The organism is Nonomuraea sp. 3N208 (genome assembly GCF_052245935.1).
Taxonomy (GTDB): Bacteria; Actinomycetota; Actinomycetes; order Streptosporangiales; family Streptosporangiaceae; genus Nonomuraea.
Map to the genome: position 1 here is coordinate 111,785 of NZ_JBQQBR010000002.1, position 54,878 is coordinate 166,662.

The 54,878-nt window shown below is 70.5% G+C and carries 57 protein-coding genes and 1 riboswitch (2 of these 58 running past the window's edge); of the genes, 32 read left to right on the forward strand and 25 right to left on the reverse strand.

What is annotated here, in order from left to right; all coding sequences use genetic code 11:
- Positions 1-41 carry the end of an alkaline phosphatase PhoX gene (locus ACTWPT_RS02900; protein ID WP_443175639.1) on the forward strand. 982 nt of this gene lie to the left of the window's left edge, so 41 of the gene's 1,023 nt are visible here — the last part of the coding sequence; its start codon lies off the left edge, out of view; its stop codon occupies positions 39-41.
- 40 nt (positions 42-81) lie between these two features.
- Here the strand turns inward: ACTWPT_RS02900 and ACTWPT_RS02905 are convergent, their stop codons facing one another.
- The gene (locus tag ACTWPT_RS02905) at positions 82-675 is read right to left on the reverse strand and encodes a TetR/AcrR family transcriptional regulator (RefSeq protein WP_443175640.1); all 594 of its coding nucleotides are present in this window, start codon (positions 673-675) and stop codon (positions 82-84) included.
- A 112-nt stretch (positions 676-787) separates the two neighbouring features.
- Here ACTWPT_RS02905 and ACTWPT_RS02910 point away from each other — a divergent pair, with 112 nt between their 5' ends.
- On the forward strand, positions 788-2,935 hold the full coding sequence (locus ACTWPT_RS02910; protein ID WP_443175641.1) for an MMPL family transporter: 2,148 nt from the start codon (positions 788-790) through the stop codon (positions 2,933-2,935).
- Here ACTWPT_RS02910 and thiI read toward each other — a convergent pair.
- From thiI to macS, 3 genes are all read right to left on the reverse strand, one after another.
- Positions 2,932-4,128 carry a tRNA uracil 4-sulfurtransferase ThiI gene (thiI, locus tag ACTWPT_RS02915; RefSeq protein ID WP_443175642.1) on the reverse strand — a complete coding sequence of 399 codons (1,197 nt, stop codon included), beginning with the start codon at positions 4,126-4,128 and terminating at the stop codon, positions 2,932-2,934. The two genes, ACTWPT_RS02910 and thiI, sit on opposite strands and share 4 nt — an antisense overlap.
- Before the next feature lie 65 nt (positions 4,129-4,193).
- Positions 4,194-4,835 (reverse strand): response regulator, encoded by a 642-nt coding sequence (locus ACTWPT_RS02920; RefSeq protein WP_443175643.1) that lies wholly within the window; start codon positions 4,833-4,835, stop codon positions 4,194-4,196.
- A 131-nt stretch (positions 4,836-4,966) separates the two neighbouring features.
- A complete protein-coding gene (macS, locus tag ACTWPT_RS02925; RefSeq protein WP_443175644.1) occupies positions 4,967-6,085 on the reverse strand; it encodes a MacS family sensor histidine kinase in 1,119 nt (372 codons plus the stop codon).
- 113 nt (positions 6,086-6,198) lie between these two features.
- On the opposite strand from macS, the gene ACTWPT_RS02930 reads away from it, so the two are divergent.
- On the forward strand, positions 6,199-7,080 hold the full coding sequence (locus tag ACTWPT_RS02930) for an MHYT domain-containing protein (protein ID WP_443175645.1): 882 nt from the start codon (positions 6,199-6,201) through the stop codon (positions 7,078-7,080).
- 138 nt (positions 7,081-7,218) lie between these two features.
- The gene (locus ACTWPT_RS02935) at positions 7,219-7,959 is read left to right on the forward strand and encodes an MHYT domain-containing protein (protein ID WP_443175646.1); all 741 of its coding nucleotides are present in this window, start codon (positions 7,219-7,221) and stop codon (positions 7,957-7,959) included.
- Positions 7,960-8,096: 137 nt separating this feature from the next.
- On the opposite strand, the gene ACTWPT_RS02940 is transcribed toward ACTWPT_RS02935, so the two are convergent.
- A complete protein-coding gene (locus ACTWPT_RS02940; RefSeq protein ID WP_443175647.1) occupies positions 8,097-9,122 on the reverse strand; it encodes a 6-phosphofructokinase in 1,026 nt (341 codons plus the stop codon).
- A gap of 128 nt (positions 9,123-9,250) precedes the next feature.
- On the opposite strand from ACTWPT_RS02940, the gene ACTWPT_RS02945 reads away from it, so the two are divergent.
- A complete protein-coding gene (locus ACTWPT_RS02945; RefSeq protein ID WP_443175648.1) occupies positions 9,251-10,708 on the forward strand; it encodes an FGGY family carbohydrate kinase in 1,458 nt (485 codons plus the stop codon).
- Here the strand turns inward: ACTWPT_RS02945 and ACTWPT_RS02950 are convergent.
- Complete coding sequence (locus tag ACTWPT_RS02950; protein WP_443175649.1) at positions 10,701-11,615, reverse strand: lactonase family protein; 915 nt, start codon at positions 11,613-11,615, stop codon at positions 10,701-10,703. The genes ACTWPT_RS02945 and ACTWPT_RS02950 overlap by 8 nt on opposite strands.
- A gap of 94 nt (positions 11,616-11,709) precedes the next feature.
- Here ACTWPT_RS02950 and ACTWPT_RS02955 point away from each other — a divergent pair, with 94 nt between their 5' ends.
- A complete protein-coding gene (locus tag ACTWPT_RS02955; RefSeq protein WP_443175650.1) occupies positions 11,710-12,558 on the forward strand; it encodes a bifunctional helix-turn-helix transcriptional regulator/GNAT family N-acetyltransferase in 849 nt (282 codons plus the stop codon).
- Between the two features lie 48 nt (positions 12,559-12,606).
- Here the strand turns inward: ACTWPT_RS02955 and ACTWPT_RS02960 are convergent, their stop codons facing one another.
- Both ACTWPT_RS02960 and aroF read right to left on the reverse strand, forming a co-directional pair.
- Positions 12,607-12,894, reverse strand: a complete 288-nt coding sequence (locus ACTWPT_RS02960; RefSeq protein WP_443175651.1) for a YiaA/YiaB family inner membrane protein — start codon at positions 12,892-12,894, stop codon at positions 12,607-12,609.
- A gap of 106 nt (positions 12,895-13,000) precedes the next feature.
- A complete protein-coding gene (aroF, locus tag ACTWPT_RS02965; RefSeq protein WP_443175652.1) occupies positions 13,001-14,032 on the reverse strand; it encodes a 3-deoxy-7-phosphoheptulonate synthase in 1,032 nt (343 codons plus the stop codon).
- 210 nt (positions 14,033-14,242) lie between these two features.
- Here aroF and ACTWPT_RS02970 point away from each other — a divergent pair, with 210 nt between their 5' ends.
- The 3 genes from ACTWPT_RS02970 to ACTWPT_RS02980 all read left to right on the forward strand — a co-directional run bounded on the left by ACTWPT_RS02970 (position 14,243) and on the right by ACTWPT_RS02980 (position 16,882).
- On the forward strand, positions 14,243-14,875 hold the full coding sequence (locus tag ACTWPT_RS02970) for a sulfite oxidase-like oxidoreductase (protein ID WP_443175653.1): 633 nt from the start codon (positions 14,243-14,245) through the stop codon (positions 14,873-14,875).
- Positions 14,876-14,929: 54 nt separating this feature from the next.
- Complete coding sequence (locus tag ACTWPT_RS02975) at positions 14,930-16,075, forward strand: sensor histidine kinase (protein ID WP_443175654.1); 1,146 nt, start codon at positions 14,930-14,932, stop codon at positions 16,073-16,075.
- Between the two features lie 66 nt (positions 16,076-16,141).
- Positions 16,142-16,882, forward strand: a complete 741-nt coding sequence (locus tag ACTWPT_RS02980) for a LytR/AlgR family response regulator transcription factor (RefSeq protein WP_443175655.1) — start codon at positions 16,142-16,144, stop codon at positions 16,880-16,882.
- Positions 16,883-17,741: 859 nt separating this feature from the next.
- Here ACTWPT_RS02980 and ACTWPT_RS02985 read toward each other — a convergent pair.
- On the reverse strand, positions 17,742-18,581 hold the full coding sequence (locus ACTWPT_RS02985) for a deoxyribonuclease IV (RefSeq protein ID WP_443175656.1): 840 nt from the start codon (positions 18,579-18,581) through the stop codon (positions 17,742-17,744).
- Positions 18,582-18,864: 283 nt separating this feature from the next.
- Between ACTWPT_RS02985 and uraD the strand changes: the two genes are divergently transcribed.
- The 7 genes from uraD to ACTWPT_RS03020 are packed head-to-tail and all read left to right on the forward strand — an operon-like array spanning position 18,865 to position 23,528.
- Positions 18,865-19,374, forward strand: coding sequence for a 2-oxo-4-hydroxy-4-carboxy-5-ureidoimidazoline decarboxylase (uraD, locus tag ACTWPT_RS02990; protein ID WP_443175657.1), 510 nt, complete (start codon positions 18,865-18,867; stop codon positions 19,372-19,374).
- Complete coding sequence (gene uraH / locus ACTWPT_RS02995; protein ID WP_443175658.1) at positions 19,371-19,670, forward strand: hydroxyisourate hydrolase; 300 nt, start codon at positions 19,371-19,373, stop codon at positions 19,668-19,670. The genes uraD and uraH overlap by 4 nt, the downstream gene beginning before the upstream one ends.
- Positions 19,671-20,531 (forward strand): factor-independent urate hydroxylase, encoded by an 861-nt coding sequence (gene pucL / locus ACTWPT_RS03000; protein WP_443175659.1) that lies wholly within the window; start codon positions 19,671-19,673, stop codon positions 20,529-20,531.
- Between the two features lie 2 nt (positions 20,532-20,533).
- Complete coding sequence (locus ACTWPT_RS03005; RefSeq protein WP_443175660.1) at positions 20,534-21,397, forward strand: FAD binding domain-containing protein; 864 nt, start codon at positions 20,534-20,536, stop codon at positions 21,395-21,397.
- Positions 21,397-21,870 (forward strand): (2Fe-2S)-binding protein, encoded by a 474-nt coding sequence (locus ACTWPT_RS03010; RefSeq protein WP_443175661.1) that lies wholly within the window; start codon positions 21,397-21,399, stop codon positions 21,868-21,870. The genes ACTWPT_RS03005 and ACTWPT_RS03010 overlap by 1 nt, the downstream gene beginning before the upstream one ends.
- Positions 21,867-23,276: an 8-oxoguanine deaminase gene (locus ACTWPT_RS03015; RefSeq protein ID WP_443175662.1), complete on the forward strand. Its 1,410-nt coding sequence runs from the start codon at positions 21,867-21,869 to the stop codon at positions 23,274-23,276. The genes ACTWPT_RS03010 and ACTWPT_RS03015 overlap by 4 nt, the downstream gene beginning before the upstream one ends.
- A 6-nt stretch (positions 23,277-23,282) precedes the next feature.
- Complete coding sequence (locus tag ACTWPT_RS03020; RefSeq protein ID WP_443175663.1) at positions 23,283-23,528, forward strand: EF-hand domain-containing protein; 246 nt, start codon at positions 23,283-23,285, stop codon at positions 23,526-23,528.
- A 52-nt stretch (positions 23,529-23,580) separates the two neighbouring features.
- Here the strand turns inward: ACTWPT_RS03020 and ACTWPT_RS03025 are convergent, their stop codons facing one another.
- On the reverse strand, positions 23,581-24,732 hold the full coding sequence (locus tag ACTWPT_RS03025; protein ID WP_443175664.1) for a winged helix DNA-binding domain-containing protein: 1,152 nt from the start codon (positions 24,730-24,732) through the stop codon (positions 23,581-23,583).
- Between the two features lie 149 nt (positions 24,733-24,881).
- Between ACTWPT_RS03025 and ACTWPT_RS03030 the strand changes: the two genes are divergently transcribed.
- From ACTWPT_RS03030 to alc, 4 genes are all read left to right on the forward strand, one after another.
- The gene (locus tag ACTWPT_RS03030; RefSeq protein ID WP_443175665.1) at positions 24,882-26,192 is read left to right on the forward strand and encodes a nucleobase:cation symporter-2 family protein; all 1,311 of its coding nucleotides are present in this window, start codon (positions 24,882-24,884) and stop codon (positions 26,190-26,192) included.
- 88 nt (positions 26,193-26,280) lie between these two features.
- A complete protein-coding gene (locus ACTWPT_RS03035) occupies positions 26,281-27,435 on the forward strand; it encodes a glycerate kinase (protein ID WP_443175666.1) in 1,155 nt (384 codons plus the stop codon).
- A complete protein-coding gene (allB, locus tag ACTWPT_RS03040) occupies positions 27,436-28,806 on the forward strand; it encodes an allantoinase AllB (protein ID WP_443175667.1) in 1,371 nt (456 codons plus the stop codon). It begins immediately after the preceding gene.
- Positions 28,807-29,763: an allantoicase gene (alc, locus tag ACTWPT_RS03045; protein WP_443175668.1), complete on the forward strand. Its 957-nt coding sequence runs from the start codon at positions 28,807-28,809 to the stop codon at positions 29,761-29,763.
- Between the two features lie 271 nt (positions 29,764-30,034).
- On the opposite strand, the gene pknB is transcribed toward alc, so the two are convergent.
- The 4 genes from pknB to ACTWPT_RS03065 all read right to left on the reverse strand — a co-directional run bounded on the left by pknB (position 30,035) and on the right by ACTWPT_RS03065 (position 34,457).
- Entirely contained in the window at positions 30,035-31,969 is a 1,935-nt protein-coding gene (pknB, locus tag ACTWPT_RS03050; protein WP_443175669.1) for a Stk1 family PASTA domain-containing Ser/Thr kinase, read from the reverse strand.
- A gap of 295 nt (positions 31,970-32,264) precedes the next feature.
- Positions 32,265-33,020, reverse strand: a complete 756-nt coding sequence (locus tag ACTWPT_RS03055; RefSeq protein WP_443175670.1) for a thiazole synthase — start codon at positions 33,018-33,020, stop codon at positions 32,265-32,267.
- On the reverse strand, positions 33,013-33,213 hold the full coding sequence (gene thiS / locus ACTWPT_RS03060) for a sulfur carrier protein ThiS (RefSeq protein WP_443175671.1): 201 nt from the start codon (positions 33,211-33,213) through the stop codon (positions 33,013-33,015). Before thiS ends, ACTWPT_RS03055 begins: the two co-directional genes overlap by 8 nt.
- Positions 33,210-34,457: an FAD-dependent oxidoreductase gene (locus tag ACTWPT_RS03065; RefSeq protein WP_443175672.1), complete on the reverse strand. Its 1,248-nt coding sequence runs from the start codon at positions 34,455-34,457 to the stop codon at positions 33,210-33,212. The genes thiS and ACTWPT_RS03065 overlap by 4 nt, the downstream gene beginning before the upstream one ends.
- Positions 34,426-34,542, reverse strand: a riboswitch (TPP riboswitch). It overlaps the preceding gene by 32 nt.
- 58 nt (positions 34,543-34,600) lie before the next feature.
- On the opposite strand from ACTWPT_RS03065, the gene ACTWPT_RS03070 reads away from it, so the two are divergent.
- Genes ACTWPT_RS03070 through thiE form a run of 3 tightly spaced genes read left to right on the forward strand, consistent with a single transcriptional unit; the run spans position 34,601 to position 36,794 of the window.
- Positions 34,601-35,764, forward strand: a complete 1,164-nt coding sequence (locus ACTWPT_RS03070; RefSeq protein WP_443175673.1) for an NAD(P)/FAD-dependent oxidoreductase — start codon at positions 34,601-34,603, stop codon at positions 35,762-35,764.
- Positions 35,765-35,794: 30 nt separating this feature from the next.
- Positions 35,795-36,169 carry an Rv2175c family DNA-binding protein gene (locus tag ACTWPT_RS03075; protein WP_443175674.1) on the forward strand — a complete coding sequence of 125 codons (375 nt, stop codon included), beginning with the start codon at positions 35,795-35,797 and terminating at the stop codon, positions 36,167-36,169.
- A complete protein-coding gene (gene thiE, locus ACTWPT_RS03080; protein ID WP_443175675.1) occupies positions 36,147-36,794 on the forward strand; it encodes a thiamine phosphate synthase in 648 nt (215 codons plus the stop codon). The genes ACTWPT_RS03075 and thiE overlap by 23 nt, the downstream gene beginning before the upstream one ends.
- A gap of 133 nt (positions 36,795-36,927) precedes the next feature.
- Here thiE and ACTWPT_RS03085 read toward each other — a convergent pair whose 3' ends face one another.
- On the reverse strand, positions 36,928-37,995 hold the full coding sequence (locus ACTWPT_RS03085) for a polyprenyl synthetase family protein (protein ID WP_443175676.1): 1,068 nt from the start codon (positions 37,993-37,995) through the stop codon (positions 36,928-36,930).
- 152 nt (positions 37,996-38,147) lie between these two features.
- Between ACTWPT_RS03085 and metF the strand changes: the two genes are divergently transcribed.
- Positions 38,148-39,011, forward strand: coding sequence for a methylenetetrahydrofolate reductase [NAD(P)H] (metF, locus tag ACTWPT_RS03090; RefSeq protein ID WP_443175677.1), 864 nt, complete (start codon positions 38,148-38,150; stop codon positions 39,009-39,011).
- A 325-nt stretch (positions 39,012-39,336) separates the two neighbouring features.
- Here metF and ACTWPT_RS03095 read toward each other — a convergent pair whose 3' ends face one another.
- Both ACTWPT_RS03095 and ACTWPT_RS03100 read right to left on the reverse strand, forming a co-directional pair.
- Complete coding sequence (locus tag ACTWPT_RS03095) at positions 39,337-39,909, reverse strand: GNAT family N-acetyltransferase (protein ID WP_443175678.1); 573 nt, start codon at positions 39,907-39,909, stop codon at positions 39,337-39,339.
- A gap of 10 nt (positions 39,910-39,919) precedes the next feature.
- On the reverse strand, positions 39,920-40,396 hold the full coding sequence (locus ACTWPT_RS03100; RefSeq protein ID WP_443175679.1) for a YbaK/EbsC family protein: 477 nt from the start codon (positions 40,394-40,396) through the stop codon (positions 39,920-39,922).
- A 122-nt stretch (positions 40,397-40,518) separates the two neighbouring features.
- Between ACTWPT_RS03100 and ACTWPT_RS03105 the strand changes: the two genes are divergently transcribed.
- A complete protein-coding gene (locus ACTWPT_RS03105) occupies positions 40,519-41,322 on the forward strand; it encodes a L,D-transpeptidase family protein (RefSeq protein WP_443175680.1) in 804 nt (267 codons plus the stop codon).
- Positions 41,323-41,386: 64 nt separating this feature from the next.
- Here the strand turns inward: ACTWPT_RS03105 and ACTWPT_RS03110 are convergent, their stop codons facing one another.
- Positions 41,387-41,788: a winged helix-turn-helix transcriptional regulator gene (locus tag ACTWPT_RS03110; protein ID WP_443175681.1), complete on the reverse strand. Its 402-nt coding sequence runs from the start codon at positions 41,786-41,788 to the stop codon at positions 41,387-41,389.
- A 72-nt stretch (positions 41,789-41,860) separates the two neighbouring features.
- On the opposite strand from ACTWPT_RS03110, the gene ACTWPT_RS03115 reads away from it, so the two are divergent.
- Entirely contained in the window at positions 41,861-42,739 is an 879-nt protein-coding gene (locus ACTWPT_RS03115; protein ID WP_443175682.1) for an NmrA family NAD(P)-binding protein, read from the forward strand.
- 70 nt (positions 42,740-42,809) lie between these two features.
- On the opposite strand, the gene ACTWPT_RS03120 is transcribed toward ACTWPT_RS03115, so the two are convergent.
- Together ACTWPT_RS03120 and ACTWPT_RS03125 are read right to left on the reverse strand one after the other, a co-directional pair.
- Positions 42,810-43,364: a hypothetical protein gene (locus tag ACTWPT_RS03120; RefSeq protein WP_443175683.1), complete on the reverse strand. Its 555-nt coding sequence runs from the start codon at positions 43,362-43,364 to the stop codon at positions 42,810-42,812.
- 25 nt (positions 43,365-43,389) lie between these two features.
- Positions 43,390-44,043 (reverse strand): TetR/AcrR family transcriptional regulator, encoded by a 654-nt coding sequence (locus tag ACTWPT_RS03125; protein WP_443175684.1) that lies wholly within the window; start codon positions 44,041-44,043, stop codon positions 43,390-43,392.
- A gap of 97 nt (positions 44,044-44,140) precedes the next feature.
- On the opposite strand from ACTWPT_RS03125, the gene ACTWPT_RS03130 reads away from it, so the two are divergent.
- From ACTWPT_RS03130 to ACTWPT_RS03140, 3 genes are all read left to right on the forward strand, one after another.
- A complete protein-coding gene (locus ACTWPT_RS03130) occupies positions 44,141-45,331 on the forward strand; it encodes a cytochrome P450 (protein ID WP_443175685.1) in 1,191 nt (396 codons plus the stop codon).
- Positions 45,332-45,337: 6 nt separating this feature from the next.
- Positions 45,338-45,529 carry a ferredoxin gene (locus tag ACTWPT_RS03135; protein WP_443175686.1) on the forward strand — a complete coding sequence of 64 codons (192 nt, stop codon included), beginning with the start codon at positions 45,338-45,340 and terminating at the stop codon, positions 45,527-45,529.
- Between the two features lie 485 nt (positions 45,530-46,014).
- Positions 46,015-46,461, forward strand: a complete 447-nt coding sequence (locus tag ACTWPT_RS03140) for an SAV_6107 family HEPN domain-containing protein (protein ID WP_443175687.1) — start codon at positions 46,015-46,017, stop codon at positions 46,459-46,461.
- A 475-nt stretch (positions 46,462-46,936) separates the two neighbouring features.
- Here the strand turns inward: ACTWPT_RS03140 and bldD are convergent, their stop codons facing one another.
- The 5 genes from bldD to ACTWPT_RS03165 form a co-directional block, all read right to left on the reverse strand.
- Entirely contained in the window at positions 46,937-47,431 is a 495-nt protein-coding gene (bldD, locus tag ACTWPT_RS03145) for a transcriptional regulator BldD (RefSeq protein ID WP_195896239.1), read from the reverse strand.
- Between the two features lie 300 nt (positions 47,432-47,731).
- A complete protein-coding gene (locus ACTWPT_RS03150; protein ID WP_443175688.1) occupies positions 47,732-48,598 on the reverse strand; it encodes a universal stress protein in 867 nt (288 codons plus the stop codon).
- Positions 48,595-50,019 carry an amino acid permease gene (locus ACTWPT_RS03155; protein WP_443175689.1) on the reverse strand — a complete coding sequence of 475 codons (1,425 nt, stop codon included), beginning with the start codon at positions 50,017-50,019 and terminating at the stop codon, positions 48,595-48,597. Before ACTWPT_RS03155 ends, ACTWPT_RS03150 begins: the two co-directional genes overlap by 4 nt.
- 10 nt (positions 50,020-50,029) lie before the next feature.
- Positions 50,030-50,965, reverse strand: coding sequence for a carbamate kinase (gene arcC, locus ACTWPT_RS03160; RefSeq protein ID WP_443175690.1), 936 nt, complete (start codon positions 50,963-50,965; stop codon positions 50,030-50,032).
- Between the two features lies 1 nt (position 50,966).
- Positions 50,967-52,211: an arginine deiminase gene (locus ACTWPT_RS03165; RefSeq protein WP_443175691.1), complete on the reverse strand. Its 1,245-nt coding sequence runs from the start codon at positions 52,209-52,211 to the stop codon at positions 50,967-50,969.
- Between the two features lie 160 nt (positions 52,212-52,371).
- Here ACTWPT_RS03165 and pyrR point away from each other — a divergent pair, with 160 nt between their 5' ends.
- The 3 genes in view from pyrR to ACTWPT_RS03180 are tightly spaced (each overlapping or abutting the next) and all read left to right on the forward strand, a layout consistent with a single transcriptional unit that may run on beyond the window.
- Positions 52,372-52,917, forward strand: a complete 546-nt coding sequence (gene pyrR, locus ACTWPT_RS03170) for a bifunctional pyr operon transcriptional regulator/uracil phosphoribosyltransferase PyrR (RefSeq protein ID WP_443175931.1) — start codon at positions 52,372-52,374, stop codon at positions 52,915-52,917.
- Positions 52,914-53,831, forward strand: coding sequence for an aspartate carbamoyltransferase catalytic subunit (locus ACTWPT_RS03175; protein ID WP_443175692.1), 918 nt, complete (start codon positions 52,914-52,916; stop codon positions 53,829-53,831). Before pyrR ends, ACTWPT_RS03175 begins: the two co-directional genes overlap by 4 nt.
- Positions 53,828-54,878: the 5' portion of a dihydroorotase gene (locus tag ACTWPT_RS03180; RefSeq protein ID WP_443175693.1), read on the forward strand. 251 nt of this gene lie beyond the right edge of the window; only the first 1,051 of its 1,302 coding nucleotides appear in the window; its start codon is at positions 53,828-53,830; the stop codon falls past the right edge of the window. The genes ACTWPT_RS03175 and ACTWPT_RS03180 overlap by 4 nt, the downstream gene beginning before the upstream one ends.

Below are 54,878 nucleotides of genomic sequence, written 5' to 3' on the forward strand. Positions count from 1 at the left end.
AGGGGCACACGTTCGAAGTGACGGGCCCTTTCCGCGCCTAGCTCGGGGGCCGCACGTTCGAGGTGACGGGCCCTCTGGCGGTTAGCTCAAATAGCGGACGAGCACGAGCTTGAGCTCGTCCACCAGCTCGGCGCTCCACTCGGGCGTCGCCGTGGTGATCATCGGCATCACCGCCTTCACCAGGGACAACATCATCGTGCCCATGAGCCGCGCCCGCTCCTCGGCGAGCTCGGGCCTGAGGCGGCGCAGCATGGCCGCCAGCTGCCGGGAGATGTCCTCGTGCAGGCGCTGCGAGGCCGTGGCGAACCGGTCGCCGGTGGCGGAGCCGTACAGCAGCGACCAGTACGCCGGTGAGCGGCTCTTGAACCGCACGCTCTCGTCCACGAGCTGCCCGACCAGAACCTCCAGCGGGACCTCGGGCGTGACCTCGGCCAGCCTGGCGGCCCAGAACTCCTGGCGGTCGTCGGTGTAGCGGGACACCAGCCCGTCCAGGATCTCCTCCTTGTTGCGGAAGAACTGATACAGCGACCCCGGCGACATCCCCGCCCGCGCGGCGACCTGGTTCGTCGTCAGGTCCGGGTAACCGACCTCGGCGATCACCAGTTCGGCGGCGTCGAGGATCTCCTCCATGCGCTTCAGGCCGCGCTCCTGCCGGCGGACCGTGCGTTCAGTCATGCGGCACCTCGTTGACAAATGCGAGCATTTACTTGTATTTCTGGGTCGGGAACCAAACACGAGTAGTTTACCGAGTTTTGATCGGAGATCTCATGCGAACCGTGCTCGCGCCATGACGGTGAACACGCGCATCCGGCCCGCCGGCGCGGCGACCACGGGGCCGCCGCTGCGCAGGCTCGGCTTCCTCCTGGTACGCCGCCGCAGGCTCGTCCTCACGCTGGCCCTTCTCGGCCTGATCGTGGCCGGGGTCCTCGCCGCGGGCGCGGTGCCCCGGCTGTCCCTGGCCAGGTTCGAGGCCCCGGGCTCGGAGTCCGACCGGGCACAGGCCGAGCTGGTCGAGCGGTTCGGCACGGGAAGCCCCGACATGATCTTCCTGGTGACCGCGAAGAGCGGCACGGTGGACGATCCGGCCGTCGAGACCGCGGGCAGGGAGCTGACCGCCCGGGTCGGCCGCGAGGCCGACGTCGCCGAGGCGGCCTCGTACTGGACCCGAGGCAAGCCGGCCACGATGCGCAGCGAGGACGGCAGGCACGCGCTGATCGTGGTGCGCATCCCGGGGGACGCGAACCACGTCCGGGCACAGGTGCTGCCGAGGCTGGTCCCCGAGATCATCCGGGGCACGGATCTGTTGCAGGTGCGGGCCGGGGGAGGGGAGGAGGTCTTCCGCGAGACCGTGCCGCTGGCCAGGCAGGACTTCGTCCGGGCCGAGCTGATCATCTTCCCGCTGGCGTTCGTGCTGCTCTGGCTCTACCAGCGGCGCGCGATGGCGGCCCTGGTGCCGATCCTGGCCGGGTTGTTCGCGATGGTGAGCGGGCTGGCCCTCCTGAGCGCCGTCCTGACATTCACCGAGATTTCGACGTTCGCCCTGAACCTGACGCTGGCCATGGGGCTCGGCCTCGGTATCGACTACTGCCTGTTCGTGATCCAGCGCTTCCGTGAGGAGACGAGAGGCGGCAAGGACCGGGCGGCGGCCGTCGCGGGGGCGGTCGAGCACGCGGGCAGGACCGTGCTGTTCAGCGGCCTGACCGTGGCCGCGTCGCTGGCGGTGTTGTTCGTGTTGCCGTTCGACTTCCTGCGCTCCTTCGCGTACTCGGGCATCGCCGTCGTCATCGGCGGTCTGGTCGCGGCGGTGCTGGTGTTGCCCGCCGTGCTCGCCTCCATCGGCGGCACGATGCTGCCCAAGCGGGAGCGGCCGGAGCGGGCGGCGGGGTTCTGGCACGGGCTGGCCACCCGCGTGATGCGCAGGCCGCTGGTGTTCGGCGGGGTTGCGACCGCCCTGCTGCTGGTGCTCGCCTCGCCGTTCCTGGGCCTGCGCTTCGGCGTGGCCGACGACCGCATCCTGCCGCCGGAGGCGTCCTCCCGGCAGACCCAGGAGATCATCCGCCAGGAATTCCCCGCCGAGGAGACCGACGCCATCCAGCTGGTCTCGCGCGAGGCCGCGGCGGGGGATGTCACGCCGTACGCGACGAGCCTGTCCAGGCTGCCCGGCGTGGCCCAGGTCGACTCCGCCGCCGGGTCGTTCGCGAACGGACAGCGGGTGGGCGACGGGGACCCGGCCAGGTTCCAGGGGGAGGGCGCGTGGTTGTCGGTGGTCCCGTCCGCCGCGGCCCTGGCCGACGACCCCGTACGGCTCGTCGAGGCCGTCCGCGCGGTCGAACCGCCCTTCGAGGTGCTGGTCGGCGGCTATCCCGCCGAGTTGTCCGACTATCGGGCCTCGGTCGTGGACCGGCTGCCGCTGGTGCTGGCGCTCATGCTGGGCGTGACGTTCGTCATCCTGTTCCTCATGACGCGCAGCTTGATCCTCCCGATCAAGGCGACCCTCCTGAACGTCCTCAGTCTCGGCGTCATGTTCGGCGCCATCGTCTGGATCTTCCAGGACGGCAACCTGTCAGGCCTGCTCGGCTTCACCCCGACGGGCACGCTCGATCCGAGCATCCCCATCCTCATGCTCTGCGTGGCCTATGGCCTGTCGATGGACTATGAGGTGTTCCTGCTGTCACGGATCAAGGAGGAGTACGACAGGACGGGCGACACCGAGGAGGCCGTGGCCACCGGCCTGCAGCGGGGCGCGCCGCTGATCACGGCGGCGGGCGGCATCCTGGCGCTCACCTTCGCCGCGTACGCCACCGCGCAGGTGACGTTCGTGCAGATGCTGGGCGTCGGCATGGCGGTGGCCGTGCTGGTGGACGCGACCGTGATCAGGGCGGTGCTCGTGCCGAGCCTCATGCGCCTGGCGGGGCCGCTCAACTGGTGGCCTTAGAGGGTGTATTCCTGGATCGAGTCGGCGAGCTGCACGCACAGCTCCTCCGCGTCGAGCCGCTTCTCGATCTGCTTCAGGTCCTCGATCTTGGCCCGCGTCTCGGCACGCTTGGGAGCCAGCAGCGAGCAGCAGTCCTCGTCGGGCAGCTCGGAGATCTCCAGCGTGCCGATGCGCCGCGCCTCGGCCATGATCTCGGTCTTGTCCCAGCCCACCAGCGGCCGCAGGATCGGCAGCTCCACCGCGTTGTCCTGGGCGGTGATGTTGGTCAGGGTCTGCGAGGACACCTGGCCGAGCGCGTCGCCGGTGATCAGCGCGGAGGCCTTGATGCGGTGGGCGACCTCCTCGGCCGTCTTGAGCATGAGCCGCCGCTGCGCGATCACGGCCAGCCGGTCCTGGCCGGAGGTGCGGATCGACTGCTGCGCCTTGCCGAACGGCACCACCCACAACCGCGACTTGCCCTGGAACCTGTCGAGCTTCCTGACCAGCGCGTACGCCTTGTAGATCGACTCGGACGTGGTGAACGGGATGCCGGAGAAGTGCAGGAAGTCAACGTGCAGGCCGCGCCGCATCATCCGGTATGCCGCCACCGGCGAGTCGATGCCGCCCGACATGAGCACCAGGGCCCTGCCACTGGTGCCGACCGGCAGGCCGCCCTGGCCGGGGATGCCACTGGTGAAGACGAACACCTCGTCCCTGTCGACCTCGATCGAGATGGTCAGCTCGGGGTTCTTCAGATCGACCGGCAGGCCGTACTCGTCGTTGATCGCGCCGCCGACGAGCCGGTCGAGCTCGTTGGAGCGCAGCGGGAAGCGCTTGTCGCGGCGGCGGGAGCGGACCGCGAAGCGGGCGCCTCGCCTCGCCTCCTCGCTCTCGCCGACCAGCTCCAGGCCGGCCTTGAGCACGGCGTCTGGGTCCTTGTCGACCCGCCAGGCGCGGTGGATCCAGACCAGCCCCGGCACGTCGGCGACCCGCTGGGCCACGGCTTCGGCCTGCTCGGCGGTGGCGCCCTGGGGCAGGAAGATCGCGATGACGCCGTGCCGCTTGCGTACGTCGACCTTGATGTCGAGGCTCTGCAGCGCGTCGCGGATGTTGGCGATCAGGCGGCGTTCGAACACATCGCGGTTCTTGCCCTTGAGGACGATCTCGCCCAGCTTGAGCAGAACGCACGGCTCGCCCAGGGCGGACATCGTCATGGTGGAACCTCCGGGAAGACGGGGAACGGGGCACGCCTTGATGGCAACGCCGAGCCCTCTTGAGTTTAGTCCGCGTCCAGTCCTTGCTCGATCGCATATCGCACCAGCTCGACGCGGTTGTGGAGTTGGAGCTTGCGGAGGGTGTTCTGCACGTGGTTCTGCACGGTGCGGTGGGAGAGCACGAGGCGGTCGGCGATCTGCCTGTACGACAGCCCCTTGGCGACCAGCCTGAGGACCTCGGTCTCCCGGTCGGTCAGGCGCGGCCCGTCGTCCGGCACGTCCTGTGCGGCCAGCCGCCGGTATTCGCCGAGCACGAGTCCGGCGAGCCCGGGGGTGAAGACGGCGTCGCCCTCGGCGGTACGGCGTACCGCGTCGAGGAACTCCTCCCTGCTGGCCGACTTCACCAGATATCCGGACGCACCCGCCTTGATCGCCTCCAGCACGTCCTCCTGCTCGGCGCTTGCCGACAACACCAGCACGCGGGGCGGCGGCTCCACCTCGGCCAGCCCGGCGGCCACCGACGCGCCCGGCATGTCGGGCAGCCTCAGGTCGAGCACGACGACGTCAGGCCGCACCGCCACGGCCGCCCGCACCGCCTGCCGGCCCTCACCGACGGCGGCCACGACCTCGTAGCCGGCCTCGGCGAGGTCCCGGGCGACTCCGTCGCGCCACATGGGATGGTCGTCCACCACCATGACCCGCACCATGCCGCAACTCTAAACCGCCCCCGGCCTCCGGACGATCGGCACCTCTCCCTTCCGGGGGAGCCGGCCCCAGCGGCGCCGGCACGACGCGTGCGTGCAGGCGTGGCAGGCCGACGCCGCCACGCCGGCGAATGTCAGGAGGGGAGCGTGATTTCGACCTCGGTGCCCTGACCGGGAACGCTGACGATCGAGACCTGGCCCCCCAGCTCCGCCACCCGGCCCTGGATGGATTCCGCCACCCCCAGGCGGCCGTCGGCACGGGCCTGGTCCAGGCGGCCGTCCGGGATGCCGGGCCCCTCGTCCCGGATGCTGACCGTCACCGTTCCCTCCCCAGACTCGGCCAGCACCCAGGCGCGCGCCTGCGGCCCGCAGTGCGTCCGGACGTTGTCAAGGGCGGCCTTGACAGCCGCCGCCGCTCCTTTGGCCGTCTCGGCAGGCAGGATCAACGGGGTCGCCGGAGTGGAGACCGTCACCTCGGGCGAGCCGTACCGCAGCAGCAGCGAGCGCAGGTCGGTCGCGCCCTTCGGGGTGGCGGGCCGGGAGGCGATGAGCTCGCGCAGCGCCGCCTCCTGCTCGCCGGCCAGGCGCCCCAGCTCGGCGGCCTCCCCGCCGATCTGCCGCCCGCGCCGCTGGACCAACGCCAGGACCTGCAGGACCGAGTCGTGGATGTCGCGCGCCAGGCGGTCGCGTTCGCGCTGGGCGGCCTCCATCTCGATGGCCCGCTGCATGCGTTCCTCGGCCTGCTTCGCCAGCCGGGCCACATGGCCGACCACGACGCCCGCGAGGAACAGCAGGACCGCCCCGTTGATCACCACAGACTCGTCGGGCGTGCGCACGAACCACAGGTCGGCCGCCGCGACCACGGCGGCCGCCACCGCGCCCGCGCGTCGTCCGCCGTAGACGGCCCAGGCGAGCACCGGCGCGGCAACCCATGTCGCGGGGACCGGCATCATCCCCGCCACCCAGGCCGTGGGGACCGGCGTCGGCCCGGCGGCTCCCTGTACGTATGGCGAGGACAGCAAGCACGCCAACGTCACCAGCAGGTCCATGACCAGCAGCGGCCGGCGCCGCAGCACCGGGACCGAATAGGCGTACGTCGCGCCCGCCGTCCACAGCGCCATCACGCCGATGACCAGCCAGCCCGCGACCGGCTGTCCGTAACCACGCTGCTGTGCCATGAGCACGGCCGCGTACACCAGGGACGCCACGCGGTAGACCGCGATCGCCCGCCAGAAGGGGACCTCGATAGCCATGAGTCCTTCTCATGTTTCCGACAGGACGCTTGACAGATAGTTCTGATATCCATGCGAAAGGGACATGCCCGATGGCACAATCCGGGGACCCCTAACTCAAGGAATCTCCCTCTATGACCTCCGCTGTAAATCATTTCACCCATGGCCTGCTCACGCCGGTGCTCGCCTACGTGATGTCCTGCATGGGGTCGATGCTCGGCCTGCGGCTCACCGCCCAGGCCCACGCCTCCCGGGGTGGCACCCGGGCGCGGTGGCTGCTCGGCGCGGCCGTGTCCATCGGCGGCACCGGCATTTGGGTCATGCACTTCATCGCCATGATGGGCTTCGACGTGGAGGGCACCCAGATCAAGTACGACGTGCCGCTCACCGTCGCCTCGGCCCTGGTGGCGATCGTGGTCGTGGGCACCGGCCTTTTCCTCGTCTCGTACGGACGCGGCCGGGTCCTGGCGCTCCTCGGCGGCGGCCTGCTCACCGGCCTCGGGGTGGCCTCCATGCACTACCTGGGCATGTACGCGATGAACATGTCCGCCCACGTCTCCTACGACCGCGTCGTCGTGGCGCTCTCCGTGGGCATCGCGGTGGTCGCCGCGACGGTGGCGCTCTGGTTCACGCTCCGCGTCAAGAGGCCCGTCTGGATCACCGCCGCCGCGCTCGTCATGGGCGTGGCCGTCGCCGGCATGCACTACACCGGGATGTACGCGATGCGCGTCACTGTCGACTCCGAGGCCGGCGTGGTCGCCGGGGCCGACGCGCTGGACTTCCTTGTTCCGCTCATGACCGTGATCAGCCTGATCACGTTGACGATGCTGCTTATGGTGATCCTGTCCCCGTCGGAGGAGGAACTGCACGAGGACGCCGAACTCGTCGCCAAACTCGAATTGCGCAGGCGCACCGCCCAGCAGCAACATCTGACATATCCTTCGCCGCCCGTGCCCCGTCAGCAGCCAATACAGCAAATGCCGCAAATATCGCCGATGCGCGCTCGTAGAAGGTAGTTGCGCGCGCGGCGACACCCTGTTCATACTCCCTTATCGGTGCGTATGGGGATGGGTGGGGGTATGTCGCCGGTTGACCATTTCTCTTTTGGGCTGTTAACGCCCGTGCTCGCGTACATCATGTCCAGCGTAGGCTCCATGCTGGGCCTGCTGCTCACCTCGCGGGCCCGCCTCATGGGCGGGCGCGAGGGCAAGTTCTGGCTGGTGGGCGCGGCCTTCGCGATCGGCGGCACGGGCATCTGGACCATGCACTTCATCGCGATGCTCGGCTTCTCGGTGACCGGCTCGGTCATCCGCTATGACGCCCCGCTCACCGCCGCCTCCGCGCTCATCGCGGTCGTGGTCGTCGGCATGGGGCTGTTCCTCGCCGCGTACGGCGGCGAGCGCCTGCTGTTCCTGCTCGGCGGGGGCATCCTGACCGGGTGCGGCGTAGCCAGCATGCACTATCTCGGCATGGCCGCCATGAACATGTCCGGCCACATCACCTACGACCCCGTCATCGTGTCGCTGTCGGTCCTGATCGCGATAGCGGCGGCGACGGTGGCGCTGTGGTTCACGCTGCGGGTCAACGGCGCTCTCAAGATCGGCGCGGCGGCGCTGGTCATGGGCGTGGCGGTCTGCGGCATGCACTACACGGGCATGTACTCCATGTCGGTGCAGGCGCACGGCGAGGCCGGGCCGGTGCCGGGCGCGAAAGCCATCGACTTCCTGCTGCCGCTGATCGTCGGCATCAGCGTGATCACCGTGGGGCTGCTGCTCGCCATCATCCTGTCGCCCTCGGAAAAGGAATTGCGCAGCGAGGCGGAGTTCAGGGACCGGTTGCGTGACCGCGACGAGGGCGCGCCGGAGGTGGATCTCTTCGGCACGCCCCGGCGGTGAGAAATATGCGAGAAGGTACGGCTTGCGACGCGTAGTGGGCCGCCGATTCGCCGCGGCGCAAGCCGTACCTTTGAGCGGGATGTAGCGGAAACCCCGCTGACTCAAAGGTACGGACGCCGCTTGCAAGCCGCTTTCAACTAACCGAAGAACACCTCGGCCTCGGAATACCGCTCCACCGGCACGGTCTTCAGCTCGGCCGTGGCCTCGTCGAGGCCGACCCGGACGATGTCGGTGCCGCGCAGGGCGACCATCTTGCCGAAGTCGCCCGCGTGGGCCGCGTCGATGGCCTGCAGCCCGAACCTGGTGGCCAGCACCCGGTCATAGGCCGAAGGGGTGCCGCCGCGCTGGATGTGGCCGAGCACCGTGGTGCGGGCCTCCTTGCCGGTGCGCTTCTCGATCTCCTTGGCCAGCATCTCGCCGATGCCGCCCAGCCGGACGTGCCCGAACGCGTCCAGCTCGCCCGCCTGCAGCTCCATCTGGCCCTCGATCGGGTGCGCGCCCTCGGCGACCACGATGATCGGCGAGTAGCGGGTGCGGAAGCGGGACTCGACGTATTCGCAGACCCGGTCGATGTCGAACGGCTTCTCCGGGATGAGGATGACGTTGGCACCGCCCGCCATGCCCGCGTGCAGCGCGATCCAGCCGGCGTGCCGGCCCATGACCTCGCAGATGAGCGCCCGGTGGTGGGACTCCGCGGTGGTGTGGAGGCGGTCGATGGCCTCCGTCGCGATGTTGACCGCGGTGTCGAAGCCGAAGGTGTAGTCGGTGCCCGACAGGTCGTTGTCGATGGTCTTGGGCACGCCCACGACGTGGACGCCGCGGTCGTAGAGCTGCTTGGCGACGCCGAGGGTGTCCTCACCGCCGATGGCGATCAGCGCGTCCACGCCGGTGGCGGCAAGGTTCTCCTTGATCCGGTCGACCCCACCCTCGATCTTGATGGGGTTCGTCCGGGAGGAGCCCAGGATGGTCCCGCCGCGGGGCAGGATGCCGCGCACGGCCTGGATGTCCAGGGGCATCGTCTCGCCTTCCAGTGGGCCACGCCAGCCGTCGCGGAATCCGACGAACTCGTGGCCATAGACGCTCACCCCCTTACGCACCACTGCCCTGATCACGGCGTTGAGCCCGGGGCAGTCGCCGCCCCCTGTGAGCACTCCAATACGCATGGCGGGTCCTCCCGATGGGTTCACGAACCGAACCTCAGTATTCAGACTCGCATTGTGCCCGCCCACGCGGGCAGTGGTCTAGACCAAACGCCAGGTCCGTAACGCAAACATCGCACGGAGGAAATTTCGTGAGTGTGTTGGCCATCGACGCCGGGACAACAGGGGTCACTGCGCTCGTTGTCACCGAAAACGGGCAAATATCATCGAAGGGCTACGAGGAATTCACGCAACATTTCCCGCAGCCCGGCTGGGTGGAGCACAATCCCGAGGACATCTGGCAGGCCACGCTGTCGGCGTGCGTGGCCGCGCTGCGCGGGGGCGGCGACCCGCCGTCCTGCGTCGGGATCACCAACCAGCGCGAGACCGCGGTGTTGTGGGACCGCCGCACGCTGGCCGCGCCGCGCCGGGCGATCGTCTGGCAGGACCGCCGCACCGCCGGGGTGTGCGAGCGGCTGCGCTCGGCCGGCCACGAGCCGCGCGTGGCGGAGCTGACCGGGCTGCGCCTCGACCCCTACTTCACGGCCACGAAGCTGACCTGGCTGGCCGAGCACGATCCAGGGGTGTGGGCGGGGGTTCAGTCCGGAAATGTGGCGGTGGGGACGGTGGATTCGTACCTGATCGCCAGGCTGACGGCGGGCGCGCGGCACGTGACCGACCCGTCCAACGCCTCCAGGACCCTGCTGTACGGCCTGCACTCCGGCGGCTGGGAGCCGGAGCTGTGCGAGTTGTTCGGGGTGCCCGCGCAGGCGCTGCCGGAGATCGTGCCCAACCACGGCCCGCTCGGTCGTACAGACCCCGCGGCGTTCCTCGGGCTGGAGCTGCCGATCAGCGGTGTGGCTGGCGACCAGCAGGCGGCGTTGTTCGGGCAGACGTGCTTCGACGTGGGAGACGTGAAATGCACGTACGGCACGGGCTCGTTCGTGCTGACCAACACCGGCGGCGAGATCGTGCGCTCGCAGGCGGGGCTGCTGACCACGGTGGCCTGGCAGGCGCCGTCAGGGGAGCGCACGTTCGCGCTGGAGGGGTCGATCTTCGTGACCGGCGCGGCCGTGCAGTGGCTGCGCGACGGGCTCGGGCTGATCGGGACGGCGCCGGAGTCCGAGGCCGTGGCGCGGACGGTGCCCGACAGCGGCGGCGTGGTGTTCGTGCCCGCGCTGACCGGGCTGGGGGCGCCGTACTGGGACCCGGGGGCACGCGGGCTGATCAGCGGCATCACGCGTGGCACGACGCGGGCGCACCTGGTCAGGGCCACGCTGGAGGCGATCGCCTTCGAGGTGCGCGACGTGGCCGAGGTGATGACCGGCGGCACGGTGCCGGTGCTCAAGGCCGACGGCGGCGCCAGCGCGAACGACCTGCTCATGCAGTTCCAGGCAGACCAGCTGGGCGCGCCCGTGGAGCGGCCGGTGATCCAGGAGACGACCGCCCTAGGGGCGGCCTTCCTGGCGGGGCTGGGGGCCGGCGTGTGGGGGTCGCGGGGCGAGCTGCGCAAGACCTGGCGACTGGAACGCCGCTTCGAGCCGGGCGAGCGCGATGACGCGGCCTACGAGCGGTGGCGGGCGGCCGTGCGGCTCGCGTCCACTACGTGAGCAGCACGCAGGCCGGGCTCTCGGCCTCGTACGCCTCGCCGGTCGGCTCGGGGACGCCGTCGCGCAGCGCGAAGACCGTCACGGTGTTCGAGCGCTGATTGGCCACGTACATGCGATCGCCGTCGATGGCGAAGTGCCGGGGCCAGTCGCCGCCCGAGGGCACCTCGGCCACCAGGGACAGGTCGGCGGCGCGCAGCACCGAGATCGTGTTGGGCCCCCGGTTGCCCACGTAGACCAGGTCGCCCTCCAGCTGCAGGTGGGACGGGTAGTTCTCGCCCTCGTGGCGGGAGGCGGGAGCGACCGTGCGCCACTCGCCGTCGATGAGGGTGACGTTGCCGTCGAGCTCGCCCGCCACGTACAGGCGGGAGCCCGCGAAGGCGAAGTGACGCGGGCCCGTGCCCGGGTACAGGACGATCGGCTCCACCGCCGTGCCGTCGTAGCGGTAGCGGCGGATCTCGTCCGTGCCGAGGTCGGAGACGTGCAGCAGACCGTCGTGGAAGACGGCCTGGTGGGCGTGCGGCCCTGCCTGGCGCTCGGCGTCAGGGCCCGAGCCTTTGTGGCGCAGGACGATCGGGTCGCCGTCGAACGCGCCCCGCTCGTCCAGCCGGTAGAGGATCGCCGTGCCGTCGCCGTAGTTGGCCGCCGCGAGCAGGATCCCCGTGGGATCGACGGCCACATGGCAGGGCAACGAGCCCTCACTCGGGCGTTCGTCCAGCGGCGTCAGCCCGTCGCGGGCGTCGAAGGCGGTGAGCGCGCCGCTGTCGAGCTCGCTCACCGCGTACAGCACCGGCAGCGAGGGGTGGGCGGCCAGGAACGACGGCGCCGCGACCCTCGTGAGCCCCTGACGGATACTGACGCCGATGGTGACGATGCCTGGGCCGTATCCGCCTATGCGCAGGTGCTTCACAGCGGCGATCCTTCCATGGTTGACTATGACAGTGAGTTCGTTGACAGAGGCAAGGGTTTCTGAGGTCCGAGCCTTCAATCGGTTCTATACGAAAGTGATCGGCGTTCTGCAGTCGGGGCTGCTCGACTCGCCGTACTCGTTGACCGAGGTGCGGGTGCTGTTCGAGCTCGCGCACGCCGAGCGGATGGAGACCGGCGAGCTGCGCACTCTGCTCGACCTGGACGCGGGCTATCTCAGCCGGATTCTGACCCGTTTCGAAGGCGACGGGCTGGTCGAGCGCGAGCGGTCCGCCGCAGACGCGCGCAAGCAGCTCGTACGCCTCACGCCCACGGGCGCGGCCACCTTCGCCGGGCTGGACAAGCGCTCGGCCGAGGAGATCGAGCGGCTGCTGTCCGGGCTGCCGGACGAGGCCCAGGAGCGGCTCGTGGCGAGCATGGCGACGATCAGGGGGCTGCTGGCCCCGGAGCGCGAGCGGGAGCCGTACGTGATCAGGCCGCCGCGCACCGGCGATCTGGGCTGGGTCGTCTACCGGCACGGCGAGCTCTACAGCCGTGAGTACGGCTGGGGCACCGCGTTCGAGCAGACCGTCGCGAAGATCGTGGGCGATCTCGACTTCTCCAAGGACGCCGGATGGATCGCCGAGGCCGGCGGGGAGCGCGCCGGGTGCGTGTTCTACGTGCGCCAGGACGACACGACGGCCAAGCTGCGGATGTTGCTGGTCGAGCCGTCCGCGCGCGGGATGGGCCTCGGCCGGCGGCTGGTCGACGAATGCCTGCGGCACGCCAAGGCGGACGGCTGCAAGCGCATCACGCTGTGGACGCGCGGCTGCCTGGTGAGCGCGCGGCGCATCTACCAGGCAGCCGGGTTCCAGATGGAGAAGGAGGAGCAGGGAATGGAGAACGGGATCGAGCTCACCGAGCAGTGGTGGACACGCGACCTCTGAGAGCCGTCCCTGATCTGGATCCGCCCTTCAGCGGTCTCCTGCGTCATGTCAGGCGTCGACCTTGAACGGGTCGTGCTCGGTCAGCAGCTTGTCGAGCCTGGCCTGGTCGACGCGCTTGCTCACCTCGCCCAGCTCCTGCCGGTCGCGTACGACCTTGCAGAGCGTGACCGTGGAGGTGACCACGTACAGGAGGCCGAGCCCCAGGAACGCCCTGATCCACCCCTCGACGGGAAGGTAGATCAGGGCGATCACCACGGAGGTCAGCGAGACGGCGAAGGACAGGATCGCCTGAACGTAGAACGCGGTGGTCTGCGTGGGCTGGATGGGCTTCGTCATGCGGCCATCGTCCGTCCCGGGTCCGGGTCGGCGCATGCGGGCAAGTACTCAAGTTACCTATGAGTACGCCCGATCGGCTGGTGGCGCCCCCGGCCGTACCCGCAGGTCAGACGGTGACCACGGTCGCGGCCGACTTGCCGAGCAGCGCCGGGAAGTCGGTCATGACCTGGGCCAGCTCGCCCAGGTCGGAGTCGACCAGGGCCTGCGGGCCGTCGCAGAGCGCCTGCTCGGGCTGCGGGTGCACGTCGATGATCACACCGTCCGCGCCGACCGCGATGGCCGCCCGGGTCAGCGGGAGCACCAGGTCGCGCCGCCCGCCCGAGTGCGACGGATCGATGATGACCGGCAGGTGGGACAGGCGCTGCGCGACCGGCACGGCCGACACGTCGAGCGTGTTGCGGGTCGCCTTCTCGAACGTCCTGATGCCCCGCTCGCACAGCACGATGTCGAGGTTGCCGCGCTGGGCGACGTACTCGGCGGCCATGAGCCACTCCTCGATCGTGGAGCTCATGCCGCGCTTGAGCATCACCGGCTTCCCGGCCGCGCCGACGGCCTGCAACAGTGCGAAGTTCTGCATGTTGCGGGTGCCGACCTGCAGCATGTCCGCGTACGAGGCCACCAGTTCCACGTCGTGGGCGTCCACCACCTCGGTCACGATCGGCAGCCCGGTCTCCTCGCGCACGTCCGCCAGGATGCGCAGGCCCTTCTCGCCCAGTCCCTGGAAGGCGTACGGGGAGGTGCGCGGCTTGAACGCGCCGCCGCGCAGCAGCGTCGCTCCCGCCGCCTGGGCCATCCTGGCCGCGTCGAGCGTCTGCTGATGCGTCTCCACGGCGCACGGCCCCGCGATCAACGTTACAGTGTCGGGACCGATCGGCACGCCGCCCACGTGGATCGTGGAGCGTTCGGGATGATTCTCCCGGCTGACCAGCTTGTACGGCGTCGACACGCGCATGACGTCGCGCACGCCCCGCATGCCGCGCAGGCTCGCCTCATCCAGTTGTGTCACGTCGCCGACCAGGCCGACGATCGTGCGCCGCACACCCTTGCTGACGAACGCCTCCACCCCGGCCGCCTGGACGACCTCGACGATCGACGCCAGATCCGCGGACGTGGCCTCGGGCCCCATCACGATCACCATCTGAAATCTCCTCCTGTGGAACTCTTGAGAAACACAAAAGGCCCCGGGTCCTTTCGGACCCGGGGCCTTCGTTCGCCTGTCTGCTAGCGCAGCGTCAGATGGCGAACGGACTCGGGTCCGTCGCCATACCAAAACAGGAACGCGTTGCGCATAGCTCGTAATGGTAGCGCACGACACCCGCGCGCGAGCCACGAACGGTCCGGTGGCAGGATGGCCCAAGATGCGAGACAGGTGAGGGGAGTGATCGTGGAGGAGTCGCGCCTGCCTCCAGGCCAGTACGTCCCGCGCGGCCGACCCGTGATCCACTACGGCAGGGTGCCGCAGTTCAGGCCGGAGAGCTGGGATTTCCGCGTCTTCGGCGCCACCGCCTCCGGAGCGGAGCACCGCTTCACCTGGAGCGAGTTCGAGGCGCTGCCCCGCACCACCCGCCTCGCCGACTTCCACTGCGTCACCAAGTTCTCGCTCATGGCCAATGAGTGGCGCGGCGTCGCCCCTGCCACGATCATGGCGGCCGCCCCGCCCGATCCCGGCGTGCGGCACGTGATGATCTGGGCCGAATACGGCTACAGCGCCAACCTGCGCATGTCCGATTTCGTGGCGCCCGACACGCTGTTCGCCATGGAGCTGGACGAAAAGCCGCTCAGCCCCGACCGCGGCTTTCCGCTGCGGATCGTGGTCCCGCACCTGTACGCGTGGAAGAGCGTCAAATGGGTACGCGGCATCGAATACCTCCTCGAAGATCGCCGCGGCTTCTGGGAGGAACGCGGCTACCACAACGTCGCCGACCCCTGGCGCGAGCAGCGCTACTCCTACCAGGAGGAACCCGGCGAGGGACCGCCCTGAATTCACTCTCCGTTTCCGCCCGGACACGGTCTGTTCTTGGCTACGGTTACCCGCATGCTGACCACCGCGTGCGTGGCGCTGTCAAGCCTGGCCTTCGTCGCCGGCCACGTCCTCGCCCGGGCGCGGTCGCGCCGCGACGCGCTGCCGGAGGGCCGGTGTAAGGACGAGGCGACGTTCGCCACGCTGCACATCGCCGCGATGGCCGCCCCGGCCCTGCGCACGGGGCTCAACCGTGACTCCGCCCGCAAGGCCGTGCGCCATCTGCGCGCGCTGCTCGGCACCCACGCCGTCGCGATCACCTCGACCGAGGCCGCGCTGGCTTGGGACGGGCCGTGCACCGACGACGTGGTCACCTACGCCCGCGCCGCGCTGGCGACCGGACGGCCGGAGGTGTTCGCGGGGGAGCCGCACGGGGCCGTCGTGGTGCCGCTGACCGTGGACGGCACGGTCGTGGGGGCGCTGGCGGCCTTCGATGACGAGATCAGCGCCGCGCTGGTACGCACCGTGTCCGAGGTCGGCCGCTGGGTCTCCGGCCAGCTGGAGCTGGCCGAGCTCGACGCCTCGCGGCGGCGCGCGCTCGAGGCCGAGATGCGCGCGTTGCGCGCCCAGATCTCGCCGCACTTCATCTACAACGCGCTGACGACGATCGCCTCGTTCGTCCGCACGGACCCCAAGCGCGCCCGCGAGCTGCTGCTCGACTTCGCCGACTTCGCCCGGTACGCGCTGCGGAGAGCGCACGACTTCACCACCCTGGCCGACGAGCTGACCTGCGTGGACCGCTATCTGCTCCTGGAGCGGGCCCGCTTCGGCGACAAGCTGCGCTTCAGCATGCAGGTGGCGCCGGAGGTGCTGCCCGTGCCCGTGCCGTTCCTGTGCCTGCAGCCGCTGGTCGAGAACGCCATCAAGCATGGGATGCGCGGCCGTCGCGGCGCCGGTGAGGTCAGGGTCGTGGTGCGCGACGCCGGCCCCGAGGCGCACATCACGGTCGAGGACGACGGCGCAGGGATGGACCCGGAGTGCGCCAGGCGCATGCTGGACGAGGACCCCGCCCGGGAGGGCAGCGGCATCGGGCTGGCGAACGTGGACCTGCGGATGCGCCAGATCTACGGCGACGGCTACGGGCTCGTCGTCGAGACGGCGCTGGGCGCGGGCACCAAGGTGCGGCTGCGGGTGCCCAAGGCGCAACTTAGCTCATTGTAGTCATTTCCTTACGCTATGCTGGCGTTTCGCTTGTGGGCTTTGCTTTCGTGCGGCAGCGTGGAGTCCATGCTGAGAGTTCTGGCTGTGGACGACGAGGTGCCCGCCCTGGAGGAGCTCGCTTATCTGCTGCGCCAGGACGACCGGATCGAGCACGTGACGACCGCGGCGGACGGCGTCACGGCGCTGCAGGACATGGTCCAGATGATCGGCGGCGGTGAGCGGCTCGACGGGGTGTTCCTCGACATCCGGATGCCCGGCCTCGACGGGCTGGACCTGGCCAGGCTGGTCGGCGGCTTCCCGAGCCCGCCCCGGCTGGTGTTCGTGACGGCGCACGAGGAGTGCGCGGTGCAGGCGTTCGAGCTGGAGGCCGTGGACTATCTGCTCAAGCCGGTGCGGGCCGAACGGCTGGCCGAGGCCGTGCGCCGGCTGGAGGCCGCCAGCGCGCCCGCGCCCGAACCGGGCCAGGATGACGTGATCCCGGTCGAGCTGGGCGGGCGGACCAGGTTCGTGCCGCAGCAGGCCGTCTGGTTCGCCGAGGCCAAGGGCGACTACGTGCGCCTGCACACGGTGGACGGCAGCTACCTGGTGCGCATGTCGCTGGCCGCGCTGGAGCGGCGCTGGTCGGAGGCCGGGTTCCTGCGCATCCACCGCAGCACGCTGGTGTCGGCCAGGCACGTCAGCGAGCTCAGGTTCGAAGGCGGGCGGGTGACGCTCACCGTCGGCACGGAGACGCTCCAGGTCAGCAGGCGACACAGCCGCCAAGTACGCGAGCAGCTCGTACGCCAGCACAGGGGCGTGATGTCGTGACGACCGCGTCTTGGGAGCGTGCCCACTCCTCGATGGTGCTCCAGAAGACGCTGTAGCGGGGGTGCGCCAGAGGGCGCTGTAGCGGCGCTGCCCGCTCAGCCCGCTTCCGCAGGCGCCGTCGCCCGCTGGGAGGCTTCCTGGAGCCGCGTGGATCCGGTGGCGGGAGGTCTGATGCGCCTGGGGCGTTCGCGGCCCGTCATGGCCGCCTCTGGAGGCGTCCTGGTGGCCGTCGCGGGCGCTTTGCCGTCATGCCTGATGCGGGTGTCGCGGTCGGTGGGGGTTGGGCGGTCTACGGGGCCAGGTGGGCGTGAAAAGGGCGTGCGCAGTTCGCGCCCCCCGCCCTGTCGCCGTGCCGCTCGGGTTTGCGCCGAAGGTCATGATTCCCCTGGTCAAACTGGTCAGATGCGGCATTGGGTGAGTGGATGAGGGCCGGGATGCATCCGTCCGAGCTCGTTGCGAGCCCCCGAACCTACCGTTCGCCGACCGAGGGCGACCGCTCATCGCAACAGTACTCTCCGTATAGCGATGGTTACGCACCGTTCAACGAGCTGCCTATAAACGGGGTTTCGTCCACAAGATCGCGACCGTAGTGTTTCGGCATCGGAAAGCCACCTCGGCGCATCGGGGGGACGGGCCAAGAGGCTCACTGCAGGTCTGATGCGCCGGACTCACCGGTGACCGCGCTGGTCGCCGCGGCTGTCGGGCCCTTGACCGGGGGGTAGGGCCCGCCAAGCCGGTTCGTGAAGGGGCGTCCGCCTAGGCCGCAGCACGCGGCCCGCGATCCGGCCTTCGGGGGCGGCCGGATCGCGAGAGCGGGCGTCCCTATCACGATTTCCGGATCACGAGCCTCAGGGACGGCTCAGCCGTCACGCAGCTTCTTCAGCAGGGCGATGTCCTCGGCGTGCTTGGGAGCCTTGCCTGGCGTCTCGATGCAGATCGGGACGCCGGCCACCGCCGGATGCCGCATCATGTCGGCGAACGGCTGGGCACCGATGTGCCCGGCCCCGATGTTCTCGTGCCGGTCCCTCTTGGACCCGCACGGGTCCTTCGAGTCGTTGGCGTGGATCAGCTTGACCCGCCCGGGAGCGATCCGGTGCAGCGCGTCGAACGTCTCCGCCACCCCGCCGTCGGCGGCGAGGTCGTGGCCGGCGGTGAAAGCGTGACAGGTGTCGAGGCAGACGCCCGCCCGCGGATGCCAGTCCAGCGTCGCCAGGTAGGGCTCCAGATCCTGGACGGTGGCGCACAACATGGCGCCCTGCCCCGCCATCGGCTCCAGCAGCAGGTCGGGCCCGCCGTCGGGGATCTCGTCCAGCAGGGGAAGCAGGTTGTCGCGCAGCTGGCGCAGCGCGTCGTCGCGCGACTGCGTCACCGCCGAGCCGGTGTGCACCACGACCCCCTTGGCGGCGGTGTCCACGCCGCGCCGCAACGTGTGGCGGACGATCGCGATCGAGTTGGCCAGCGTCTCCGGGCTCGGCGAGCCGAAGTTGACGAGATAGGGCACGTGGATGAACGTCTCGACCCCCGACTCGGCCAGCTTCGCGTCCTCCGCGGCCTTGCCCTCGGTGAGCGCCCAGCCGCGCGGGTTGGTGACGAACACCTGGATCATCTCGGCGCCGATCTCAGCCATGTATTTCAGGCCGCCCGTCGCCAGGCCGCCAGCCACGGACACGTGTCCGCCGATCAAGGATGTTGGGCTCATGATGGCCCTCAGTCTAGGCCCGCCGCCCGACACTTCCGGAGGGCCAGCCCCCGCGGGCTTGCCGTCGCAAGAGATCATCCCACCCCAGGTGAGCTGCTCGGACGCCGCACACCCGGCTCCAGGGAGCAGTCCGTCGATGATGTCGCGACGCTGTGCAGGTTCGTCCATGGCACCTGGGTGAGCCGGAGTTGGAGCATGACACGAAAAGCGGCGGTGGACGGACCCGCCGGTTCGGAGTTCTCGCGGATGGACCGGGCACCAAGCACATGTGTGTACTTCTGACATGCCCGAAACGCTGACCGCGCTCGATGCCTTCAACGCCCGTCCCCCGGACGAGGCCAAGGACGAGTTGATCACTTGCTGTGCCTCCCGTGTCTTCGCGGCGAGGGTGGCGGAGCGGCGGCCCTACCGTGATCTCGATGAGCTTCTCGCGGTAGCTGAGGAGGCCGTCAAAGGGCTGGAGTGGCCGGATGTGCTGGAGGCGCTCGCCGCGCACCCGAGGATCGGGGAGCGGGCGGGCGGGGGCGGACGGGAGGCGGCGTGGTCGCGGCAGGAGCAGGCAGGGGTCGAGGACGAGTTGCGTGAGTCGCTCGCCGCGGGGAACCGGGACTACGAGGCCCGGTTCGGGCACGTCTACCTGGTCTGCGCCAGCGGGCTGAGCGGGGCGCGCATGCTCGCCAGGCTGCGCGAACGGCTGGGCAACGACGAGGAGAGCGAGCGGGCGGTCGTGCGGGAGGAACTGGCGAAGATCACCCGGCTGCGGCTGGTCAAGCTCATGGAGGGGGAGCGATGAGTTTCTCCACGCACGTGCTCGACGCGGTCACCGGCCGCCCGGCCGCCGGGATCCACGTGAGGCTGGAGCACGAGGGCGAGATCGTCGCCGAAGGGATCACTGACGACGACGGCCGGATCAAGGGGTGGGACCCGGGAGAAGGCGTCCACCGCGTCGTCTTCGACACCGGGGCGTACCTGCCGGAGACCTTCTATCCCGAGGTCGTCATCACCTTCACCGTGACCGACCCCGCGCAGCACTACCACGTGCCGCTGCTGCTCAGCCCGTACGCCTACTCCACCTACCGAGGGAGCTAGATGTCCGTCAAGCTCGGGCCCAACCGCTACGGCAAGGCGGAGACCAGGCTCGTCCGCGTCGTCAGGGACGGCCCCGTCCACCACATCAAGGACCTCAACGTCAGCACCTCGCTCTCCGGCGACATGGAGGCCGTGCACCTGACCGGCGACAACGCCGCCGTCCTGCCGACCGACTCGCAGAAGAACACCGTGTACGCCTTCGCCGCGAAACACGGCGTCGGCCAGATCGAGGAGTTCGCGCTCGTGCTGGCCAGGCACTTCGTCGAAACGCAGCCCACGATCCACCACGCCAGGGTGGAGATCGACGAATACGCGTGGAACCGGGGCGGCCCGCACTCGTTCGTGCGTGACGGCGGCGAGGTGCGCACGTGCGTCGTCCACCACGACAGGGACGGCCGCACCACCGTCGTGTCCGGGCTGAAGGACCTGGTGCTGCTCAACACCACCGGGTCGGAGTTCCACGGCTACATCGTCGACCCGTACACGACGCTGCGGCCCACCACCGACCGGGTCCTGGCCACCGCCGTCGAGGCCCGGTGGCGGCACACCGGGAACACCGACGCGTACGACAAGTCGTACGAGCAGGTACGGAGCCACCTGCTGGAGGCGTTCGCGGACACGCACAGCCTGTCGCTGCAGCAGACCTTGTACGCCATGGGCGAGCGCGCCCTGACCGCCTGCGGCGAGATCTGCGAGATCAGGCTCGCGATGCCGAACAAACACCACTTCCTCGTGGACCTGTCGCCGTTCGGCCTGGACAACGACAACGAGGTCTACTACGCGGCCGACCGCCCGTACGGCCTGATCGAGGGCGGCGTGCTGCGCGAGGACGCGCCCGACGCCGGATTCGCCTGGGAGTAGCGATGGACTTCTTGCGGCCCACGACGTGGGATGAGGCGCTGGCCGCCAAGGCGGACCAGCCGGAGGCCGTGCCCATCCAGGGCGGCACCGACGTGATGGTCGAGATCAACTTCGACGTGCGCAGGCCGGTGGCGCTGCTCGATCTCACCCGGGTGGCCGAGCTGCGGGAATGGGACGTGGTGGACGGCGTGTGCCGGGTCGGCGCCGGGGTGCCATACACGGCCGTCATCGAGGACCTCGGCGGCACGCTGCCCGGGCTGGCGCAGGCCTCGCGCACGGTCGGCTCGCCGCAGATCCGCAACCGCGGCACCGTCGGTGGGAACCTCGGCGCGGCCTCGCCCGCCGGCGACAGCCATCCGCCGCTGCTGGCCGCGGACGCGGTGATCGAGGTGGAGTCACGTGCGCGGGGCGTCAGGATGATCCCAGCGGCCGAGTTCTACCTCGGGGTCAAGCGCAACGCGCTTGAGCCGGACGAGCTGATCAAGGCCGTGCACGTCAAGCCCGCTACCGGACCCCAATACTTCTCCAAGGTCGGCACCCGCAACGCCATGGTGATCGCGGTGTGCTCGTTCGCCGTCGCGCTGCACCCGGAGGAGCGGCGGGCCGGCACCGGGATCGGCTCCGCGGCGCCCACCCCGCGACGAGCGCTGGAGGCCGAGGACCTGCTGGCCAGAGAGCTCGACTGGGACGCGGCCGCACTCGACCCGGCGCTGCTCAGGCGGTTCGGGAGGCTCTGCGCGGCCGCCGCCGCACCCATCGACGACGTGCGCGGCACCGCCGAGTACCGCGTGCACGCCATCGACGTGATGGCCCGCCGCACGCTCACCTGGGCCTGGAACGACTACCTCGGAAGGAGGGCAGCCTGATGCGCGTCACCTTCACCGTCAACGGCCGCGAGGAGAGCGCCGACGGCGTGTGGGAGGGCGAGAGCCTCCTGTACGTGCTGCGCGAGCGCCTCGGCCTGCCCGGCTCCAAGAACGCCTGCGAGCAGGGCGAATGCGGCTCCTGCACCGTTTACCTCGACGGCGTCCCCGTCTGCTCCTGTCTGGTCGCCGCCGGCCAGGCCGAGGGGCGTCAGGTGCGCACCGTCGAGGGCCTGGCCGAGGGGGACAGGCTCGATCCGGTGCAGGAGGCGTTCGTGGAGTGCGGGGCCGTGCAGTGCGGCTTCTGCACTCCCGGACTCATCGTGCAGACCCACGACCTGCTGGAACGCCTCGAACGCCCCACCGACGCCGAGATCAGGGAGGCCCTGGCGGGCAACCTGTGCCGGTGCACGGGGTACGAGAAGATCCTCGACGCGGTACGGCTGGCGGCGGCGCGGAAGGCGGGGGCCGCGTGAGGCCGCGCCTGCTGATCGAGAACGTCGCCATCGCGCCGGTCGCCGGGCCGGAGATCGAGTCCGGATATATCTGGATCGAGGGGGATCGGATCGTCGCCCTGGGCCCCGGCCCGGCCCCTGACGCGGCCGGCGAGTCGGGGGAGCCGGAGGCCGTCCGCGTCGACGGCACGGGATGCCTGGCCACACCCGGGCTGGTCAACACCCATCACCACCTGTACCAGTGGGCCTCGCAGGGGCTCGCGCAGGACGCCACACTCTTCGAGTGGCTGGTGGCGCTCTACCAGGTGTGGGCCGCCATGGACGCCGACGTGGTCAAGGGCGCCGCCTCGGCAGGGCTCGGCTGGCTGGCGCTGTCGGGCTGCACCACCTCCAGCGATCATCACTACATCTTCCCCAAGGGCAGGGGAGACCTGTTCGCGGCCGGGATCGAGGCGGCACGCGAGATCGGCATCCGCTTCCACCCGGCGCGCGGATCCATGGACAGGGGCGAATCGCACGGCGGGCTGCCGCCGGACGCCGTGGTGGAGGAGCTCGACGACATCCTCGCCGCCACGGCAGAGGCCGTCGACGCTTACCACGACCCGTCGTTCTCCTCGATGCTGCGGGTCGTGGTCGCGCCGTGCTCGCCGTTCTCGGCCAGCGCCGAGCTGATGACCGAGTCCGCCGCCCTGGCCAGGGCCAAGGGCGTACGCCTGCACACGCACCTGGCCGAGACCCTCGACGAGGACGAGCACTGCGTGGCGCAGTTCGGGCTGCGGCCCGTCGACTACATGGAGAAACTGGACTGGCTGGGGCCGGACGTGTGGTTCGCGCACGCCGTGCACCTGAGCGACGCCGACATCGGCAAGCTCGCCGCCACCGGCACCGGCTCCGCGCACTGCCCCTCCTCGAACGGGCGGCTCGGCGCGGGCATCGCCCGCGTGTCCGAGATGCTGCGCCGGGGCGCGAACGTCGGGCTCGGAGTCGACGGCAGCGCATCCTCCGAGCTGACGCCGCTGGCCGGGGAGATGCGGCAGACCCTGCTGTTCCAGCGCGCCAGATACGGCCCCGACGCGCTCACCGCCAGGCAGGCACTGGAACTCGCCACCCTCGGCGGGGCGCGCAACCTCGGCAGGGAGAACGAGATCGGCTCGCTGGAGCCGGGCAAGCTCGCCGACATCGCCCTGTGGCGGATCGACGGGCCGTTCACGTCCGCGGTCGCCGACCCCGTCTGCGCGCTGGTCTTCGGGCCGCCGCCGCCACTGGCCCGGGTGCTGGTCGGCGGGCGGACCGTGGTCGAGGACGGCGAGCTGAAGACCTTCTCCCAGGACGCCGCCGGACGCGCGGGTGCCGAGGCTCGGCGGAGGCTGCTGCGGCTGGCGGAGGAGCGGGGCTTCCGCGCCGTCAAGGAGGTCCATCACGGCTAAGGTGAGATGTCCGGAAACGAGCATCCGAAAGGCGGTCCCGTGGCGGCGGAAATCTCCGACGAGCGGCTGGCGCAGCTCAAGAGCACCTTCGCGTCGATCGACACCGACGGCGACGGCTACATCAGCGAGGCCGAGCTGAAGCAGCACTTCCCCGACCTCCCGGCCGAGGCGCTGGGGGCGATGAGCGAGTCCGCCGACTCCGACCAGGACGGCCGCTACTCGCTCGAGGAGTTCATCCGCACGGTCTCCTAGTGCCTTCCTGAGGCTCCTGGGAGGCCAGCGGTGGCCAGGCTCCTAGCGGCTCCTAGCGCGCCGAAAGCTCGCGCTCCAGCGGGGTGCGGAAGCGCGGGGTCACCGTGATACCGCCGAGCCAGGCGGCCAGCCCGGCCGCCTCGGCCTCGACGGCGGCCGCGGCCTCGGCGCCCACGTCGGCCAGCAGGCGCCACACCACCTCGCCGTCCGCCCGCTGCGCCCAGCCGCCCACCACCTGGCCGTTCCACCACACGGTCGGGCCGACGTTTCCGCTGCGGTCGAACAACTCGGCCCGATGCGTGGGCGGCAGATACCAGTCGCGGGCCTGCCAGCCCATCGGCGTCGGGTCGAGCGCCGGGAGCAGCGCCGCCCACGGCTCCGGCTCGGCAACCTCCTCCAGGTCGCCCGGCAGCACATAGCCGACGCCCTCGTCCAGCTCGACCTCGGGCGCGCCGATGGCGGCCAGGGCCCGGCGCACCTCCGTCAGCGTCCAGCCGGTCCACCACTTCAGATCCGCCTCGGTACCCGGCCCGAACGCCGCCAGCCATCGGCGTACCAGCTCCGCCTGCGCCTCGGCCGCCGCCAACTCGGGCATCTCCGGTGCCAGGCCCCAGCGGTGGATGGCGCTGATCCACGTCCCCGACGGGCGCCCGCACCGTACCAGCAGGCCCTCCATCGCCATCAGGCCCAGCAGCCGCGAACCGACGCTCACGACCCCCTCGTACGGCTTGCCCACGGCCACCCTGACCTGCTCGCGCAGCCGCGGCTCCAGCACGCTCAGCTCCTGCGCCGTCGCCTCGCCCACCTCCGCCAGGATCCGCAACACGGACGCTTCGACGTCCTTGAACCCGGCCTCGTCCCAGCCGCCCGAGGCGAACGCCTTCAGCGTCGATGCGCGCTCCCTGCGGGCGATGACCAGGTTCGAGGAATGGTGGACGACCGGCACGAGCTCGGCAGGCACCACGAACACCGTCCGCCGCATCCCGTGCATCCGCACGAGCGTGCGGTCCGCGTGCAGGGCCCGCTCGACCGGCTCCGGGCCGGGGGCGGCCAGCCGCGCGCCCGCCGACAGGAACACCGTGGCCGGGTCGGTGCCGTGCAGCGCCACCACGGACACCGCCGCCTCCTCCGGAGTGGCCGCCTTGATCGCGAGCCGGTGCCTCGTGGCGAGCCTCGCCTGCCTCTGCCGCGCTGAAATCCGCACAATCGCCCCTTTCTTCGGAGTGAGCGTAGTTGGAGGATCACACACCTGGCGACGGGCGAAGCGGGCGTCGGTTGATGTCCATGTGCATAGGTTCGCGGGCGTCCGCATTGTTTCACTGGAGGCCACCCCCCGAACCCCTGGAGTGGCCCATGGCGAACGAGGTACATCCGGTCGACGCGCGGCTGCCGGCGGCGCAACTGGGCACGCTGGGACTGCAGCACGTGCTGGCGATGTACGCGGGAGCGGTGGCGGTGCCGCTCATCGTGGGCGGCGCGCTGAAGCTGCCTCCCGATCAACTCGCGTACCTGATCAACGCCGACCTCCTCATCAGCGGCATCGCCACGCTCATCCAGTGCGTGGGCGTGTGGCGGTTCGGCGTGCGGCTGCCGATCATGCAGGGCTGCACGTTCGCGGCCGTCACGCCGATGGTGCTGATCGGCACCACGCAGGGCGGGTTGCCCGCCATCTACGGCGCGGTCATCGTCTCGGGGCTGCTCGTCGTGGCGGTCGCGCCCTACTTCGCGAGGATCGTGAGGTTCTTCCCACCGCTCGTCACCGGCACCATCATCACGATCATCGGGATGTCGCTGCTGCCCGTCGCCGCGAACTGGGCCGCAGGAGGAGTCGGCAGCCCGACGTACGGGGAACCGCGCAACATCGCCATGGCCGCGGCCGTGCTGCTGCTCATCCTGGCCGTCTACCGGCTGTCGAAGGGCTTCCTCGGCCGGGTGGCGGTGCTGGTGGGCATCGTCGCCGGCACGGTGGCCGCGATCCCGCTCGGGTTCACCGACTTCTCGCACGTCGGCTCGGCCGGGCTGTTCGGCATCAGCACGCCGTTCGCGTTCGGGCTGCCGGCCTTCCACGTCACCGCGATCATCTCGATGTGCGTGGTCATGCTCGTGTCCATGACCGAGACCACCGGCGACTTCGTGGCCGTGGCGGAGATGACGGGGTCGGACCTCACGCCGCGGCGGCTGGCCGACGGGCTGCGTGCCGACGGGTTCTCCACGGCGCTGGGCGGCGTGTTCAACACCTTCCCCTACACCGCCTTCGCTCAGAACGTCGGCCTCGTCGGGCTGACCGGCGTACGCAGCCGCTGGGTCGTGGCGGCGGCCGGTGGCATCCTCGTGGTGCTCGGCCTGATCCCCGTGCTCGGCGCGGTGGTCGCGGCCATCCCGCAGCCGGTGCTCGGCGGGGCCGGGATCGCCATGTTCGGCACCGTGGCCGCCTCCGGCATCCGCACGCTGACCAAGGTGAGCTTCGACGGCAACCACAATCTTGTCATCGTGGCCGTGTCCATCGGCGTGGCCGCCATCCCGGTCGGCGCGCCAGAGTTCTACGCCGAGTTCCCCGACTGGGCCCAGACCGTGCTGAACAGCGGCATCAGCACCGGCAGCCTCCTGGTGATCGTGCTGAACCTCGTCTTCAACCACCTGCGCGCCGGCCAGCGCACGGGCTGAGGGATGATGAGCGTCACGCCTTCCTGCCCGCTCGCACCGGGCAGGAAGGCGTGCCCGGCCATTGTTCATCATCGTGTGGGAGTTCGTAGTGGTTCAGCAGGTTCTGATCGCCCCGGACAAGTTCAAGGGGTCGCTGACGGCGGCCGAGGTGGCCCGGCGGGTGTCGGCGGGGCTCGGCGTCCCCACGGTGGAGCTGCCGGTGGCCGACGGCGGCGACGGGACCGTTGACGCCGCCGTGGCCTGCGGCTTCGACCGGATCACGATCGGGGTGACCGGGCCGACGGGCGAGCGGATCCCCGCCTCGTACGCCTGGCACGCCGCGGACGACACGGCCGTGGTCGAGCTGGCCGAGGCGTCCGGGTTGCGCCGCCTGCCGGGGGAGCGCGAGCCGCTGACCGCCACCAGCTACGGCACGGGCGAGCTGGTCGCGGACGCCGTGCGGCGCGGGGCCAAGCGGGTGGTGCTGGGGCTGGGCGGCAGCGCCTGCACGGATGGGGGAGCGGGGATGGCGCAGGCGCTCGGGGCCCGGCTGCTCGACGGCGACGGCAACGAGCTGCCGCGGGGCGGGGCGGCGCTGGCGGGGCTGGACCGCATCGACATGTCCGAATTTATGGATATTTCTGGCGTTGAATTCGTGGTGGCGAGCGACGTGGACAATCCGCTGCTCGGCCCGCATGGGGCAGCCGCCGTGTACGGGCCCCAGAAGGGCGCGACCCCTGAGGACGTCAAGACGCTGGAGGCGGCGCTGTCCCGCCTGGCGGCGGTGGCCACGCAGACGCACGGCCTGCTCGGCGCGGTCGAACACGACGACACGCCCCGGCCCATGGGCGTCGCCGGGGCGCCCGGGGCGGGGGCGGCCGGCGGGGTCGGGTTCGCGGCGCTGGCGTTCCTGCACGCCGACATCCGGCCCGGCATCGACTACCTTCTCGGCCTGCTCGGATTCGGCACACATGTCGAGGGCGCGCGGCTGGTCGTCACCGGCGAGGGGTCGCTGGACGAGCAGTCGCTACGCGGCAAGGCGCCGATCGGCGTGGCGCAGGCGGCGGCCAAGGCAGGCGTGCCGGTGGTGGCCGTCTGCGGGAGGCGTACGCTCAGCGACGAGGAGCTGAAGGCCGCGGGCATCGAGGCCGCGTACGCGCTCACGGACCTGGAGCCCGACCTCGACCGGTGCATCGCGGAGGCGGGGCCGCTGCTGGAGCGCCTCGCCGCCAGGATCGCCGCCGATCACCTCGAAGGGAAGTAGATGACGCAGCTGGACCTCGTGGTCCGGTCCCGCCGGACCGTCACGCCGGAAGGGGAGCGGGCGGCCGCGGTGGCCGTACAGGGAGAGAAGATCATCGCCTTGTACGACTACGCCGCGCCGCTCGACGCCACCGAGGACATCGACCTGCGCGACTTGGCGCTGCTTCCCGGGCTGGTCGACACGCACGTCCACGTCAACGAGCCGGGGCGTACGCACTGGGAGGGGTTCGACTCGGCGACCAGGGCGGCGGCCGCGGGTGGCGTCACGACGATCGTCGACATGCCGCTCAACTCCCTGCCGCCCACGGTCAGCCCGGCGGCGCTGGAGGTCAAGCTGGCGGCCGCGCGCGGGCAGTGCCACGTGGACGTCGGGTTTTGGGGCGGGGCCGTGCCGGGCAATGTCAAGGAGCTCGCGCCCCTGCACGAGCGCGGCGTGTACGGCTTCAAGTGCTTCATGTCGCCGTCGGGGGTGGAGGAGTTCCCGCCTCTGGAGCACGCCGACCTCCGGCGGGCGCTGGAGGAGATCGCCGGATTCGCGGGCTCCGGCGGGCTGATGGTGGTGCACGCGGAGGACCCGTCGTTGCTGCAGGAGCCCACTGGCCCGACATATACGGAATTTCTGGAGTCGCGGCCGGGGGCGTCGGAGCGGAGCGCCGTTCAGCGGGTGGTCGACCTGGCAGGGGAGACCGGCGCGCGGGTGCACATCCTGCACGTCTCCAGCGCCGACTGCCTGGACGTGCTGGAGGCGGCCCAGGCCGGCGGCGTGGCGGTCACGGCCGAGACCTGTCCCCACTACCTGACGCTGGCGGCCGAGCAGGTGCCCGAGGGCGCCACGGCGTACAAGTGCTGCCCGCCGATCCGCTCCGAGGTCAACCGCGACCTGCTGTGGGACGGGCTGGCGAGGGGCGTGCTGAGCTGCGTCGTGTCCGACCACTCGCCGTCGCCGGCCGACCTGAAGGTGCCCGACTTCGCCGCCGCCTGGGGCGGGATCGCCTCGCTCCAGCTCGGGCTGGCCGCCGTGTGGACGGAGGCGTCCCGGCGGGGGTACGGGCTGGCGGACGTGGTGCGCTGGATGTCCGCCAATCCAGCAGCAATCGCGGAAATTTCCGGAAAAGGCGGCATAAAGCCGGGCAATGACGCCGACCTGGTCGCTTTCGACCCCGCTGCCGACAACCCCGTGGACGCCGCGCGCCTCCACCACAAGAACCCGGTCACCCCATACCACGGCCGCCTGCTCAAGGGCGCCGTCCTGACCACCTGGCTGCGCGGCAGGCCGGTGGACGGTGCGCCGCACGGTCGATTTCTGCCGGCCGGGCAGCACATGGTGGCAGGAGAGCCGGCCGAGCAGCGCCTGATCTTGGGAGAAAAGTAGATGCCCCGCTTCACTACCCTGCCGGACCTCGCCCTGCGCACACTGGGCGGCTCCGTCGTGGCCGCGAACGACGAGTCGTTCGCGGAGAAGGAGAGCCTGGTCAGGCCTGGCCGGCCCGGCTTCCAGGCGGAGACGTTCGGCAACAAGGGCCAGGTGTACGACGGCTGGGAGACCCGGCGCCGCCGCGAACCGGGTCACGACTGGGCGCTGGTACGGCTCGGGATCCCCGGCGTGATCCGCGGCGTGGTGATCGACACGGCCTGGTTCAAGGGCAACTACCCGCCGCATGCCTCCGTTGAGGCCGCTGCGGTCGACGGCTATCCGTCACCGGCCGAGCTGCTGGCCGCCGAATGGGTGGAGATCGTCCCGAGGTCCGAGCTCAAGGGGGACGCCGAGCATCATCTCGCCGTCACCGACGAGCGCCGCTACACCCACGTGCGGCTGAACATCTTCCCCGACGGGGGCGTCGCCCGCCTCCGCGTACACGGCGAGCCCCGCCCCGACCTGTCCGTCTACGAGGGCCTCAGCCTCGACCTGGCCGCCCTCCAGAACGGCGCCCTGGTGACCGCCTGCTCCAACGAGTTCTACTCGGCGCCCAACAACGCCATCTTCCCCGGGCTGGCCCGCCACCAAGCGGAGGGCTGGGAGACCGCGCGGCGGAGGGGCGAGGGCAACGACTGGCTCCTGATCCGGCTGGCCGGCCGCGGCCTGATCCGGCTCGCCGAGATCGACACCACGAACCTGCTCTTCAACGCCCCGGGCTGGGTCTCCCTGACGGGACTCGACGGAGAAGGCCCGGCCGCGCGCCAAGTGGACCTCCTGCCCCGGACCCGCCTCCAACCTGACAGCACCCACCGCTTCAGACTCGACCACACGGACCCGGTCACCCATGTACGCGTCGACATCTACCCCGATGGCGGCCTGGCCCGAGTCCGCCTCCACGGCCACCTGACCTGACCCCGCCACGCTCCGCCCGACCCATTGCCGCCCCACGGGCACCCCTCAAGCGTGCCTGCGGCATTGGGCGGCGCACGTAGTCGTGCCTGCGCATTGGGCAGCGTCCTGTGCCCACCGCGCCGGGTGCCACCTACCGGGCCTGGTCCCGACCGTCGTCGCGTCCGCCGCGCGTCGTGCTGGTCCGACCGGTTCGGCGGGGCCGATCGCCACCAGCCAGGCGGTCAGACGCCCCTTACCCGCGCCCCCGGCGAGGGCGGCGGGTGACGGGGCGTCAGTGCCAGAGGAAGACCGTGGCGCCGGGCGGGCGCTCGCTGTTGGGGAGCGGGCGCTGGTACTGCACCACGCCCCGGTTCCCAAGCCGCTGCACCCGCACCTTGAACCCGAGCGTCTCCAATTCCGACTTCGCGTCCTTGACGTTCTTGCCGATCACTGCGGGCACCAGGGTGAACTGCTGATCGTCACGAGCCTCGTCATCATCGTCCCCGCGCCCGAACCACTCGAGGAAGTCCTGGCACCGCGCCACCGTGACCATGACCTGCGCGCCAGGATCGACCTCAGACTTGGCCTTGGGCGTCTGGGCGATCACCGTGCACGGCTCGGCGTCGTCTTCCACCTCCTGGACCTGCACCTGGAAGCCTTGCTGACCGAGATAGGCGGCGGCCTCGTCCTTCGGCATGCCGGAGACGTCCGGCATGACCAACCCGGCGCTCACGAAGATGGCGATCTTCGCGCCTTCCTTCACCTTCTCGCCGACCTGGGGAGAGGTGCGGATGACCTTGTCGCGCTCGACCTCCGTGTTGGCCACGCGCGTGACCGATCCCACGGTCAGCCCGGCATCGGCGATCTTGGCGCGGGCGTCGTTGCCGGTCATGCCCGCGACATTGGGCACGACCACCCGCTTGGGCCCGAGCGAGGGCACCAAGGTGATCGTGGCACCCTGTTCCACCTCGGTCTTGGCCACCGGGTCGGTGTTAAGGACGAGCCCTTCGGCCACGTTCTCGTCGTGCTTGCCCTCCGCCATCTTGATCTTGAACCCGTCCCTGGCGGCGCTCTTCTCGGCCACGGCCAGGCTCTTGCCCACCAGATCGGGTACGGAGACGTACTCAGGCTGGGCGAAGAACCACCCGGTCAGCCCGACGGCGACGACCATCACGCCCGCCAGTATCACCAGGAACCAGTTGGGCCGGAACCCGCGCCGCTGCGGCATCTCGGCCCGGGGCTGGATCAGCGTGTGCGCGGGCGTCGCCTGCGGCACCGACGGGGCGGCGTGCACGCCCGTCCTGGCATGCGGCTGGGACGGCGCGGGCTGCTGGAACGACCCATGGGGCTGGGAATGCGACAGCGGCGGAGTGGTCGTCCGCGGCAACATCCGATGCGTGTCCACGGCTGCGACGAGCATGGCCGTCGCATCCGCGGGGCGGTCCCGCGGCTCGCGCGCCGTCGCGTTCGCCACGAGCGTGTCGATCAGCGGCGGCACCTCGGGGACCAGCGATGACGGCGCCGGCACGCTGTCGTGGACGTGCCGGTAGGCCACCGACATCGGCGTCTCGCCGTCGTACGGCTGCTGCCCCGTCACCAGCTCGAACAGCATGATGCCCGCGGCGTAGACGTCGCTGCGCACGTCGGCGGCGCCGGTGGTGACCTGCTCGGGCGCCATGTAGCCGATCGTGCCGATCATCACGCCGGTACGGGTCTGGTTCGTCGCCTCGATGGCCCTGGCCAGGCCGAAGTCGACGACCTTTACCCGGCCGTCGTCGGTCATCAGGACGTTTTCCGGCTTCACGTCTCGGTGCACCATCCCGGCCTGGTGGGCCGCGCCGAGGGCGGCGAGCACCGGGATCATGATCTCGAGGGCCTCGCGGGCGGGCAGCCGGCCGCGATCGCGCAGGATGTCGCGCAGCGTCCGGCCGGGCACGTATTCCATCGACAGGTAGACGACGTCGTTGTCGGTGCCCTGGTCGAAAACGTGCACCACGTTGGGATGGGAAAGACTGGCCACCGTCTTCGCCTCGCCGATGAACCTCCTGACGAACGCCGGGTCCTCGGCGAGCGAGCGGTGCATGACCTTCAGCGCCACCGTCCGGTCGAGCCGGACGTCCAGCGCGAGGTAGACGGTCGCCATACCGCCCCGGGCGATCCGGCTCTCGATGCGATAACGCCCATCGAGGAGCCGCCCGACCAGGGGGTCCGCAGTCGTCGTGTCCACCCGGCTGATTTTACGGGCGTTTTGCCACTGGCAGGGCCCTGCCGCCCGAAACCGATGCGGACCCGTGCCCGATGGAACGTGCCCACGCCCCGGGAAGTAGGCCCGGCCCCACGGGCATCACGGGGTTGGCGGCTCCGCACCGGTGCCAGACCGTCCGGCCAGGGAGACATAATGACGCCGCCGACTCTCGGGCGTGTCACGCCGCCGAGCTTCGGGCGTGTCACGCCGACCCCGGGCTTCGGGCCTGTCATGACGATCGCCGGGCATCGGTGATTTCAGGGGATCATCGGGAAGGTCAGGGGGTCATCGGGGAGGACGCCTCGGCGTAGCGGCGGCGCGGGATGCGGCCCGCCTGCCGCGCCAGCCGCCCCGCCACGACCGCCGACTTCATGGCCGCCGCCATGAGATCGGGCCGCTGCGCCCGGGTGACCGCCGTGGCGAGCAGTACGGCGTCGCAGCCCAGCTCCATCGCCAGCGCGGCGTCGCTGGCCGTGCCGATGCCCGCGTCGAGGACCACCGGCACCGAGGCGGCCTCCACGATCAGCTCGATGTTGTGCGGGTTGCGGATGCCCAGTCCCGAGCCGATCGGCGCTCCCAGGGGCATCACGGCCGCGCAGCCGGACTGCTCCAGCCGCCGCGCCAGCGCAGGATCGTCGCCGATGTACGGCAGCACCACGAACCCGTCCGCCACCAGCCGCTCGGCCGCGTCGAACGTCTCGATCGGGTCGGGCAGCAGCGTCCGCTCGTCGGCGATGACCTCGAGCTTGACCCAGTTCGTGCCGAGCGCCTCCCTGGCCAGCCGCGCCGTCAGCACCGCCTCGCCCGCCGTGAAGCAGCCGGCCGTGTTCGGGAGCACCTTGATGTCCCGCTTGTGCAGCACGTCCAGTACGGAGCCGCGGGCGGCCGGGTCGAGGCGCCGCATGGCGACCGTGGTCAGCTCGGTGCCGGACGCGGCCAGCGCCTGATCGAGCACTTCGAGGGAGGGCGCGCCGCCGGTTCCCATGATGAGCCGGGAGGAGAACTTCTCCCCGGCGATGATCAGATCATCCACCTTGCACCGCCGTCAGAACCTCCATGCGGTCGCTGTCGCTGAGCGCCGTCGTCTCCCATGCGCTCCGCATGACCACCTCGTCGTTCACGGCCACGGCCACCCCGGTGGTGGCCGCGGTCAACGTTCGTACGGCCTGCGCCACCGTGGTGCCGTCGGCGACCTCATGCGCGGCCCCGTTGATCGTCACAATCATGAGATTTCCCGAAACCTCCCCGGCGAGCACAACGCCGCCAGCTCACCCTCTTCGCCGCCCGAGTCGCCCGAGTCGCCCGAGTTGCCCAGCACGAGCGCGGCCGTGAGCGGCGCGAGCAGCACACCGCCCCGGTAATGCCCGGTGGCCAGGGTGAGCCCCGGCGTCCCGCTCGGGCCGATGATCGGCAGGTTGTCCGGCGTGCCCGGCCGGAGCCCGGCCACCACGTCGGCGACCTCCAGCTCGGTCACGCCCGGCACCAGCTCCCTGGCGTCGCGCAGCAGCTCGTAGAGCCCGCCCGCGGTCACTCTGGTGTCGAACCCCAGCTCCTCCTGGGTGGCCCCGACCACCAGCTCGCCGTCGCCGCGGGGGACCAGGTAGACGTACGAGCCGTGCACGGTGCCGCGTACGCACCGGCTCAGCAGCGGCTGCGGGGAACGCAACCGCATGATCTGCCCCTTGACCGGCCGCACCGGCACCTCGGCCAGCTCGGCGCTCCAGGCCCCGGCCGCCAGGACGACCCGCTCCGCCCGCAGCTCGGACGGTGGCTGAGGCCCTTCTCGTGGCGGCTCGAGGCGTACCCCGACGACCTTGCCGTCCGCGTCCCGCAGGAGGCCCGCGGCGCGCGCCCGCACCAGCGGCACGTGCAGCCGGTCCAGAGCCGCGAGCAGGGCAGTCGTCACCCGCCGCGGGTCCACCCAGGCGTCCTCGGGAGCGAGCAGCCCGCCGCGCACCGACGGGGCCAGCATGGGCTCCAGGCGCCGGCATTCGCGCCCGGTCAACCGCTCGACCGGCAGCCCGAGCTTGTCCATGTACGCCGCCAGCTCGTCCAGCGCCGCCAGATCGTCGGCTCCGAACGCCACGTCGAGCGTCCCGTCCGCCCGCAGGTCCAGCCCGCGCCGCGGCCCGTCGCCGATCTCCAGCCCGCCGAACGGCCCGACCCGGGGCCCGCCCGCGGCGCCTGCGCCGGCATCGGCCGCCACCCAGCCCGCGTCCTCGGCCAGTTCGGTGGCGAAGGCGGGCCAGCGGCGCAGTGACGCCATCCCCAGTCGCAGCAGCGGCGTCTCCGTGTAGGTCACCTCGCTGACCGGGGCCAGCATCCCCGCCGCCGCGTACGAAGCTCCAGAGGCCGGGGCCGGATCCACCACCGTGACCGGCCGCCCGGAGCGGGCCAGCCGCCACGCGATGGACAGCCCGACGATCCCGCCGCCTACGATCACATCCACATGCGCTCCCTTCGCCGGCATGATCCGGATCAGGTGTCTTGCGGTCGAAGGCCCGGTGCAGCCTTCCTCTCAGCCCGGTAACGGCCGGACTCCCGCGCGTCTTACGTCCCCAGCCTACGGCCTCGGTGCGACGCCGAAGCACGCTCCCCGTTAGGGTCTTGAACGTGGACCATGTCGTGGTGGTGGGAGCGGGCCTGGCAGGCGTCCGCACGGTGGAGGCGCTGCGCGGGCGCGGGTTCGGCGGCGGGATCACCCTGATCGGGCAGGAGCGGCATCGCCCCTATGACCGCCCGCCCCTGTCCAAGAGCGTGCTGCTCGGCGACGCCGAGACCAGCTTCTTCGACACCGACCTGGCCGCACTCGACGTCGCCTTCCGCCCGGGCGTGAGCGCCAAGGCGCTGCGCGCGGGCGTCGTGGAGACGACCGAGGGCGAGATCGGCTACGACGGCCTGGTCATCGCGACCGGATCCGAGCCGATCAGGCTGCCCGGCGACGGTCCCCAGCACGTGCTGCGCACGCTCGACGACGCCCACGAGCTCAGGGCCATGCTCGTGCCCGGCGCCCGGGTCGCGATCATCGGCGCCGGCTGGATCGGCGCCGAGGTGGCCACCGCCGCCCGCCGCGCCGGCTGCGCGGTCACGGTGATCGAGGCGGCCGCCACCCCGCTCGCGACCGCCGTCGGCCCGGAGATCGGGGCCCGCACTCAGCGCTGGTATGAGGGCATCGACCTGCGTCTCCGCACCATGGTCCGGTCCGTGGACGAGGGCGGCGTGCGGCTGGTGGACGGCGAGTTCGTCGAGGCCCACGTGGTCGTGACCGGCATCGGCGTGCGACCCGCCGTCGAATGGCTGGCCGACGCCGACATCGACCTGCACAACGGCGTCGTCGTGGACGAGCGCCTGCGGGCCTCCCTGCCCGACACGGTCGCCGTCGGAGACTGCGCCGCGTGGTGGTCGCGCCGCTTCGGTACCAGGCTCAGGATCGAGCACTGGGACACCGCGCTCAACGCCCCCGAGGTCGCCGCGGCGACTCTGCTGGGCGAGGACGCGGTGTACGACCCGGTGCCGTACTTCTGGTCGGAGCAGTTCGGGCACATGGTCCAGTACGCCGGGCACCACCAGGCGGGAGAGCGCCTCATCTACCGCGGCGACCCGGAAGGCAAATGGTCGGCCGTCTGGCTCGACGCCGACGGCGCCCTCGCCGCGGTGCTCGCCGTGGACCGGCCGCGAGACCTCGTACAGGGCCGTAGAATCATCGCCGCGGGACACCGGCTCGATGCGGAACGCCTGGTAGATCCAGAAGTGTCCCTACGAGATTGTGTTGTTTGAGCAAGCACGGCATGTGGTAGTTGTGGTTTCGTGACGCTTTCTGTTGCACAGATCGACCGGGAGACCGACCAACTCGTAGACGAGTGGCTGACGCTCCCCCAAGTGGCCCAGCGCCTTGAGCTTCCCATCGGGCGGGCCAAGCAACTCCTCAAGGACCACAAGCTCCTAGGCGTGCGCCGGGGGAGCGGCGGGCCACAGGTGCCCGCAGTGTTCCTCGACGGAAAAGACGTGATGAAGGGCCTACCCGGCACACTGACCGTGTTGCAGGACGCCGGCTACGACGATGTCGCGGCGCTGCGCTGGCTCTTCACCCCAGACGAGTCGCTGCCGGGGTCGCCCATCGAGGCGATCAAGGCCGGCCGTCACACGGAGGTCAAGCGGCGTGCCCAGGCCCTCGCTTTCTGAGGCCCGCCTCTATCTCTGCACCGACGGCCGCCGCGACCGCGGCGACCTCGCGGAGTTCCTCGATTCGGTGCTGGCCGGGGGCGTGGACATCATCCAACTGCGGGAGAAGGGCCTGGAGGCACGCGAAGAACTCGCCCTCCTGGAAGTCTTCCGCGACGCCTGCGACCGGCACGGCAAGCTGCTGGCCGTCAACGACCGGGCGGACATCGCCTACGCCGCCCGGCCCGACGTGCTCCACCTGGGGCAGGACGATCTTCCTGTGACGGTCGCGCGAGAGATACTCGGCGACGACATCGTCATCGGACGGTCCACCCACTCCGCCGCCGAGGCTTCCGCCGCGGCGGTGGAGGAGGGCGTCGACTACTTCTGCTGCGGGCCCATCTGGCCGACGCCGACCAAGCCCGGACGTCCGGCTCCGGGGCCGGCGCTGCTGCGGCACGCGGCGTCGGTGGGGGCGGCGCGGCCGTGGTTCGGGATCGGCGGCATCGACCTCGCCAACCTGGACGAGGTCATGTCGTATGGGGTTCGCCGGGTTGTGGTGGTACGGGCGATCACCGACGCGTACGACCCGGGCGCGGCGGCGGCGGAGTTCGCCAAGCGCTTGTCAGCGGCCGCCGCAGGTTGACGGCCGTTGTCCGGTTGACGGCCGTTGTCCGATGGGCGGCATTGTCCCGTGGGCAGCTCGCCGTGCGATCGTGTGGCGCAGTGCTCACCAGCCGCGCCGACGGTGGGTCGTTCACGCCCCATGGGTGGGACGGTCAGGTTTTGCGGGAGGTGGCCGCGATGGCGAGCTCGGTCAGCGCCACACGGGCCTCGGCCGCGATCGGCGCCTGGTCGAGCGCGCTCAGAGCCTCGCCCAGGTAGTCGCCGATCAGGTCCTCACACTCCTGTAGCGCCCCGGTGCCCTCGATGATCCCGCGCAGCGTGGCCACTCCGCGCGCATCCAGCCCCGGATCTCCGAGCAGGCGCCGGACCGTCTCCGCCTCGCCGGGGGAGGCGGCCGCCAGCGTGCGGGCCACCAGCATCGTCCGCTTGCCCTCACGCAGGTCGTCCCCCGCCGGCTTGCCGGTCTGCGCCGGGTCGCCGAACACACCCAGGATGTCGTCGCGCAACTGGAACGCGATCCCCACCCGCGTGCCGTACCCGGTGCACAGGTCGTCCATCCACGGCGCGAGCTCCTGGGCGGCGAGCACCAGACCGAGCCTGAGCGGCTGCTCCACCGAATACTTGCCGCTCTTGAACAGCGCCACGCGCAGGGCGGAGTCGAACGTGTTCTCCCCGTGCGCCTGCTCCAGCAGGTCCAGATACTGCCCGCACATCAGCTCGGTACGCATGTGATCGTGCACGGGCTGGGCCGCCTCCAGCGACTCGCGGGGCAGGCCGCTGGTGCGCCACATCTCGCCCGACCAGAGCAGCAGCAGGTTGCCCAGGAGGATCGCCGCGCCCTCGCCGAACTGCTCCGCAGAGCCGTGCCAGCCGGCCTTCTCGTGCAGCGCCTGGAAACGGCGGTGCGCGGCCGGCATGCCCCTGCGCAGGTCGCTCTGGTCCATCACGTCGTCGTGCACCAGCGCACTGGCCTGCAGCAACTCCAGCGAGGCCGCCGCGGTGAAGATTTCGGGCACGTCCGTGCCGCCCGCGCCGCGCCAGCCCCAGTAGCAGAACGCGGGACGCAGCCGCTTGCCGCCGGCCAGCAGCTCGTCGGCGGCCGTGCGCAGCGGCTCCAGATCGGGGTCGCCGGGGGCGGGCAGCTGTCGCTCGACGAACTCGCCCAGGGCCCGTTCCACGTGCGTGCGCAGGATGTGTATGCGCGCGGCGTCAGTGGTCATGCCTTGAGACTAGTGGCCGGGCGATCGCGCGCCGATCCCGGCTGACGTTAAGCGCTCGGCGATCTGTGGTTCCGGGCGGCTGCCTGTAACCTTGGGCCATGGCGCTTGGTCGACCCTCTATCCGGCCCGATCGTGTTCCCACCGTTCGCGACATGCTCGCTTCCGGTGGCCGCACGTTCTCGTTCGAGTTCTTCCCGCCGAAGACCGACGAGGGCGAGCGGCAGTTGTGGCGGGCGATCAGGGAGCTGGAGTCGCTGCGGCCGACGTTCGTGTCGGTGACCTACGGCGCCGGCGGCTCCACCCGTGACCGCACGGTCGACATCGTGGAGCGGATCGCCCACGGCACCACGCTCACGCCTGTGGCGCATTTCACCGCCGTCAACCACTCGGTCCGCGAGCTGCGCCACCTGGTCGGGCGCTTCGCCGACGCGGGCGTGCGCAACATCCTGGCGGTCCGCGGCGACCCCCCTGGCGACCCCAGCGGCGACTGGGTGCGGCACCCGGAGGGCGTGCTCTACGCCGAGGAGCTGGTGCGGCTGATCAGGCAGGCCGGCGATTTCTGCGTCGGCGTGGCGGCCTTCCCCTACAAGCACCCGCGTTCGCCGTCCATCGAGGCCGACACCGAATACTTCGTGCGCAAGTGCCGCGCTGGGGCCGACTACGCGATCACGCAGATGTTCTTCCAGGCGGAGGACTACCTGCGACTGCGGGACCGGGTGGCGGCCAGGGGCTGCGACACGCCGATCATCCCGTGCATCATGCCGGTGACGCAGATGAGCACGATCGCGCGCTCCGAGCAGCTGTCGGGGGCGCCGTTCCCGCCGGACGTGGCGGCGCGCTTCGAGGCGGTCGCGGACGATCCGGCGGCGGTGCGGCGGCTGGGCATCGATCACGGGGCGGAGCTGTGCCAGCGGCTGCTGGACGAGGGCGCGCCGGGGATTCACTTCATCACGTTCAACCGCTCCAGCGCCACCCGCGAAGTGTTCCAGCGCCTCGCCGTGTCGCTTTCTGCTTGATTTGTTACGGTCGCCCGGCGGCACTCCGCCGACGTTTGATCAAAACCCCCATCTGTTACGGTCGCCCAGGGGCACCCACCCACCGACCAGGGCTGGGGGCCTCCAGGGAGACGCTGTCTGACCCCGCACGGGGTCGGGCGCCGTAACGGCGTCGTGTTGACCTTGAAAGTGGTGAGCCCGCCACTCGCCCGCAGGGGGACCGGGCGGGTGACGGGCGGGGGACGGTGGTCGACTACATGTAAAGGGTCCGTCACTTTCTGTCATGGATGGTGCCCTTCGGCATGCAGAAGTAAACCCATCAGTCACGGCTTCATCAGGGGCACCGTCAAGGCAGGGGCAGGGGGCGGCCGGCGATCGCGTACTCCTCGTAGCCGCCCGGGAAGACGAACCTCGTCAGCAGGTCCGTGAAGCCGAGGCTGGCGTAGAGGTGGCGGGCGGCGGTGGGCTGGTCGTGGGTGGACAGGACGGCCGTGTGCTCGGGGCGGCCCGCACACAGCGTCCTGATCATCGCCCGGCCGATGCCTTTGCCCTGGTAGTCCGGGTGGACGTGGATTTCGGCCAGCTCGAACGCGTGCCCCAGCCAGGCGTTGGCCACCTCACGGCCCGATTGTTCCGTGAGCGCTCTGAACACCACGTCGTGCCACCACTGCCCGGGTGCGCCGCGGAAGCCGTACGCGAAGCCGACGATTCGGGTTTCGGGGATATCCCCCGAAGGGGATGAATCGCGCAATTGGGCGAAATAGCACTGAAAATGGGGATATGTCGCATGATTTCGCATGATGGCCTTGCGGCCGGTGATCTGATCCTCGGGCGGGTTCATCGCGGCCGTGTAAATGCCGATCACCGTCTCCAGTCGCTCGGTGAATCCGGCCGGGCCCGCCCCGCGAAACTCGATCACCCGTCGCACACTACTCGACGTCCACCGGAGTGCCCCCGGTGATCCGTACCAGCTCGTCGAAGGTGGTCGGGAACACCGTCAGCGGGTGTCCTCCGGCCGCCCACACCACCTCATGCTTGCTCAGCCAGTTGTCCACCAGGGTCCGCACCGGCGCCGGGTGCCCGACCGGGGCGACGCCGCCGATGGGCTGGCCGGTGGCGGCGCGGACGAACTCGGGGGTCGCGCGGCGTACCCGCTGGACGCCCGCCGTGCGGGCGATGAGCTCCACGTTCACGCGGTGCGCCCCGCTGGTCAGCACGAGCAGCGGGGCGCCGTCGGCGTCGAAGATCAGGCTGTTGGCGATCGCCCCGACCTCGCAGCCCACCTGGGCGGCGGCCGTGGCCGCCGTGGGCGCCTTCTCGGGCAGGACGACGATCTCGCCGTTCGCCCCCAGCGCACGTAGCGCGGACTCCACGACTACGGCATTCGCCGGCAACTTCTCAGACATGGAGACACTCTAAACAGATTGTCCGCTTGATTACCCATTCGTGGTGACTGGTATAAGGTCCTTTGATCCGTTCTTGAATGGTGTGAGAGGTGGTACGCGTGAGGGCTAGACGGTTGCCTGGGATGGCTGCGCTGCTGACGGCTGGAGCCGTCGTGCTCTCGGGCTGCGGGACGCAGGCGCCGCAACGTACGCACGCGTCGCCCGCCGTCACGCATACCGTCCCCATCGCGGCGGGCGCCCGATCCGTGCCCGCCACCGACCCCGTCACGCCCCCGGTCGGCGTGCCGCGCAAGACGCTCAAGCTGGGCGCCAAGGGCAAGGCCGTCACCTGGCTGCAGAAGCGGCTGATCGAGCTGGGCTACCGGCCCGGCAAGGCCGACGGCCGGTACGGAGGCACGACGCTGGCGGCCGTGTGGGCGTTCCAGAAAGTCAACGGCATCAAGCCGACCAGCACGATCGCCAAGCGGACGTGGCAGGCCCTGGAGACCCCGAAGGCCCCCAAGGTGTTGGTCAAGAAGGGCAAGCCGACCCGCGCCGAGGTCAACCTCACCAAGCAGATCATGGTCCTGTACGTCGGCGGCGAGGCCAAGCTGATCACCCACATCTCGTCGGGCAGCAGCGTCCCGTACTGCGAGACCACCACGTGGCAGGGCAAGGAGCAGCGTTTCTGCGGCTCCGCCACGACGCCGACGGGCAACTACAGCACGACATGGCGCAAGAGCGGCTGGCACAAGTCGTACCTGGGCCAGCTCTACAACCCGATCTTCTTCAACGGCGGGATCGCCTTCCACGGGGCGCTGTCGGTGCCGCTCTACCCGGCTTCGCACGGGTGCGTGCGCATGCCGATGAACGTGGCCGAGGTGGTGCCCGGGATGCTCGGCAAGGGCGTGCCCGTCCACGTGCGGGGCTCATTCAAGCGCCCGTGACATGACGCCCGCATGACGCGACCGGCGAGGGCGGTGGTTCATCCCCTTCGCCCGGGCCGGCCGCTCACGCGTCGCCGGGGTGGACGGCGTCCCAGTGCTCGCGGGCCGCGGCGATGGCGTCCTTGTGCTCTCTGGACCAGTCGGCCAGGCGCTCGACGGCCTCGGCCAGGCTCCGGCCCACCGGTGTCAGCTGATATTCGACCTGCGGCGGGATCGTCGCGTACGCGGTGCGCTCGACCAGCCCGTCCCGGCACAGCCGCCGCGTCGTCAATGTCAGCATCCGCTGGGAGATGCCGGGAATCGCCCGGTGCAGCTCCCTGAACCGCCGCACCCCCTTGGCCAGCTCCACCATCACCAGCACCGTCCACTTGTCGCCGATCCGGTCGAGCACGTCGCGGATCCCGCAGTCGTCGTCCCCGCACGGCCCACTGACCTGGAGGGTTACGTCCGTGTGTGCGACTGACATGAGAGTGCCTCCTTACCGCGGGCGCCTGAGCCCGCCCATGCTGGTACCGGAACAACAATCATGGGGGTTCAGATGATTCTCGTTACCGGCGTGTCCGGGGCTTTGGGCGGTTCTATCTTCGACGGCCTGCGGGCCGGCGGGCTGGAGGTGGCCGCGGCGAGCAGCTCCGGCGACGGCGTCGCCGTGCGGAACGCCGACTTCGACCAGCCGGAGACGCTGAGGGCCGCGTTCGCGGGTGTGGACGTGCTGGTGTTCGTATCGGCCGGGTATGCCGAGGACGACGTCGTCCTGGCCCGACACGGCGCCGTGGTGCGGGCGGCCGCCGCCGCGGGCGTCAAGCACGTGATGTACACCAGCCTGGCCGCATCCGGCGACCTGCTCACCATCGCGCTCGCGCACCGGTGGACCGAGGCGCGGCTGGCCGAGGCGCCCTTCGACGTCACGATCCTGCGCAACGGCCTGTATGCCGAGTTGTCTGCCGGGCTGGCGCTGGCCGGGGCCGCGTCCGCGGCCGGGAACGGGGTGTTCACGGCGCCGTTCGGCGACGGGCGGCTGTCGGTCGTGGCCCGCGCCGACCTGGCCGCCGTGGCCGTGCGCGTGGCCGCCGAGACCTGGGCGGACCTGGCGGCGGGCGTGCCGCGGCGGCACGCGGGCAGGACGTACGAGCTGGAGGGGGTGAGCGCGGTCGGCGGGCACGACCTCGCCGAGGTGCTGGCCGAGACGCTCGGGCGGCCCGTCGAGTACCGGGCCGTGCCCCTGAGCGAGGTGCGGCCGATGCTGGCCGGGCTGGAGGCGTATCGGGCGGGACACACGGTCTCGATGTTCTCCAACATCAACGCCGGCGTGCTGGAGGCCCGGCACAGCGACCTGCCCGCGTTCCTGGAGCCGCGACCGGCGCGGGACGTGATCGCGGCGACGGTGAAGTCCGGCCTCGAGGACCTCCAGAACTGAGGTCGCGGTACGGCGCGAGGGGGTTGAGGCCATAGTGTCGGCGGCCGGCTCCGGGCCCGCGGGGCTGACGTCACGGCCTCGTGGGCGCGTTCTCCTTGTCGCCGGCCGCCCCGGCCGTCATTGCCCCGGTCGCGGCCGCGCGCCTGCCCTCCCGGGCCGCCAGCACCAGCCCGAACGCCTGTGCCACCCCGGCAGCCAAGATGAGGAACGCCGTGGCGGGCTGCCAGGAGGGCACGCCGGCCGCGAAGTCGGCGGCGTCGTAGAGGCCCGCGAGGAGGCGTACGGGATTGAGGAACGCCACCGCGAACCCCAGCACGTACGGAACGATGAGGGAACCCGACAACACGAGCAGGAGTGCGCGCCCCCGGCGGGGCCGCCGCAGGAGCGCCCCGATGACCGCGTAGGCGAGCGCCACCACGCCCACCAGCAGGGCGGTCCACCAGACCAGCCGCCAGGCCTCCACGCCGAGTGACGTCAGCCCGTCGGCGCCGACCCGGCCGCCCTCCCACTCCGGCCCGTCGACCTGTGCCTTCGCGGCCGTGCGGATGGCGGTGTGATTGACGGCCGCGTATGCCGCCGCCAGGACCGGCCCCAGCGCCAGCAGGACGAGACCGGTTCGCGCCATGCGTGCTCCTCTCCGCTCGGGGGCATCAGCTTGCCATTCCCCGCCGATCCGCGCGTATCCGGGAAGCGGCCTTCTCGTCGAGGAAACGCAGTCCGGTCAGCGCGAGCATGCCTGCGCGGCGAGCGGTGTCCCATACCTGCTCGATCGAACGGTCGTTGTCCAGGCTCGCCATCACGGCCAGTTTCACCGAGCCGAACAACGCGCCGACCGCAGCCGCCGCCTCGACCATGTCCACCTCGCCGGGGAAGGCGTCGTGCAGCGCCCTGGCCAGCTTGAGCTGGCTGTCGAACAGCAGCAGCAGTGCCCGCCCCTGCAACGCCGGCTCCGTCATGACCAGCCGGGTGCGAAGCGCCGCCTCCTCGAACGTGAGCTCCCCATGCTGGACCGCCGTGGCGATGCCCTCGTCCAGGAGCCGGAGCAGCATGTCGGTCGGCGACTCCTCGGGTCTCCTGGTCGCTATCAGCGCCAGCGCCCGCTCCAGCCGCTCGTCGCCGTCGTAGAAGACCAGGTCCTCCTTGCTGGAGAAGTAGCTGAAGAACGTCCGCGTGGACACCTCGGCCTCGGCGGCGATCTCCGCGAGCGTGGTCTCGGCGTACCCCTTCGCCTCGAACAGCCGGAGCGCCGCCTCGATCAGCGCCCGGCGCGTGCGCTGTTTCTTGCGCTCCCGCAGTCCTGCCATGGGCGAACTTTACTGCATGACGTTATCTTCTTCATCCATTGAAAATTTGCACTGATTGAGGTTTTCTTGGGAGACAAACCCGGAAAGGAGCCACGGCATGTCCGATCTGACCCTTCCCATCGACCGCCAGCGTCCACTGGACCCGCCCGACGAGATCACCGAGCTGAGCCGGCAAGCGCCGATACACCGCCTCAGGTACGCCGACGGCCACCTCGGCTGGCTGGTCACCGGCTACGCGGCCGCCCGCGCGGTGCTGGCGGACCCGCGCTTCTCCAACCGGCCCGAGAAGATGCACCCGGCGATCCCCGCCAGGGCGGAGCTCGCCCAGAAAGGCGAGTTCCGGCTGCCGCCCGGCATGTTCCTGCGTACCGACCCGCCCGAGCACACCCGCTACCGCAAGCTGCTCACGGGGCAGTTCACGGTGCGCAGGATGAAGATGCTCGAACCCAGGATCGAGGAGATCACCAACGCCTGCCTGGACGACATGGAGGCCGCCGGCGGGCCCGTGGACCTGGTGCAGGCGTTCGCGCTGCCGATCCCGTCGCTGGTGATCTGCGAGCTGCTCGGGGTCCCGTACGAGGACCGCGCCCGCTTCCACGAGGACGCCAAGGTGCTGGTCAACCTCGAGACCAAGGCCGAGGACGCGCTGGCGGCGCTCGGCAGCACTATGGGGTACCTGCACGGGCTGATCCAGCGCAAGCGCAAGGAACCCGGCGACGACCTGCTCAGCGGGCTCATCGAGGGCGGGGACCTCAACGACGAGGAGCTCACGGGGGTCGCGTTCCTGCTGCTGGTGGCGGGGCATGAGACGACCGCCAACATGCTCGGGCTGGGGACGTACACGCTGCTCACCAACCCCGGACAGCTGGCCGCCATGCGGGACGATCCGTCGGTGGTGGACAACGGCGTCGAGGAACTGCTGCGCTACCTCACGATCATCCACCTCGGCCCGTTCCGGCTCGCGCTCGAGGACCTGGAGATCGAGGGCAATCTCATCAAGGCGGGCGACACGGTCGCCGTCAGCCTGCCTGCCGCCAACCGCGACCCGTCCCGCTTCCCGGGAGGCGAGACGCTCGACGTCACCAGGCCCGCAGGCGGGCACATGACGTTCGGCCACGGCATTCACCAGTGCCTGGGTCAGCAGCTCGCCCGCGCCGAAATGCGCATCGCCTACCCTGCGCTGCTGCGGCGCTTTCCTGGCCTACGCTTGGCCGTAACGCCTGAGGAGGTGCCGATGCGTTCGCATATGAGCATCTATGGAGTGCACCGCCTCCCTGTCACTTGGTAGGTCACCATGGAAATCAAGGCAGATACGACGGTGTGCATCGGGGCGGGCATGTGTGCGCTGACGGTGCCCGACGTGTTCGACCAGAGTGAGGACGAGGGCACGGTGGTGGTGCTGCAGAGCCCGGTGCCGCCGGAGCTTGAGGACGCCGTACGGCGTGCCGTGACCCTCTGCCCGTCGGGGGCCATCTCCGCCTCCTGACACGTCTGCACGCTGACACCCCCCTTGAACCACTCGCCGTCGCCGCAACCCGACCCTGCGGCGACGGCTTTCCCGCGCTCGGACCCCGATAAATCGCGGGCATGCCGCGCGGCCTGCCGCTCGGTGAGTCCGGCGGCGTGTCGGTCGTTCCCCTTAATGTCCATCGAACCTATGTTCGTGGATCAGGTTGACACCGATGGTGATCGAAATTATGTTCGACCTAGTGACGGTGAGGCTCGCGGCTCAACGTCACCTGGACCTGGTCGCGGGCCGTTCGCTTTCCCTAGCGAGCCCCGCGGCCAGGCTCCACGGGCGAAGGGCACGTCCTCGTCGTCGGCGGAGACGAGTGGGCGTGTCCTGGCCGGACGGGGAGAGGGGAAGCTCCTCGTCCGGCCAGCCTGGCGGAAATGTCGGTGGCGTCTGCAAGTGTTGGCTCCACCGGCGGAGACGCCGGCCGCCCCACGACTCCAAAGGAGGCGCGCAAGATGGCACCAAGGCCTAGAGACACACCCGGGCCCCGGCTGTCGCCTGCGGTTCGGGCACACCTGACCGACGCACGTTCCTGCCTGGCGGAGGCGACCAGCGCTCGCACCCCGGCATCCCGATATGTGGCCGCCCACCTGGCAGCCCTTCGAGCGGCGGCGGCGATCCTGGCCGCCCGCCCCCGTCCCATGGAAGGCCGCAGGCGCAGGCTGCGCAGCGCATGGGAGCTGTTGCCCGAGGCCGAGCCGCACTTGGCCGAGTGGGCCGCCTACTTCTCGGTGAGCGCCGCCAAGCGTGCGGCCGCCGAAGCCGGCATGGTCAGCAGGATCAGCGCGGCCGACGCCGAAGAGATCATGGCTGAGGCGGAGACCTTCGTCGCCACGGTCGAAGACCTGCTCGGCGTGCCCGTCCAGCCCCAACTACCGATCGGCGTCCCCCTCGCCGGTTGACTGACCGACCCGGCCGGCCTCGACAACGACGCCTGGCCAACCGGCACCGGTTGAGCTGCCGACGCGGGGCCTCGCCGGCGCGGGCTCATAGGCTCCGAGGACCGTCCCTGCGGGCTCAACCGGCACTGAGCTCAGTGTTCATGTGGGCTCGACGGGCACTGAGCTCAGTGTTCATGTGGGCTCGACGGGCACTGAGCTCGGCGTCCGTGCCGGCCTGACCGGCACGGCGTGGGTGGGCAACCGGCCGAGCAGCTCAAGCCGGTCGAGCCGTTCGTGGCCGGACATGACGAAGGAGCCCGCCGGCGCGTGGCGAGCTCCTTCGTGCTGGATGACCGGCCTCAGGTCAGGCGGCGACCCGAGGCCGGAGAGCCGACCTGGTCAGGCGGCGACCCCAAGGCGGGAACCTGCGGGAGGCGGCCGACCCCCGACGCGCGGCGGCCCGAAGGCCGGGAGCCGGTCTGGTCGGGTGGCGGCCTCAGAACGACTCGACGGCCCGGCGGGCCTCGGCGTCGAGGACGCCCCAGCTGATGAGCTCCTCGGTCAGCTCGCTGGGCGACTTGTCGTAGATCACGGCCAGGGAGCGCAGGTCCTCCTGGCGGATCGACAGGACCTTGCCGTTGTAGTCGCCACGCTGGCTCTGGATCGTGGCGGCGTACCTGGCCAGGGCCCCGGCCTTCTCCTTCGGCAGCGACGCGAGCCGCTCCAGGTCGATCACAAGCTTGGGGGTCGGGCCGAGCGGGCTCGGGGCGGCGCCGCCCGGTAGCAGCTCGGATACGGGGACCCCGTAGAAATCGGCAAGCTCGGCAAGCTTCTGCACCGTGACCGCTCGGTCGCCACGCTCATAAGAGCCCACGACTACGGCTTTCCACCTGCCACGCGACTTCTCCTCGACTCCATGCAGGGACAGGCCCTGCTGGGTGCGGATGGCGCGGAGTCGTGCACCCAGCGACTTTGCGTACTCAGACGGCATCGTGTGGCCCCCCGGCTCTCGTATGTATAGCTCTCAGTAGATTGTGCTCCCTCGCGGCGAATGCCCCGGCCACCGGGGGTACGGTGCGACGCTCGGCACCTTCGGTAGCCATGGCTTTGGGTTTACCCCGGATCGCCACGAGGTGTGGTTACGCACCGTGACGGTAAAGGGGTGGACGCCTAAGGTCAAGCTGATTGGAAAAAAGATGCCGAATCCGGTCCGGTAGGGAACGCCAGATAAGCCCCTCATGTCCCAGCGGTAACACTACTTCGTCATAGTTTGCCGATCGGGACCGCCGAGTCAGAACCGGCGGGTGAGAATCATGACAGGGCAGGTCGAGGCCCGTACGATCTTGAGCGAGATGTCCCCGAGGAACACCCGCCTGAGTGGCCCGGTATCACTCGACGCGCATATGATCATCTCACCGGGGAGCCATGAGGTCGTGCCGAGCGCCTTGGCGACAGTGCGGCCCTCGAGCAGCTCGACCTCCACGTGCAGCTGCTGCGGCTGGCCACGCGCCGCCGCGCGCAGGTCCGTCGCGGCCTGGTCGCGCAGGCGTTCGAGCATCTCTTTCTCGATCTTGGCGAGCCTCGCGCTGCGGACGACCACCGTGACCAGCCGCAGCGGGATGCCGAGGGACACGGCCGCGGCGGCCGCGTCCCTGAGCGCCGCGTCGCAGCCGGGGCTGCGCCGGTAGGCGACGGTGAGCCGGTCGAAGGCGGCGGGCGGCTTGTCGCCGTAGCCGCGCGGAGCGAGCAGGACGGGCACGGAGGAGGAGTGCAGGAGTTGGTCGGCGGTGCTGCCGACGGCGATGCGGCCCCGCGCGCCGCCGGAGGCGGAGCCGATCACCACGACGTCCGCGCCGCGCTTGCGCGCCAGCTCCACCAGCCCGCCCCCGCTGCCTTTGTGGGCGTGGATCCAGTAGTCGGTGTCCGGGCCCGCCAGCTCCCGCGCCTGCGTGAGCGTCGCCTCGGCCTGCTCCTTGAGGTACGCCCGCCACTCGCTCTGCTCGGCCCGGGCGCGTCCTGGCGCGGACCAGGCGGGAGGCTGAATGACCGCCACCGTCAGATGCGCGGGGGCCTGCTCTTTGAGCAGCAGGGCCAGTGCGAGAGCGTCCTTGCCCCGCGGCTCGGGGATGTACCCGGCGAGCACGTTGTCGAGCTTCACCGAGGCACCTCGGCATTCAGCCGGGAATGGCTGTAGCCGTACAGGAAGTAGCAGACCAGGCCGCCGAGCATCCACAGCCCGAACGCCAGCCAGGTGACCCCCGCCAGCCCCGCCATCACGAGCACGCAGAAGATCGCCCCCAGCACCGGCGTGACCGGGAAGAACGGGACCCGGAAGCTGCGGGGCAGCCCGGGGCTGCGGTAACGCAGGACGAGCACGCCGACGTTCACGATGGCGAAGGCGAACAACGTGCCGATGCTGGTCGCCTCGGCCAGCTGGCCGAGCGGCACCAGCCCGGCCAGCACCGAGATGAACGCGGCGACGATGAGCGTGTTGGCGATCGGGACCTGGCGGCGCGGGTTGACCCGCTGGAACACGCGCGGGATGAGCCCGTCGCGGGACATCGCGAACAGGATGCGCGTCTGGCCGTAGATGACGGTGAGCACGACGCTGGCGATGGCGATGACCGCGCCGAACGAGACGATCAGGCCGGGCCAGGTGGCGCCGGAGGCCAGGTCCGCGATGTAGGACAGGCTCGCCTCGGTGGTCCGCGGGTCGAAGTCCGTCCACGGCATCGCGCCGACGGCGGCCACCGCGACGAGCACGTAGACGGCGGTCACGATGGCCAGCGAGAAGATGATCGCCAGGGGCAGGTCCCGTCTGGGGTTCTTCGCCTCCTCGCCCGCGGTGGAGGCCGCGTCGAAGCCGATGTAGGAGAAGAACACCTGCGAGGCCGCCGCCGTGATCCCGGCCACCCCCATGGGCGCGAACGGCGCGAAGTTCCCGGCGCGGAAGGCCGTGAACGCCACCACGCAGAAGAACAGCAACACCACGACCTTGATCAACACGAAGATCGCGTTCGCCATGGCGCTCTCGGAGGCGCCGTACAGCAGCAGCCAGGTCGCCAGCAGCACGATGAGGATCGCCGTGACGTTGACCACGCCGCCGTCCTGGCCGGGGGAGCGGGTGATCGCCGCCGGCAGCGTGAAGCCGAACAGCGACCGCAGGAACGAGTTGAGGTATTCGCCCCAGCCCACGGACACGGCCGCCACGGACACGGCGTACTCCAGCATGAGGCACCAGCCGCAGATCCACGCCACCAGCTCGCCCAGCGTCGCGTACGCGTAGGAGTAGGACGAGCCGGACACCGGGATCGTCCCGGCCAGCTCGGCGTACGACAGGGCGGAGAACAGCGCCGTGATCGCCGCCAGAATGAACGAGAGCACCACCGCGGGCCCCGCCTTGGGCACCGCCTGCCCCAGGATGACGAAGATCCCCGTGCCGAGCGTGGCGCCCACGCTGAACAACGTGAGCTGCCACAGAGACATGGTGCGCCGCAACTCGCCGCCCTCACCGTGGCCTCCCTCGGCCACGAGGCGCTCGGTCGGCTTGGTGCGCAGGAGCCGTTGGGCCAGTGTCACCCAGCACCCCCTACAACGTGCTCGTCAGCGGCCACCTGCCGTTGGGTGTCACGATCGTTCCCGCTGAACCCCCGAGTATGCGCTCGGCCTCGTCCAGCCTCCCGATCGCGGCCATGTCGCCGGTCGTCTCCACGAACCGGCACGCCGCCTCCACCTTCGGCCCCATCGACCCGGCCGGGAACTCCAGGGCCCGCAGCTCGTGCGGCGTGGTGTGGGCGATCTCGCTCGCGTGCGGCGTGCCGAAGCCCCGCAGCACCCGCGGCACGTCGGTCAGGCTGAGGAACGCGTCGCACTCCAGCGCCTCGGCCAGCACCGACGCGGTCAGGTCCTTGTCCACGACCGCCTCCACGCCGGCCAGCCGGCCGCGCTCGTCGCGGACGACGGGGATGCCGCCGCCGCCCGCGCAGATCACGATCACGCCCTCGCGGATGAGCTTGTGGATCAGCCGGGTCTCCACGATCCGGCGCGGCGCGGGGGAGGGCACCACCCGCCGCCAGTGCCGGCCGTCCTGCTTGACCGTCCAGCCGCGCTCGGCGGCCAGCTTCTCCGCCTCCTCCCGGTCGTAGACGGGGCCGACGAACTTGGCCGGGTCCTCGAAGGCCGGGTCCACGGCCGTCACCAGCGTCTGCGTGACCACGGCGAGGACCTGCCGGCCCGGCAACGCGTTCTGCAGCGCCTGCTGCATCCAGTAGCCGATCATGCCCTGCGTCTGCGCGCCGAGCGTGTCGAACGGATAGGGCCTGGACAGGTTCGGGTCGGCGGCGCTCTGCAGCGCCAGCAGGCCCACCTGAGGGCCGTTCCCGTGGGTGATGACCAGCTCGTGCTCGCCCGCCAGCCGGGCGAGCGTCTTGACGGCCGTGCGTACGTTGGCGATCTGCACGTCGGCGTCCGGCTGCTGGCCGCGCTTGAGCACCGCGTTGCCGCCCAGCGCGACGATGACCCGCATCTCAGATCCCGTCCCGTTCGAGCGGGCAGCTCATGCAGCGCGGCCCGCCCCGCCCCCGGCCGAGTTCGCTGCCCCTGATCGTGATGACCTCGATGCCGTTGTCGCGCAGGTAGTTGTTCGTGGTGGTGTTGCGCTCGTAGGCGACGACCACGCCGGGTTCCAGCGCCAGCCCGTTGCAGCCGTCGTCCCACTGCTCCCGCGCCGCGGCCCGCACGTCCTGCGTCGCGGTGAGCACCGTGATGTCGGCCATGTCCAAGGCGTGGGCGATGGCTTTGTGCATGTCCTGCGGCGGGTGGTCGGTGAACTTGAGCTCCTTGTGGGTGCCGCCGGGCTCGATGGTGTACGCCGGCAGCATCCCCAGGCCCGCGTACTTGGTGAACACGCCCACGTCCAGCATCGTCATCACCGTGTCGAGATGCATGAACGCCCGCGCCTTCGGCATGTCCAGCGCCACGATCTTGTGTGCCGAGCCGGCACTGAACAACTGCTGCGCGAACATCTCGACCGCCTGCGGCTGGGTGCGCTCACTGATCCCGATGAGCACCGCGCCGCGCCCGATGACGAGCACGTCGCCGCCCTCCATGGTGGCCGGCGCGACCGCGTGGCCGGGCATCCAGCAGTGGAAGCCGCCGTGCTCCGGCCGGTTGAACCCGGCGGCGAACGTCGGGTGATACATGTAGACGGCCTCCATGTTGACCGTCTCCCGCATGCGGGCCTTCTTCCGCATCGCGTTGATCGACACGCCGTCGTACACCCAGCAGGAGGTGTCGCGGGTGAACAGGTGGTTGGGCAGCGGCGGCAGGATGAAGTCGTCGTCCCCCATGGTGTGGAATGTCACAGATTGGGGGTCGCAGCCCAACTCGGCCAGTTCCCCCTTGGTGATGCCGCCGGTCAGGTAGAGCTGGAGCGTCGCCGCGTCCATGGCGTCGAGCGTGTTGCGGACGTCGTCGATTCCCACCGGGCCCAGCCACCGCTCGTCGACGACCGCGTCGAGGATGTGCTTGCGAGCCTCGGGAATGTCGACCGTCTCCCGCAGCAGGACGTCCAGCAGGTGGACCGTGATGCCCCGCTCGCGCAGCACGTGCTGGAACTCCTCGTGCTCCTCCATCGCGCGTTGCACCCACAGCACGTCGTCGAACAGGAACTCGTCCTTGTTCGCCGGGGTCAGCCGCTTGAGCGCCAGATCGGGCTTGTGGAGGAGGACCTGCCGCAGCCGCCCGACCTCCGAGTCCACGTGGAATGTCATCCTTGCGATATCCCCTCCGGAAGGCCTGATGTACCCGGGACATCGCGGGGAGGCGCGGGAGGGCACTCGCGTTGTTGCTGGTAGCCCCTGGTACTGTGTGTCCCGACCAACACCCTTTTAAGACCCGTCCCGTGAGGCGGGAAAGGTGGTGAGCTTCGTCATGTCCGACCCCAGGGCCGTCCTGGAAGCCCCGGATGTCCACCGGGCGCTGACCCGCATCGCGCACGAGATCCTCGAGCGCACCAAGGGCGCAGGCGACGTCGTCCTCCTCGGCATCCCGACCCGCGGCGCCACGCTGGCCCGCCGCCTCGGCGACCGCATCGAGCAGTTCGAAGGCGTCAAGATCCCCGTCGGCTCGATCGACATCACGATGTACCGCGACGACCTGCGGCTCAAGCCGGCCCGTCCGCTCGGCCGCACCGAGCTGCCGGCCGACGGCATCGATGACAAGATCGTCGTCCTCGTCGACGACGTGCTCTACTCCGGCCGCACCGTGCGGGCCGCCCTGGACGCGCTCAACGACCTCGGCCGCCCCACCGCCGTCCAGCTCGCCACCCTGGTCGACCGCGGCCACCGCGAGCTGCCCATCCGCGCCGACTACGTCGGCAAGAACCTCCCCACGGCCAAGAGCGAGAAGGTCAAGGTCTACCTGCAGGAGATCGACGGGCGCGACGCCGTGCTGCTCATGAAGGGGGACGCCAGGTGAACCGGCATCTGATCTCCGCGGGCGACCTCACCAAGGACGACGCGCTGCTCATCCTCGACACCGCCGAGGAGCTGGCGAGGGTGACGGAACGGTCCATCAAGAAGCTGCCGACGCTGCGCGGCCGCACCGTGGTCAACCTGTTCTTCGAGGACTCCACGCGGACCCGCATCTCGTTCGAGGCGGCTGCCAAGAGGCTGTCCGCCGACGTGATCAACTTCTCGGCCAAGGGGTCGAGCGTGTCCAAGGGCGAGTCGCTCAAGGACACCGCGCTCACCCTCGAGGCCATGGGCGCAGACGCGGTCGTGATCCGCCACAGCGCCTCGGGCGCGCCGCACCGCCTGGCCACCTGGGTGCGCGGCAGCGTCGTCAACGCCGGCGACGGCACCCACGAGCACCCCACGCAGGCGCTGCTCGACGCCTTCTCCATGCGCCGCCGCCTGGGCGGGCTCGAAGGGCGCAAGGTCACGATCGTCGGCGACGTCCTGCACAGCCGGGTCGCCCGCTCCAACGTGCTGCTGCTCCACACGCTCGGCGCCGAGGTCACGCTGGTGGCCCCGCCGACGCTGCTGCCCGTGTCGATCGGGACCTGGCCGTGCGAGGTGTCCTACGACCTCGACGCGGTGTTGCCCAAGTCGGACGTGGTGATGATGCTGCGGGTGCAGAAGGAGCGGATGAACGCCGCGTACTTCCCGAGCGAGCGTGAATACTCCCGCCGGTACGGGCTGGACCGGGAGCGGTTCGCCAAGATGCCGGACGACGCGATCGTCATGCACCCCGGGCCGATGAACCGGGGGATGGAGATCGCCGCCGAGGTGGCCGACTCGGCGCGGTCGACGATCGTGGAGCAGGTCGCCAACGGCGTGACCATCCGCATGGCCGTCCTGTACCTGCTGCTCGGGGGAGAGAGCGCGTGACCATTATTCGCAACGTCAGGATTCTGGGCGGGGAGCTCGTCGACATCCGGGTCGCAGATGGGGCGATCACCGCGATCACGCCCGCCGACCCCCAGGCGGACGGAGACGATCTCGCGGTCGACGGCCGGGGCACGATTGCGCTTCCGGGGCTGGTGGACCTGCACACGCACCTGCGCGAGCCGGGGCGTGAGGACGCCGAGACCGTGCAGACCGGCACCCAGTCGGCGGCTCGCGGTGGCTACACCGCCGTGCACGCCATGGCCAACACCTCGCCCGTCGCCGACACCGCCGGCGTCGTCGAGCAGGTGTGGCGGCTCGGGCGCGAGTTCGGGCACTGCGACGTGCATCCCGTCGGGGCCGTCACCGTTGGCCTGCAGGGCAGGAACCTGGCCGAGCTCGGCGCGATGGCCGACTCGGCCGCCCGCGTGCGGGTCTTCTCCGACGACGGCAAGTGCGTGGACGACGCGGTGCTGATGCGCCGCGCCCTGGAGTACGTCAAGGCGTTCGACGGCGTCGTCGCCCAGCACGCTCAGGAGCCCAGGCTGACCGAAGGCGCCCAGATGAACGAGGGCGTCATCTCCGGCAGGCTCGGCCTGACCGGGTGGCCCGCGGTCGCCGAGGAGGCGATCATCGCCCGCGACTGCCTGCTGGCCGCCCACGTCGGCTCCCGGCTGCACGTCTGCCACCTGTCCACCGCAGGCTCGGTCGAGATCATCCGCTGGGCCAAGTCCAAGGGCTGGAACGTCACCGCCGAGGTCACTCCGCACCACCTGCTGCTCACCGACGACCTGGTCGAGGAGTCGCCGGTCGGCGCGTACAACCCGATCTACAAGGTCAACCCGCCGCTGCGCACCCGCGCCGACGTCGAGGCGCTGCGCGCCGCGCTGGCCGACGGCACGATCGACATCGTCGCCACCGACCACGCGCCCCACCCGGTCGAGGACAAGGAGACCGAGTGGTCGGCCGCGGCCATGGGCATGGTCGGCCTGGAGACCGCGCTGAGCGTGGTCCAGGAGGCCATGGTCGAGACCGGGCTGCTGGACTGGG

What these genes read in the sequence shown, in the direction of transcription:
- ACTWPT_RS03030 (WP_443175665.1), top strand. Translation starts at nt 24,882, where the DNA reads ATGGCGAACGAGGTACATCCGGTCGACGCGCGGCTGCCGGCGGCGCAA.
- thiS (WP_443175671.1), bottom strand. Translation starts at nt 33,213, where the DNA reads ATGATTGTGACGATCAACGGGGCCGCGCATGAGGTCGCCGACGGCACC.
- alc (WP_443175668.1), top strand. Translation starts at nt 28,807, where the DNA reads ATGCCCCGCTTCACTACCCTGCCGGACCTCGCCCTGCGCACACTGGGC.
- ACTWPT_RS02960 (WP_443175651.1), bottom strand. Translation starts at nt 12,894, where the DNA reads ATGACGAAGCCCATCCAGCCCACGCAGACCACCGCGTTCTACGTTCAG.
- ACTWPT_RS03020 (WP_443175663.1), top strand. Translation starts at nt 23,283, where the DNA reads ATGTCCGGAAACGAGCATCCGAAAGGCGGTCCCGTGGCGGCGGAAATC.
- ACTWPT_RS02920 (WP_443175643.1), bottom strand. Translation starts at nt 4,835, where the DNA reads ATGGTGCGGGTCATGGTGGTGGACGACCATCCCATGTGGCGCGACGGA.
- ACTWPT_RS03065 (WP_443175672.1), bottom strand. Translation starts at nt 34,457, where the DNA reads ATGCCGGCGAAGGGAGCGCATGTGGATGTGATCGTAGGCGGCGGGATC.
- bldD (WP_195896239.1), bottom strand. Translation starts at nt 47,431, where the DNA reads ATGCCGTCTGAGTACGCAAAGTCGCTGGGTGCACGACTCCGCGCCATC.
- uraD (WP_443175657.1), top strand. Translation starts at nt 18,865, where the DNA reads ATGCCCGAAACGCTGACCGCGCTCGATGCCTTCAACGCCCGTCCCCCG.
- ACTWPT_RS03085 (WP_443175676.1), bottom strand. Translation starts at nt 37,995, where the DNA reads ATGACCACTGACGCCGCGCGCATACACATCCTGCGCACGCACGTGGAA.
- ACTWPT_RS02985 (WP_443175656.1), bottom strand. Translation starts at nt 18,581, where the DNA reads ATGAGCCCAACATCCTTGATCGGCGGACACGTGTCCGTGGCTGGCGGC.
- macS (WP_443175644.1), bottom strand. Translation starts at nt 6,085, where the DNA reads ATGGCTATCGAGGTCCCCTTCTGGCGGGCGATCGCGGTCTACCGCGTG.
- aroF (WP_443175652.1), bottom strand. Translation starts at nt 14,032, where the DNA reads ATGGTGATCGTGATGGGGCCCGAGGCCACGTCCGCGGATCTGGCGTCG.
- ACTWPT_RS02980 (WP_443175655.1), top strand. Translation starts at nt 16,142, where the DNA reads ATGCTGAGAGTTCTGGCTGTGGACGACGAGGTGCCCGCCCTGGAGGAG.
- ACTWPT_RS02975 (WP_443175654.1), top strand. Translation starts at nt 14,930, where the DNA reads ATGCTGACCACCGCGTGCGTGGCGCTGTCAAGCCTGGCCTTCGTCGCC.
- arcC (WP_443175690.1), bottom strand. Translation starts at nt 50,965, where the DNA reads ATGCGGGTCATCGTCGCGCTGGGCGGCAACGCGGTGCTCAAGCGCGGC.
- ACTWPT_RS02940 (WP_443175647.1), bottom strand. Translation starts at nt 9,122, where the DNA reads ATGCGTATTGGAGTGCTCACAGGGGGCGGCGACTGCCCCGGGCTCAAC.
- pucL (WP_443175659.1), top strand. Translation starts at nt 19,671, where the DNA reads ATGTCCGTCAAGCTCGGGCCCAACCGCTACGGCAAGGCGGAGACCAGG.
- uraH (WP_443175658.1), top strand. Translation starts at nt 19,371, where the DNA reads ATGAGTTTCTCCACGCACGTGCTCGACGCGGTCACCGGCCGCCCGGCC.
- ACTWPT_RS02905 (WP_443175640.1), bottom strand. Translation starts at nt 675, where the DNA reads ATGACTGAACGCACGGTCCGCCGGCAGGAGCGCGGCCTGAAGCGCATG.
- ACTWPT_RS03105 (WP_443175680.1), top strand. Translation starts at nt 40,519, where the DNA reads ATGGCTGCGCTGCTGACGGCTGGAGCCGTCGTGCTCTCGGGCTGCGGG.
- pyrR (WP_443175931.1), top strand. Translation starts at nt 52,372, where the DNA reads ATGTCCGACCCCAGGGCCGTCCTGGAAGCCCCGGATGTCCACCGGGCG.
- metF (WP_443175677.1), top strand. Translation starts at nt 38,148, where the DNA reads ATGCTCGCTTCCGGTGGCCGCACGTTCTCGTTCGAGTTCTTCCCGCCG.
- ACTWPT_RS03115 (WP_443175682.1), top strand. Translation starts at nt 41,861, where the DNA reads ATGATTCTCGTTACCGGCGTGTCCGGGGCTTTGGGCGGTTCTATCTTC.
- allB (WP_443175667.1), top strand. Translation starts at nt 27,436, where the DNA reads ATGACGCAGCTGGACCTCGTGGTCCGGTCCCGCCGGACCGTCACGCCG.
- ACTWPT_RS03165 (WP_443175691.1), bottom strand. Translation starts at nt 52,211, where the DNA reads ATGACATTCCACGTGGACTCGGAGGTCGGGCGGCTGCGGCAGGTCCTC.
- ACTWPT_RS03125 (WP_443175684.1), bottom strand. Translation starts at nt 44,043, where the DNA reads ATGGCAGGACTGCGGGAGCGCAAGAAACAGCGCACGCGCCGGGCGCTG.
- ACTWPT_RS02970 (WP_443175653.1), top strand. Translation starts at nt 14,243, where the DNA reads ATGGCCCAAGATGCGAGACAGGTGAGGGGAGTGATCGTGGAGGAGTCG.
- ACTWPT_RS03140 (WP_443175687.1), top strand. Translation starts at nt 46,015, where the DNA reads ATGGCACCAAGGCCTAGAGACACACCCGGGCCCCGGCTGTCGCCTGCG.
- ACTWPT_RS03120 (WP_443175683.1), bottom strand. Translation starts at nt 43,364, where the DNA reads ATGGCGCGAACCGGTCTCGTCCTGCTGGCGCTGGGGCCGGTCCTGGCG.
- ACTWPT_RS03135 (WP_443175686.1), top strand. Translation starts at nt 45,338, where the DNA reads ATGGAAATCAAGGCAGATACGACGGTGTGCATCGGGGCGGGCATGTGT.
- ACTWPT_RS02910 (WP_443175641.1), top strand. Translation starts at nt 788, where the DNA reads ATGACGGTGAACACGCGCATCCGGCCCGCCGGCGCGGCGACCACGGGG.
- ACTWPT_RS03110 (WP_443175681.1), bottom strand. Translation starts at nt 41,788, where the DNA reads ATGTCAGTCGCACACACGGACGTAACCCTCCAGGTCAGTGGGCCGTGC.
- ACTWPT_RS03100 (WP_443175679.1), bottom strand. Translation starts at nt 40,396, where the DNA reads ATGTCTGAGAAGTTGCCGGCGAATGCCGTAGTCGTGGAGTCCGCGCTA.
- thiI (WP_443175642.1), bottom strand. Translation starts at nt 4,128, where the DNA reads ATGACGATGTCCGCCCTGGGCGAGCCGTGCGTTCTGCTCAAGCTGGGC.
- ACTWPT_RS03130 (WP_443175685.1), top strand. Translation starts at nt 44,141, where the DNA reads ATGTCCGATCTGACCCTTCCCATCGACCGCCAGCGTCCACTGGACCCG.
- ACTWPT_RS02930 (WP_443175645.1), top strand. Translation starts at nt 6,199, where the DNA reads ATGACCTCCGCTGTAAATCATTTCACCCATGGCCTGCTCACGCCGGTG.
- ACTWPT_RS02935 (WP_443175646.1), top strand. Translation starts at nt 7,219, where the DNA reads ATGCTGGGCCTGCTGCTCACCTCGCGGGCCCGCCTCATGGGCGGGCGC.
- ACTWPT_RS03010 (WP_443175661.1), top strand. Translation starts at nt 21,397, where the DNA reads ATGCGCGTCACCTTCACCGTCAACGGCCGCGAGGAGAGCGCCGACGGC.
- ACTWPT_RS03005 (WP_443175660.1), top strand. Translation starts at nt 20,534, where the DNA reads ATGGACTTCTTGCGGCCCACGACGTGGGATGAGGCGCTGGCCGCCAAG.